This window comes from Fulverythrobacter fulvus (assembly GCF_037154085.1).
GTDB lineage: Bacteria > Pseudomonadota > Alphaproteobacteria > Sphingomonadales > Sphingomonadaceae > Andeanibacterium > Andeanibacterium fulvum.
On the sequence record NZ_JBANRM010000003.1, the window covers coordinates 1 to 55,778 of the forward strand.

Here is a 55,778-nt window from a genome sequence, read left to right on the forward strand (position 1 = left end):
TCCTTCAGCGCCTGGTCGGCCGCCGCCTCCGTATACTGACCGCCCACCCGCAGCTGGATGTAGCTCAGGATCGTCTGGGCCTCCAGACGCTGGGAGCCCGTGACCACCATCGAACGGATCACCTGCCCGGTGGGCTGTGCAGCCACCGCCGGTGCCGGACTGGCCGGTGTTTCCTGGTCTTGCGCAGAAGCCACCACAGGGTGACCCGCCAGGATAGTGCCGCCGAGCAACGCCGCAGCGATCTTCGGTGCAGAAAATTTCTTGCCCTTAAGGCCCATGTCCCGTCCAATCTTCGACACGGTGTTTCTCGTCCCCTGACGGCCAACCACCGTCGTTTGTCGCTGGGTTATCCCCGACGACACATGACCGCCGCCCTTGCCCGATGCCGTGTCGCCAATCAAGCAAATGTCCGGTGAAATGGGCTGGTCTGCCGTCCTTTCCCCGCTCAACTTCCAAACAAGGGCAGCGAAGCGATATCGTTGATGGTCACGAACAGCATCAGTGCGAGCACGAAGGCCACGCCGGTGCGGAACGCCCATTCCTGACTGCGCGGACCGATCGGCTTACGACGGACCGCTTCAGCCGCGTAGAAAGCCAGGTGCCCGCCGTCGAGTGCTGGAATTGGCAACAGGTTGATGAATGCCAAATTAATTGAAATCATCGCCACGAAAGAGACGAAAGCCAGCGGCCCAAGGCTGAGTTGTTCGCCCGAAAACTTGGCGATCTTGATCGGTCCGCCAAGGTCCGAAACGGGGCGATCTCCTGCGATGATCTGGCCCAGCCCGATCACCATCATCCGTACGATATCCACGCTCTGCCCGACGGCCAGCGTAACGGATTCCCCGATTCCCACCGGCTCGAACGCAAAGGCGCTGGAAAAGACCCCGATCCGCCCCACCTTGGAGACATTGCCGAACCGGTCGGCCTCTTCGCTCGCCGCAATCTTGACGGGGATTTTCACGAGATCGCCGTCACGCTCGACGCCCACGACGATCCGCTTGTTCGGATAGAGCGCCACCCGGTCCACGATGTCCTGGAACCGCGCGACCTTTTCTCCGTCGATCTCGACGATCCGGTCGCCGATCTTCATCCCCGCCTCGCGCGCGGGCGATTGCGGCGCGAAGTTCTGCACCATGTTGGACTGCGCCGGATCGGCCGGAACCGGCTTGCCATAAGCGAGATTGAACGCAGCGAAGATCGCCACTGCAACCAGCAGATTGGTCACTGGGCCTGCCGCCACGATCAGCGCGCGCTGCCACAGGGATTTCGCCTGGAAGGTCTTCCGGCGTTCCTCATACGGCAGGGCGAGCCATTCCGCGCTGGGCTGACTGGCGGGATTCATGTCGCCCGCAAACTGGACATAGCCGCCCAGGGGCAGTGCGGAAATCCGCCAGCGCGTGCCGCGCCGGTCAGTCCAGCCAGTCAGTTCCTTGCCGAAGCCGATCGAGAAGACATCTGCCTTAACCCCGAACCAGCGACCCACCAGATAGTGGCCAAGCTCATGGACCGTGACCAACGGCCCCAGCACCAGAAGGAAACCGACGATCCACATCCAGAAAGGCGGGGAAGCCATTATTCAAGCATGCTCCAGCAATTCGCGCGCAATCGCGCGGGTTTCGGCGTCCACTGCCAGTACATCCTCCAGCGTGGCGGGTGCAGCAGGGATAGCGCGTGATAGCATCCTGTCCACCTTTGCCGAAATTTCGGTGAACGCTATCTGACCAGCGAGAAATGCTTCCACGGCCACTTCGTTGGCCGCGTTGAGCACGGCAGGCGCAGCCCCGCCCGCCTGCACCGCCTCACGCGCCAGGCGAGTGGCGGGAAAACGCTCCTCATCCGGAGCGAAGAAAGTCAGCTGGCCGATAGCGGGAAGATCGAGCGGCTTGCAGGGCGTGTCCATCCGTTCCGGCCAGGCAAGGCAGGATGCGATGGGCACGCGCATGTCGGAGGGGCCCAACTGCGCGAGCGTCGACCCGTCGCGATATTCGACCATCGAATGGATCACGCTCTGCGGATGAACCACGATCCGCAACCGGTCGAGCCCCACGGGGAACAGATGATGCGCCTCGATGAATTCGAGGCCCTTGTTCATCATGGTGGCAGAATCGATCGTGATCTTGGCCCCCATGGACCAATTGGGATGCTTGAGCGCCTGCTGCGGCGTGGCCGCGCGCAACTGCTCCATCGACCAGTCGCGGAACGGCCCGCCGCTGGCCGTGAGCGTGATCCACCTCACATCCTCGATGCGATTGCCCTGCAGGCACTGGAAGATCGCATTATGCTCGGAATCGGTTGGCAACAGCGTGGCGCCGTATTTCTCGACCTCTGCCAGCAGGATGTCTCCCGCGGAAACCAGCGCCTCCTTATTGGCCAGCGCAACCACCCTGCCCTGCCGGATCGCGGCCATGGTGGGCGCAAGGCCGGCACAACCCACGATCCCGGCGACTGTTACATCCGCCCCGCGCGCGGCAGCCTCGCACAATGCGTCCGGGCCGGCAGCAGCCTCGATCCCGCTTCCGGCCAGAGCCGCGCGCAATTCGGGCAGGCGCGCCTCATCGGCCACCACTGCCACTTCGGCGCCGAATTCGACGGCCAGTGCCGCCAGTTCCGCTGCCTTGCCATTGGCCGTGAGTGCCACGACGCGCCACTTGCCTTTCTCGCGCCGGATCAGGTCAAGCGTGGAAGCGCCGATGGAGCCGGTCGCACCGAGAATAGAGATGGAGCGGGTCACAGGGCCACCGTCGCATAGATAAGAGAACCAAGGCCCGCGATGATCGCGACCGGCAACAGACCGTCAACCCGGTCGAAAACCCCGCCGTGCCCCGGAATGAGCCTGCTGGAATCCTTGACCCCAGCCTTGCGCTTGAGCCAGCTTTCGAGAAAATCCCCGGCCTGTGCCGCAATGGCCAGCACCGCGCCAATCCCCGCTCCCGCCAGCATGGCAAGCCAGGGAATGCCCGGCTTTTCAGGCGAAAGCGCTGAAGCCGCCAGCACCACGAAGCCGAGCGCGAGCGCGCCGAACAGGCCGGCAGCGATCATCCCTCCATACAGCCCTTCCCAGGTCTTGGACGGGCTGATGGAAGGGGCGATCTTGCGCTTGCCGAATTTGCGGCCGCTGAAATAGGCCCCGGTATCGGTGAAGATCACGATGCCCACGACGATCGCGACAAGGAAGGACGGCAAAACGATCAGCGAAACCGCCGCCCCGCCGACATAGACCACGCCTGCTATCGTCCCCAGAATGCGACGCGCCGGGCTTTCGGTGGCCAGTTCTACCAGCTTCATCAATTCGATCAGCGTGGCGAAGGAGACGGCGGCGATGAACAGATCCAGCACCGGCCCGCCGAGCCAGAAGGCCGCACCGGCCACCAGCAGCATCACCAATGCTGAAATCACTCTGACCCGGAGGTCGGATTTCGGCTTTGCGGGTTGCGGCTCCCGCGCCTCGCCGGTCACGTCACCGTCCGCCAAAGCGCCGCTCCCTGCCGGCAAAGACGGCGAGCGCCTGTTCCAGATGGGCGGGAGTGAAATCCGGCCACAGCACGTCGGTGAAATACATCTCCGCATAGGCGGCCTGCCACAACAGGAAGTTCGACAGGCGAACTTCGCCCGAAGTACGGATCAGAAGATCGAGCGGCGGCAGATCGGCCGTATCGAGGCGGGCCGCGATGCTCTCAACGCTGACTTCGCCTTCGGCTGCGGCCTGTGCCGCCGCACGGGCGATTTCCTGCTGCGATCCGTAATTCAGCGCGACCGCCAGAGTGATGCTGCCGCCGCTGGTCTGCTCGAGCGCATCTTCGAGCATGGCGACAATATCCGGCTCCAACGCCTTATAATCGCCAATGATCTTCAGGCGTACGTCATTGGCGATGAATTCCGGCAGATCGCCCTTGATGAAGCGGCGCAGCAGCCCCATCAGGTCGGAAATCTCATCCTGCGGACGTTTCCAGTTCTCCGAAGAGAAGGCATAGAGAGTCAGGCATTCCAGCCCCATCGAGCGGGCAGCACGCACCAGGCGCCGCACCGATTCCACGCCGCGTTGATGGCCGACCGCGCGCGGCAAATGCCGTTTCTTCGCCCAGCGGCCATTGCCGTCCATGATGATCGCGACGTGGCGCGCCCCATGCGCGGCGCGCGGTCCGTCCAAGCTGGACGGAGCCGCAGCACAACCCTCGCCATCGCGCCTCTCGCCCTCGCTCGCGGCGAATGGAGAGGAGGACTGGTCCATCACTGGCCGAGGATTTCCTTTTCCTTCTGGGCGGCGACGTCGTCAGTCTGCTTGATGTACTGATCGGTAAGCTTCTGGACATCGTCTTCGGACCGCTTGCGCTCGTCCTCGCCGATTTCCTTCTTCTTCTCGTCTTCCTTCAGGGCTTCCATCCCGTCGCGGCGGACGTTGCGGATCGCGACCTTGGCCTTTTCGGAATATTGCCCGGCAAGCTTTGCCAGTTCCTTGCGGCGTTCCTCGGTCAGGTCCGGGATCGGCAGGCGGATCGTCTGCCCGTCGGTCATCGGATTGAGGCCGAGCCCGGCCTTGGCGATGGCCTTTTCCACCGGGGTCATGTTCGACCGGTCCCACACCTGCACGCTCAGCATGCGCGGTTCGGGGGCCGAAACGGTCGCCACCTGGTTGAGCGGCATCATCGCCCCATAGACTTCCACCTGAATCGGATCGAGCAGCGCCGTGTTGGCGCGGCCGGTGCGCAGGCCCGCCAGATCGCCCTTGAGCGATTCCACCGCGCCAGCCATGCGCCGTTCGAGATCTGCCTTGTCGTACTTAGCCATTGTCAGGGCTTCCTCAGATTACCGTCATTGCACCGTGGTCTGCACGCCCTCGCCCGCCAGCACGCGTGCGAGATTTCCCTGTTCGCGGATCGAGAAGACCACGATCGGAATATTATTGTCGCGGCACAGGGCCACGGCGGAGGCGTCCATCACCTTGAGATTGTCGGCCAGCACCTTGTCATAGCTGACCTTGTCGAAACGCACAGCATCGGGATTGCTCTTGGGATCGGAATCATAGACCCCGTCCACGCTCGTCCCTTTCAGCAGCGCATCGCACTTCATTTCCGCCGCGCGCAAGGCTGCGCCGCTATCGGTCGTGAAGAAGGGGCTGCCGACGCCGGCGGCGAAAATCACGATCCGGCCCTTTTCCAGATGCCGTTCGGCCCGGCGGCGGATCACCGGCTCGCACACCTGGTCCATCTCGATTGCCGATTGGACGCGGGTGTGAACACCGACCTGTTCGAGCGCGCTCTGCATCGCCAGTGCATTCATCACCGTGGCGAGCATGCCCATATAGTCGGCCTGTGCGCGGTCCATTCCCTGCGCCGCACCGGCCATGCCGCGGAAGATATTGCCCCCGCCGATCACCAGGCAGATTTCAAGGCCGGTTTCCTTGGCGGCCTTCACTTCCTTCGCCAGTTCCAGCACGAAGGAAGGATCAATCCCGAACTGCTGATTGCCCATCAGCACTTCGCCCGAAAGCTTCAGAAGGACACGTTTGAAGCCGGGTTTGGACATGGGATCGAAAACTCGCAAATTGCCTGGGCGCCGCTCTTATAGAGCGACAGGGAGCGCTGCCAAGGGGTGGGCACGCCTTGACCGGGTATGAAAATCCCCGCGCGGCACGGGCCGCGCGGGGACAATCTCTTAGCAGTAAGGGACTTAGCCCGCGACTGCGGCGGCGACTTCGGCAGCGAAGTCGCTCACTTCCTTCTCGATGCCTTCACCGAGCTGGAAGCGGACATAGTCCTTCAGGACGATCTTCGCGCCGGCGTCCTTGCCCGCCTGATCGACGACCTGCTGGATCGGGGTCTTGTTGTCCATGACGAAGACCTGCGAGAGCAGAGCGTTTTCCTTGGCGAACTTGGCAATCGCGCCATCGACCATCTTGGCCTGCACTTCGGCCGGCTTGCCGCTTTCGGCAGCCTTTTCCTCGGCGATCGCGCGTTCGCGGGCGATCAGTTCCTGGTCCAGGCCATCGGCGTTCAGCGCCAGCGGGAAGGCGGCGGCGATGTGCATCGCCAGCTGCTTGCCGAGAGCTTCGAGCGTTTCAGCCGGAGCCGAGCTTTCGAGCGCCACGAGCACGCCGATCTTGCCGAGGCTCGGCGCGACCGCATTGTGCATGTAGGGCACGATCACGCCTTCGCTGACCGAAACGGTCTTGAGGCGGCGGACCTGCTGGTTTTCGCCGATGGTGGCGACATTGTTGGTCAGCTTTTCGCCAACGGTGCCGCCGTCGGGATAGGCAGCAGCCTTCAGCACTTCGACATCGTCGCCGTCCACGCCCAGCGCGACCTGAGTGGTCTTGCGGACGAAGTCCTGGAACTGGTCGTTCTTGGCAACGAAGTCCGTTTCCGAGTTCACTTCGACGGCAACGCCGCGAGTGCCTTCAACGGCAACGCCGACCAGACCTTCGGCCGCAGTGCGGCTCGACTTCTTGGCAGCAGCAGCCAGGCCCTTGGCGCGCAGAGCGTCGACGGCAGCTTCGATGTCGCCATTGGTCTCGTCGAGAGCCTTCTTGCAGTCCATCATGCCGGCGCCCGAGCGTTCGCGCAGGGCCTTCACGTCAGCGGCGGAATAAGCAGCCATTGTTCTGTCCTCTTGAATGTGCCGTTGGCACCGGGCCAATCGACTGGCCCGGCGCGCTAAACGGCAATTATGCCAGTTCGGTTACGCTCAGGCCGAAGCTTCAGCGCCGGCGTCCGCTTCCACGGCAACTTCGGCAATTTCTTCAGCCGGCGGAGCGTCCATCGCACCGATGTCACGGCCCGAATCGACAACGCCTTCGACATTGCCCTTGGTCGCCGCCTGGGCGATCGCGTCGCAATAGAGGCGGACGGCGCGGCTGGCGTCGTCATTGCCCGGGATCGGGAAAGCGATGCCCGAGGGATCGACGTTGGTGTCGAGCACGGCCACGACCGGGATACCCAGCACGTTGGCTTCCTTGATAGCGAGCTGTTCGACGTTGGCGTCGATCACGAACATCACGTCCGGAATGCCGCCCATGTCACGGATGCCGCCCAACGAAAGCTGCAGCTTCTCGTGCTTGCGGGTAAGGTCGAGGATTTCCTTCTTGGTCAGACCCGAAGTGTCGCCCGAAAGCTGTTCCTCGATCGCCTTCATCTTCTTGATCGACTGGCTGATCGTCTTCCAGTTGGTGAGCATGCCGCCCAGCCAGCGGTGATTGACGTAATACTGGCCGCTGGCGCGGGCCGCATCGGCGATCGGTTCCTGCGCCTGGCGCTTGGTGCCGACGAACAGCACCTTGCCGCCATTGCGGACGGTACCGGAAACGAATTCAAGCGCGCGGGCCATCAGCGGCACGGTCTGCGACAAGTCGATGATGTGAACACCGTTGCGGGCGCCGAAGATATACGGCTTCATCCGCGGGTTCCAGCGGTGGGTCTGGTGGCCGAAGTGAGCGCCGGCCTCGATCAATTGGTGCATGGTGACGGTAGGAGCCGCCATAGGTAATTCCTTTCCGGTTGTTCCGCTGGAAGGCTGGAACCGGGCGGAGATCCCGCCAACGGCACCGGTATGTGCGCCTTCCATGTGAATTTGCCCCGGCGCAGAGCGACGAAAATCCGACGCTTTATGCCTGAGCGGGCCGCCCCTTAGCTCCGTTCTCCGCCAAAATCCAGCATGAATCCCTCAATGCCGCCCCGGCAAAAGCAACGGAGCCCAAAAAGCATGCGCAGATCGCGCTTGACATTTTGGAACAAATAGGGAACATTGTTCCCATCGAGCCCGGAGAGGGGTGCGACTCAATCTTCTTACCACTCTCCACGGGTTATCCACAAGCCTTCCACAGCCCTTTCCCGGCTCTGGAGCCATGAATGGAGCGGTTTCGATGACGCTTATTGCCCTTGCCCTGCTGTTCGCGGCCGCCGGCCTCGTCTCGCTTGCCGTTCTTGCCCAGGCTTACGCACGCGGCATCGCCGCATTCGCCATGCTGCGCCACGCGCTCGCCAATTGCGAAGATGTGGTGGTTGCGCGCTTGCGGGTGATCGAACATCGCCCGGCACCGCTGCGCCTCATCCAACTGGCCGGGGCCGGGATGGCCGGCACCAAGGCTGCCCGCGTCAGCCCTGCTGACCGGCAGCCTCCCGTTCAGCGGCTTGACGAACTGCTCGCTGCCGCCTGATCCGGCCGTAGCTGACGATGCCCCAGGGCATCAGCGCGAGATAGACCACGCAGATTGCCGCCAGCGTCCACCAGGGTTCGGTCAGCAAGGCGGCGAAAGTAATCCCGACCAGCGCAATCACGCCCAGGCGAACGCTTCGACGCGGACGCAACGAAGTCCAGCTCAGCGTGGCGATGTTGGAAATCATCAGGAAGCCCATGGCCGCGACCCACAGGGCGACCAGAACCGGATGACGGAAAGTTTCCTCGCCACTCGCCATCCAGAGATAGAGCGGAACGAAGGCCAGGCCTGCCCCCACCGGCGCGGGTACGCCCGTGAGGAAGCCAGCGGACTTGTGCGGCTGATCGTCCATGTCGATGCGCGCATTGAAGCGAGCGAGGCGCAGCGCACAGCACAGGGCGAAAAACAGCGCCGCAAACCAACCGAAGCGCGGCAGGTCCTGAAGCGACCACAGATAGAGAATCAGGGCCGGCGCCATGCCGAAGGACAGCGAATCGGACAGGCTGTCGAGTTCCGCACCGAAACGGGACTGCGCCTTGAGCAGGCGGGCGATACGCCCGTCGATCCCGTCCAGCAGGCCGGCCAGCACCACGGCGAATACCGCGCGTTCCCAATCGCCATTGATTGCGAAACGCACCCCGGTAAGCCCGGCGCAAAGCGCGGCAGCAGTGATCGCATTGGGCAGGACCGCCCGCAAAGTGAGCCCTCGCGGACCGCCAGGGGCAAGCGCCCGCTCGCCTTCCGACGCCTTGGGGCCGACCGGTTCGAGCGAATCGCTGTCGCCCGGGCCGCTCACTGGCTGACGCCCTCGATCAGCTGGCGCTTGCCGATCTCGGCCAGCACGGTTTCGCCCGCGACGACCTTCTGGCCCATCAGCACCTTGGGATCGGTGCCCGCAGGCAGATAGACGTCCACGCGGCTACCGAATCGGATCAGGCCGACGCGCTGGCCCACCGCGAGCATGTCGCCGGGCTTCACGAAGGACACGATTCGTCGTGCCACGAGGCCGGCGATCTGGGTAAAGCCGATCTGCAGACCATCGGCCCGCTCGATCAGGATGTGCTGGCGTTCGTTTTCCTCGCTCGCCTTGTCGAGATCGGCATTCATGAACTTGCCGGGAATATAGATCACCCGGCGCACCGTGCCGCCCACCGGGGCGCGGTTGATGTGCACATCGAACACCGACATGAAGATCGAGACGCGCGTGACCTTTGCCCCGCCCAGCCCGCGCGAGCCGCTGCCATCGTCCATCTGCAACTCGATCGGCGGCTCGACTTCCTGAATCAGCGTGACGAGCCCGTCCGCCGGGGCAACGATGTAGCTATCGTCCTGCGGCACGACGCGTTCGGGATCGCGGAAGAAGGCGAATACGCCCAAAGTCAGCAAAACCAGAGGCCATCCGACGATCTCCCAATCGAGTCCGATCAGGAAGACCAAGCTGATCACGGCAGCGATCAGCCCGAATTTGCGACCCTCGGGGTGAATTGCGGGCCAACCCCACGCAGCTTCGCCCCGGCCCTTATTGTCCAATATTTCTCCGGCCATGGACGCCTCCTACGGGTTAGCGTGCAGCCCTACAACCCATGTTGGGCGCCGCTGCGCTGTTGCAAGACGATAGCGAAGCCTGCCCTGCCTATGCGGCCTGCGCCCGCGTCTCCGCGCCAAGGCGCCTCGACTCCGACCAGCATCGAAGCTGCGCTTCGAAACGCTGGTTACCCATGGCAATGCCCTGGGCGATAGTGATCGTCTCTTGAAGGCGGCGGTGGTGGACAGGGCTGGATTCGAACCAGCGTACGCTTGCACGGGCAGATTTACAGTCTGCTGCCTTTAACCACTCGGCCACCTGTCCACACCATTGCCGGTGCCGGGTTGCCCCGGAATTTGACCCTTCAAGGAAGGGCCGGTCCGGCCGAGAGGCGCCCCAATGGCGAAGCGACGCTTGCCTGTCAATGGGGCGACTGGCAGGAGCGCGAGGAAGATTTCGGCGAAGGGCGTCGATAAGGGAGTAAAGATGGCGAAGCATGGGGAAAAGCGGGCGTTGCGTGGGCGTGCCGGGCGGATGCAGGGCGGGCGCGGCAGCGGCCGGGCGTCACAGGGTTATGTCCGCCTGTGGGGCCGCCATGCGGTGGAAGCCGCACTGAAGAACCCCGAACGGCGCCATCGCAAGCTGTGGGCGACCCGCGAGGGAATCGAATCACTCGACGGCGAATTGCCCGCAGATTTCCCGCTCGAATATGCCGACGGGCAGGATCTGGCCCGGCTGGTCGCGCGCGATGCACCGCATCAGGGGCTGGTGCTGGAATGCGAGCCGCTGGAAGACCTGCACCTGGATGAAGTGCTTCAGGGCGATCCCGCCCGGCCGCTGGTGGTGCTCGATCAGGTGACCGATCCCCATAATGTCGGCGCGATCCTGCGCTCTGCCGCAGCCTTCAATGCCTGCGCGGTGGTCACGCAGGACCGGCACGCCCCGCCCGAATCCGGCGTCGTGGCGAAGTCGGCCTCCGGCGCGCTGGAAATCGTGCCCTGGGTGCGCGTGGTAAATCTCTCCCGCGCGCTCGAGGAAGCGGCCGAGGCCGGATATTGGCGCATCGGCCTTGCCGGCGAGACGGATGCGACCCTGGCGCAGGTCCTGCCGACGGGCCCGGTCGCGCTGGTTCTGGGCGCCGAGGGCGAAGGGCTGCGCGCGAATGTCGCCGCCCATTGCGATGCCCTCGCCCGCCTGCCGATCAGCAACCAGATGGAAAGCCTCAACGTATCCAATGCCGCCGCGATCGCGCTCTATGCGGTCGCATCGCGCGAAATGGCTTGATCGAAGGAACAGGGCAATGACGGCAATGACGGATATCGGCAGGGCGGCCCGCACGGCGCGCTCCGCAATTCTGGCAGTGGGGCTTGCCCTGATGTTGACGGGCTGTTTCCTCTCGCCCGGCAAGTTCGATTCGGCACTGGACCTGCGCAAGGATGGCAGCTTCACCTTCACCTATAAGGGCGAGATCTACGTTCTCGGCCTGAGCAAGCTGGCGGAAATCGGCAATGAGGTCGGGGGCGACCCGGCTTTCGAGCAGTCGGCCTGCTATGACGAGGACTTCAACGAGGAAGAGTGCACCGCTGAGGAAATCGAGCAGCAGAAGCGGGACTGGCAGCAGAATCTGGAAGACAAGAAGGCCGAGGACTCCCGTAATGCCAAGGCATTCGGCACGCTGTTCGGCGGGATCGACCCCACCGATCCGGCGGCAGCGGAAGAACTGGCCGCCAGCCTGCGCCGCCAGCATGGCTGGAACAGCGTGGAATATAAGGGCGACGGGCTCTACGTGGTCGACTTCGCCGTCACCAGCAAGCTGGCCCATGATTTCACCTTCCCGGTGCTGGAAGGGTCCGCGCTGACCAATAATTTCGTGATCGCCAATCTGCGCGACGGGGGCGTGGTGCGCGTGGATGCACCGGGCTTTGCCGTGCAGTCCAGTTCCCCCAGTTCGTCGAGCGGGCTGCTTCAGGCCGCATCGCTTTATGGATCAGACGCCTCTCAAGTTGAGGGCGCGCCCAAGATTCCCGAGCTGAACGGCACTTTCACGCTGACCACGGATGCCGCGATCCTGGCGAACAACACCGATGAAGGCCCGCAGGCTTCGCCCAGGGGGCAGCAGCTCGTCTGGAAGATCAGCCGCCGGAGCACCAATGCGCCGATGGCGCTGATCCAGCTGGCCAACTGATCCGCATTTCCTGCCGCGCCGCCCCGCTGAGGGGCCCGGCGCGGCGGAACGCAGACAGAAAAAAGCCGCGCCTGCACATGGCAGACGCGGCTTTTTCTTACGGCCGCGAGGCGTTGCGGCCGTATGGAAGTCCGCTTAGTTGACGGAGTCCTTCAGACCCTTGCCTGCCTTGAACTTCGGCTGGCTGGAAGCCTTGATGGTCATCGGTTCGCCAGTGCGCGGGTTGCGACCGGTCGAAGCCTTGCGCTTGGCAACCGAGAAGGTGCCGAAGCCCACCAGACGGACTTCATCGCCCTTGGCGAGCGCTGCAGTGATCGTGTCGAACACGCCTTCCACTGCCTTGGTTGCGTCACTGCGGGAAAGGCCGCTGGCGTCGGCAACTGCGCCGATCAGTTCGTTCTTGTTCATCGTAAAGGAACCCCCTCTGAGATGTGCCGGAATTGATATGGTTTTGAATCGCCTCTCGGGTGGGCGTGAATTGAGCGATTTTTGCCCGTCCTGTCAAAGGCAAAACAGGCGCAAAAGCGCGGTTTTTTCACAATTGCAGCTTGGATTGCGGCGAGTTGAGGACAAGTTCGCGTCACAAGTGTGGCCATCCCCCGTCACATCGATGACGTGACGGGGGCAAATCGCCTCGAATCGCCCGTGCCGGGCGAATCTCAATGAGCGGTGGCGGAGGTCCCGGAACCGACCGGAGCGGGAGCCGGCTGGCTGGCCAGATCGTCTTCCTCGCTCCATTCGATCGGCTGCGGCTTGGCGGTCAGCGCCCGTTCCAGCACCTGGTCGACATGGCTGACCGGGATGATCTCCAGGCCCTGCTTCACATTTTCCGGAATCTCGGCCAGATCCTTGCTGTTCTCTTCCGGGATCAGCACGGTCTTGATGCCGCCGCGCAGGGCCGCGAGGAGCTTTTCCTTCAACCCGCCGATCGCCAGCACCCGCCCGCGAAGAGTCACTTCGCCGGTCATCGCCACATCCGGGCGCACCGGAATGCCGGTGAGCGAGGAGACGATCGAGGTCACCATGCCGATACCGGCCGAAGGACCATCCTTGGGCACCGCCCCTTCGGGCAAGTGGATGTGGATGTTCTTGCGCTGGAAGATCGAAGGCTTGATGCCATAGGCAGGCGCCCGCGCCTTCACGAAGCTGAAGGCGGCCTGCACGGACTCGTTCATCACTTCGCCCAGCTTGCCGGTGGTCCGCACCTCGCCCTTGCCGGGCGTGGTCACGCTTTCGATGGTCAGCAATTCGCCGCCCACCTCGGTCCAGGCAAGGCCGGTGACTGCCCCCACCTGCGCCTCTTCATCCGAAACGCCGTGGCGATATTTGCGCACGCCCGCATAATCGGCGAGGTTTTCCGGCGTGATGGTGACGCTGGTGGCCTTGCCTTCAAGGATCGCACGCAGGCTCTTGCGCGCCAGCCGGGCGATTTCCCGCTCCAGCGTACGCACGCCCGCCTCGCGGGTGTAGTAACGGATAAGGTCGCGCAGGCCTTCATGGGTGAGCGTGAACTCGCCCTTCTTCAGCCCATGCGCCTTCACCTGCTTTTCGATCAGGTGACGCTCGGCAATCTCGACCTTCTCGTCTTCCGTATAACCTTCCAGCCGGATGATCTCCATGCGGTCGAGCAGCGGCTGCGGCAGGTTCAGGCTGTTCGCCGTGCAGACGAACATGATGTCCGAAAGGTCGATATCGACTTCCAGATAATGGTCCTGGAACTTGGCGTTCTGTTCCGGATCGAGCACTTCGAGCAGCGCCGCCGAGGGATCGCCCCGGAAATCCTGGCCCAGCTTGTCGATCTCATCGAGCAGGAACAGCGGGTTGGACGTGCCGGCCTTCTTCAGGTTCGACACGATCTTGCCCGGCAGCGAGCCGATATAAGTGCGGCGGTGACCGCGAATTTCGGCCTCGTCGCGCACGCCGCCCAGCGACTGGCGGATGAATTCGCGCCCGGTCGCCTTGGCGATCGACTTGCCGAGGCTGGTCTTGCCCACGCCCGGAGGGCCGACGAGGCACAGGATCGGCCCCTTCAGCTTGTTGGAACGGGCCTGAACCGCCAGATATTCGACGATCCGGTCCTTCACCTTGTCCAGCGCATAGTGATCCTGATCGAGCACGGCCTGCGCCCGGCCAAGATCCTTCTTGAGCTTCGACTTCTTGCCCCAGGGCAGGCCCAGCAGCACGTCGAGATAATTGCGCACCACGGTGGCTTCGGCGCTCATCGGCTGCATGGTCTTGAGCTTTTTCAGCTCGGTCAGCGCCTTGGCGCGCGCTTCCTTGGAGAGCTTGAGCTTCTCGATCTTGTCCTGCAGCTCGGCGACTTCATTGGCTTCCTCGCCATCGCCGCCCAGCTCGCTCTGGATCGCCTTGAGCTGTTCGTTGAGGTAATATTCGCGCTGCGTCTTCTCCATCTGGCGCTTCACGCGCCCGCGGATCTTGCGCTCCACCTGCAGGACGGACAGCTCGCCTTCCATGAAGCCATAGGCCATTTCCAGCCGCTTCATCGGATCGCGCTCGGTCAGCAGGGCCTGCTTGTCGGAAACCTTGGCGTTGAGATTATGCGCCACCATGTCGGCCAGGCGCGAGGCATCGTCGATCTCGGCCAGTTCCTGCTCGAGCTCTTCGGGCACCTTCTTGTTGAGCTTGGCGTATTCGGCAAACTGCTCAACCACGCTGCGCATCATCGCGGCCACTTCGGTGCCGCCGGCAAATTCAGGTTCAAGATGTTCGACCTGGGCGACCACGAAGCCACCTTCCTCGCGCAGGCCTTCCAGCTTCGCACGTTCCTGTCCTTCGACCAGCACACGCACCGTGCCATCGGGCAGCTTGAGCAGCTGCAGCACCTGGGCGACCACGCCCACGTCGTAGAGATCGTCACGCTCCGGATCGTCGCAGCCGGGGTCAAGCTGGGCGACAAGGAAGATGTCCTTGCTGCCGGCCATCGCTTCTTCAAGCGCCGCGACCGACTTCTCGCGCCCGACGAACAGGGGCACGACACTGCCGGGGAAAACGACGATGTCGCGCAAGGGAAGCAGGGGGTAGAGGTTCATTGCGCCGGTATATCCAAATTTCTGAGGCGCCGCATAGGGCGCAGGGAAGGATTTCCCATCATTTAACCGGGAATATGGGTAGGCACCTTGCCCACTGCAATGGGGCGGCGCCATTCATGTTCCCGATTGGTTTCCTGTCGAAGTTGACATAGTTGACACTGTTCAAGGGAAACATTGCGCTTCCCCGGCATGGCCGGGGGATAGGGATGGAAAAGGCCTGAAAGCTGGGCTTTTGCGAGCATGGCGGCACCCTGGCACAGACAGGGCCCTGTAGGAAAATCCTATTACGCTTCGTGGGCCGCATGCCCGGTGCTATCTTGGCGGAATGACCAGGGGGAGAGCGGCACTCGCCATTTCGCAGGGCGTCAGCGTCTGGCTGCTCGAAGCGCCGGACGGCTTTGGCGAGGCGGGATTCCATGCGCATCATGCGATCCAGATCACCGCTTCCCTCTCCGGCTCGCTGACTCTGGCGACGCGGGAGCACTCGCTTTCCGGCACAGTCCTGGCCGTCCGCGCCGGGGCCGCGCACCGGCTGGAGGCCCATGGCCTGCTGGCTTTCGTCTTCGTGGAGCCGGAAAGCCGGATCGGCCGCGCGCTGACCCAATCGCTGTTCGGCACGGCGGATATCGTCCCCCTCCCCGATGAGGTCCGCGCTGTCTTTGCCCCCGATGCCGAACATTTGCTCGAACGGGCGGACCGCCCCGCGATGCTGGCACGCGGAGAGGCCGCGATCCGCCTGATGGAGCCCGGCCTGCCCGCCGTGGAGCCCGATCCGCGCATAAGGCGCATCATCGATACGGCCACGGCCCGGCTCGACCGGCCGCTTTCGCTGAAACAGGCGGCTGAGGGGATCTATCTTTCCGAAAGCAGGCTGCGGCACCTGTTCGTCGAGCAGACGGGCCTGCCCTTCAAGACCTATCTCCTGTGGCTGCGGCTGGTGCGCGCGCTGGATATCTATTCGGAAGGCCAGTCCCTCACCGAAGCGGCCCATCTGGCGGGCTTTTCGGATTCCGCGCACCTCAGCCGCATCTTCCGCCGAACCTTCGGCCTGCCGGCCACGACGCTCACGCGAATTCAGCCCTTGCGTTCAAGCGCGGGCTGAAGCGCGTGCCTATCCGGTCCTCCTCACTTGAGAAACGAGGAGAAGCACCATGACCGACCAGACCACGAAGACCGAAGACCAGCGCTGCAAGCCCAGCTGCACCTGCAAGGATTGCAAGTGCGGCCCGAACTGCCGCTGCGGCAAATGACCTACCGGGACGGGAAGGCCGCGTCCTTCCCGTCCACCCGGCGCGGGTGAGCCTGCGCCACCCGAAAACTTGACGTGCGTGACAGGATCGCTAGGGCGCGCCGGTCGTTTTTCTTGCGCATGAGGCTTCCCGAAGATCGCCGTACGCACTGCGATTTCCCGATTCCCCACCCAGCCCATGCTAGCCCGCATCCTCCGCAGCACGGCCGCGCTCGAGCGCCAGCCCGCCTTCGGCCATCTCGGCTGGCTGCGCGGCGCGCTGGGTGCGGCGCTGGGCATCTTCCTGGCGGGCGCCGTAACTTACGCCATCGTCGGCATGACGGGCGGCATCATCGGCATGGGCGCCCTGCCCTGGCTGGTCGCGCCGCTTGGCGCATCGGCCGTGCTGGTGTTCTGCGTTCCCGCGAGCCCGCTGGCCCAGCCCTGGCCGGTAATCGGCGGAGACCTGCTTTCCGCGCTGGTCGGCCTTGCGGCGGGCCACATCTTCGGCACGCCGTGGATCGCAGCAGGCGCGGCAGTCGGCACGGCCATTGCGGTGATGACGCTCACTCGCTGCCTCCACCCGCCGGGCGGCGCCTGCGCCCTGCTCTGCGCGCTGGGCGCCACCGGGCCGGAACATTGGACCTATGCCCACATGATCCCCTTTGCGGCCAATGTCGGCACGCTGGTGCTGGCGGGCTGGCTCTACAACAATTTCACCGGCCACGCCTGGCCCCACGCCATGCCCAAGCCGCCTGCGCCGGCGAACGAAACGCTCTATCGGCGCGAAGACCTCGACGCGGTGCTGGAAGACTGGGACGAATTGCTGGACGTGGATGCCGACGATCTCGACGCCCTGTTCCAGGCCGTTGAACGCCGCGCGCGCAGCCGGGCAATCTCGGGCGGCAGCAAGCGATAAGGGCGCCTCTCGGCGGCCCTGCCGGGATGGTGAAGATTTCATTTCGCGCCAGGCCCCAGGCAGAGTTACCTTCCCCTCTTCAACAGGAGAGGAGAAATGGACATGACCAGGAAATTGGCTGCCGAGCTTATCGGCACATTCTGGCTGGTGTTCGGCGGATGCGGATCGGCAGTTCTGGCCGCGGCCTTCCCGGAACTGGGGATCGGCTTTGCGGGCGTGGCGCTGGCATTCGGCCTTACCGTGCTGACCATGGCCTATGCGCTGGGCGGCATTTCGGGCGGCCACTTCAACCCCGCCGTTTCACTCGGGCTGGCAGTGGCCAACCGCTTCGGCTGGAAAGAGCTTATCCCCTACTGGATCGCGCAGGTGGTGGGCGCGGTGATCGCGGGCGCGGTGCTCTACGCCATTGCCAGCGGCAAGCCGGGCTTCGAAGCAGGCGGCTTTGCCTCCAATGGCTTCGATAATCTGTCGCCCGGCGGCTATTCCATGCAGGCGGCCCTGATTATCGAGATCGTGCTGACCGCAGGGTTCCTGATCGTGATCCTGGGCGCGACGTCCAAGGCGGCACCGGCGGGTTTCGGCGGACTCGCCATCGGCCTGGCGCTGACGCTGATCCACCTGATCTCGATCCCGGTGACCAACACCTCGGTCAATCCCGCCCGCTCCACCGGCGTGGCGCTGTTCGCCGAAACGGCAGCCATGGGCCAGCTCTGGCTGTTCTGGGTTGCGCCGCTCGCCGGTGGCGCATTGGGCGCGCTCATCTGGCGCTACCTGCTCGCTTCAGAAGCGACCGAAGGCTGAAACGGAACCGCCCGGCGATCCATGCCGGGCGGGCCCTTTTTCCCAAGAATTACGAAGCGCCTCAGCCCATACCGGGCAGGTTGAAGCCCGGCGGCAGGCCCATGCTGCCCTGAATCTTCTGCATTTCCGCATTGGCCGCCTGATCGGCCTTGGCGCGGGCATCGTTGAAAGCGGCGGTGACGAGGTCTTCCAGCATCTGCTTGTCGTCCGGCACCATCAGGCTGTCATCGATCGAGACGCCCAGGATGCGGCCCTTGGCGGTGCAGCGGATCTTCACCAGCCCGCCGCCGGAAACGCCTTCCACCTCGATATTGTCGAGCGTGACCTGCGCGTCATTCATCTGCTTCTGGATCGTCTCCGCAGCCTGCTGCGCGGCCTTGAGCATTTCTTCCATCGATTTCATGGCATTACCCTTGGATATTCAGTCTGTTTGCTAAATCAGCGACGGCCCCACTGGCGCTGTCCGCCAGATTGCGGGGCCTCTTCCTCCACCAGTTCGGCGGTGGGAAACACTTCGAAGGCAGCCTTTACCAGCGGCGCCTCGCGAATGCGGCGGATTGCGTTGGACTTCGCGTTCTCGACCGTTTCGACAAGAGTGGATTCCCCACCCTGCTCCACGCGTTCGATGTCCCAGCGCTCACCGGTGATCTTGTGGAACGCATCGCGCAATTCGGCGGACAAATCCTCCTTGAAAGGAGGCGCCAGCGAATAGACCAGCCGGCCCGGCGCGATCTCCGCCACGCGCACCTGCAGCTTCATCTTGTTGGCCAGCGTCATATGGCCAGGCAGGCCCGAATGCTCGACCCGCTCGACCAGTTCCGCCCAGTTGACGGCCGGAACGACCACCCGCGCCTGCGGAGCGCCCTCGCCCCCGGAAGCGCCGGAGGGGGCCACCGCACCGGCGAACGCGCCGCTGGCCGCCATATCCTCCAGCTTCTTCGCCAGAGTGCCCGGATCGGGCATGTCGGCCGCATGCATCACGCGCAGCAGCGCCATCTGCACCGCCACCAGCGGATCGGGCGCCTGCCGCACTTCGTCATGGCCCTTGAGCAGCAATTGCCACAGGCGGTGAATCTGGCCGGGGCTGAGCTTTTCCGCCCATTCCTCGATCAGCGCGCGTTCTTCCGCGGTCGCCGCCTCGCCGCCGCTGCGGCCGACCTGCGCGACCGTGATGCGGTGGCAGATATCCATGAGCGAACGCATCAGCGCGAGCGGTTCGACGCCAAGCGAATATTGATTGTCGACCAAAGCCAGCAGGCCCTGCGGATCGCCGTTCAGCAAAGCGGCAAACAGCGTACGCAAGGCGCTGCGGTCTGCCAGGCCAAGCATGTCGCGCACACGCTCGCCCGTGACCTTGCCGCCCGTATCGAGATCGGCATGGGCAATCGCCTGATCGAGGATCGACAGCCCGTCTCGCACCGATCCTTCGGCTGCGGCGGCAACCATGGCCAGCGCATCGTCTTCCGCCTCAACGCCTTCCTTGGCGCAGATTCCGGCGAAATGGTCCTTGAGCAGCGGCGTGGGAATGCGGCGCAGGTCGAAACGCTGGCAGCGGGAAAGGACCGTGACCGGCAGCTTGTCCACTTCGGTGGTGGCGAAGAGGAACTTCACATGCGCAGGCGGTTCCTCAAGAGTTTTCAGCAACGCATTGAACGCATTGCGGGAAAGCATGTGAACTTCGTCAATGATGTAGATCTTGTAGCGCGCCGAGACGGCGGCATAGCGCACTGCCTCGATGATCTCGCGCACATCGTCCACACCGGTATGGCTGGCAGCGTCCATCTCGATCACGTCGATATGGCGGCCCTCGGCAATCGCGGTGCAGGGTTCGCACTGGCCGCAAGGCGAAATGGTCGGCCCGCCCTGCCCGTCCGGCCCGACGCAGTTGAGTGCCTTGGCGATCAGACGCGCGGTGGAAGTCTTGCCCACCCCGCGCACGCCGGTCATCAGGAAGGCATGGGCCAGCCGGTCGCGCGCGATGGCATTGGCCAGGGTCTTCACCATCGCATCCTGCCCGATCAGCTCGGCAAAGGTCTGCGGGCGATATTTGCGCGCCAGCACGCGATAGGGCTGCGCGGCGACGGATTTGGGTGCGGCGGGAGCGGAAGCCGCTGCGGCGGCGACCGGCGCAGGCTTCTCCGGCCCGGAATCGACCGGCCCGCCAAACAGCGCGGATTGGCCCGCGGCCTCAAGCTCCGCAGCTGAGGGCTGCGTCTCTTCCTCGCCGTCGATGTGGGGTGAATCGACCATGGGCCCTAGGTAGGGGGTCGGCGCCGAATTGTCAGTGATAAAAGGAGCCGGCCGACCCGCCGCTGACCGTTGTGGCTGCTTCCTTCCGGACCTGACCAGGTTGGCGGACGCAAACGTCCGACCGACTCCCGGGCGGGCATATGGCGGGGATCGATCAGGATTTCAACACTTCTCGTCATCCCGCCATTTCAGGATGACGACCAGTGCCAAATTACCTGAAATTATCCGCGTAAGCCTGAAGCTTCAGTGCGCGCGGCGGGGTCGCATGGACGCGGGCGGGAATGCCGTGCTTGGCGGCATAGGCCTGCGCCTCTTCCTTGTTGGGGAACTTCAGCTGCACCTGCTGCTGCGTGTCGCCGCTGCCAGCCCAGCCCATCAGCGGATCGGGCTTCTTCGCCTCCGCCGGATCGAATTCGAGAATCCACTGGCCAAGCAGGGCCTTGCCAGACTGCATGGCATTCTTCGGGCGTTGGTAGATGCGTGCGCTCATGGAAAAGAGCCTTTCGTCAAAAGCGCGAGTCGAATCAAGTGCGTGTTGAAGCGTTGAAGGCGTTCTTCGTTTTCAGGCTGGGCGCCTCGGTCCACGGTTCCTCGGGCCAGCGGTGCTTGGGATAGCGGCCCTTCATGTCCTTCACCACGTCGCGCCAGCTGCCGCGCCAGAAGGCAGGCAGGTCGCGCGTGGCCTGAACCGGGCGTCCGCCGGGGCTGGTAAGCTGAAGCAATAGCGGCTGCGGCGGCTGGCCGATGGTCGGGTGCCGGTCCAGCCCGAACAGGGCCTGCACCCGCACTTCCACGCTGGGTCCGCCATCGGCATCGTAATCGATCGCATGATGCGTGCCGGCCGGGCTGGTCCATTCGCGCGGGGCCAGCCGATCGAGCTTCTGGCGCGAATCCCAGTCCAGCCGATTGAGCAGTGCCTCGGTCAGCGCGCCCCTGGGCAGATCGAGATCGCGGCGCTTTTCCAGCAGCGGGGCGAGCCAGTCATCCGCCTCGGCCGCCAGAACTTCCAGCGAAAGCGCCTCAAGCCCGGCGTGGCGCGCGCGGGCCATCAGGGTTTTCGGCAGGATATCCGCCAGCTTTTCCCGAGCCTTATCCACAAGCAGCGCGGCAACGGCCACAGGGTCCGGCTTGGGATCGGGGCCACTGGCGAGCGTGATCGCACCCAGCCGCCGTTCCAGCCGCGCCTCAACCCGGCCTTCCGCGGCATTCCAGTTGAGGACGGAGCGCCGCTCGATCATGCGGGCAAGGTCGCGTTCCACTTCCTCGGCAGTGAGCGGCCATGCGGCCGTGATCCGCGCTGCCTGTGCCCTGCCCTGCGCATCGCCGATGGCCAGCCACTCGGCGCGCGCCAATGGGGACGCCGGATCGAGCGTGTAGCCCCGCCCGCCCGCGCTGATCCAGCTCTCGCCCGAAGCATCGCGGCGGCGGGCGAGATTGTCCGGCAGGGCGCGGGCGAGGAGGACGCCGAGGTCAATTCCCGTCCGGGCTGAGCTTGTCGAAGTCCCGTTCTTCTTTTCAGAAGAAAAATGCTGTCCTTCGACAGGCTCAGGACGAACGGAATTCAGTGCAACAGCCCGCTTCGCCCAGCCATCGGCCAGCTTGCGCGAAGCCTCTGCGCGGGGGGAACGGTCGCCGTTCCAGCGCGACAGGCGCTGCGCCAGATCCTCGCTGCGCCCGCCCAGCCCGCGTTCCTGCAACAACAGCGCCAGCCGCGCCGCGCCGCGCGCGTCGCCTGCCTCGGCCCCGAACAACACCATGGCGGCCAGCGGCGGCTCCATCGGCAATTGGGCCAGCTTGCGCCCGAAATCCGTGATCCGCCCTTCCCCATCGAGAGCGCCCAGCGCCGCAAGGCGCCCGCGCGCGGCGGAAAGGGCGGCGGCGGGCGGCGGATCGATCCACGCCATCGCCACCGGATCGCCTGCACCCCATTGCGCCAGCGCCAACACCAGCGGAGCGAGGTCCGCCGTCAGCATTTCCGGCGGATCGAAGGCCGGACGCCCGGCATGAGCGCCTTCTTCCCACAGACGATAGGCCACGCCCGGCCCCTGACGCGCCGCGCGGCCTGCGCGCTGGGCAGCCGATGCCTGGCTGGCGCGCGTGGTGACGAGATGCGTCACGCCCGCCGCAAGATCGAACTCTGCCCGGCGCGCCAGCCCGCTATCGACGACGACCGACACGCCATCCAGCGTGAGCGAGGTTTCCGCGATGGACGTGGCCAGCACGATCCGGCGGCGGCCTTCACTGTCCCGCTTGATCGCAATGCGCTGCCCCTGCGGCTCCACCTGTCCATGCAGCGGCAGGATCGGGACATTGGACAGCTTTTCGGCCAGCCTTTCGCGCGTGCGTTCGATCTCCCCCACGCCGGGCAGGAAAGCAAGGATATCGCCCTGCTCCTGCCGCCAGGCAGTAAGAATGGCGGAAGTCATCGCATCCTCGACACGCAATTCCGGGCGACTGCCCAGCCATTCGATCCGCAGCGGATGGGCCTTGCCTTCGCTCTCCACCACTGGCGCATCGCCCAGCAGGCCCGCAAAGCGCGTGCCGTCAATCGTGGCGGACATGACGATCAGGCGCAAATCCTCGCGCAGCACTTGCTGGCTTTCCACCGCGAGGGCGAGGCCCAGATCGCTGTCCAGATGCCGCTCATGCGCTTCGTCGAACAGCACGGCGGAAATGCCCGCAAGCTCCGGATCGTCGAGAATCCGGGCAACGAAGATCGCCTCCGTCATCACCACGATCCGCGTCTTGCCGGACATCCTGCTGTCCAGACGCGTCAGATAACCCACGGTTTCGCCGGGCTTCTCGCCCAGAATTTCCGCCATCCGTTCAGCAGCGGCACGCGCGGCCACGCGGCGGGGGGACAACAGGATGATCTGGCCGCTGCACCAATCCTCCCCCAACAGCGCGGGAGCGACGGAAGTAGTCTTGCCCGCCCCGGGCGGGGCAATCAGCACTGCGGAACTGCGCGCGCGCAGGGCGCCGAGAAGCTCGGGCAGGACAGCGTGGATGGGAAGCTCGGTCACGCCCTGCCCATATCGTCATGCCGGGCTGGAGTGCATCTAATTTATCACCTGTCACCCCGGACCTGTTCCGGGGTCCAGCTTGCATATCATGCAAAGGCGCGAGGAAGGCCAAAGCGCGCAGCCTCTTGGGGCCGGTGCGGTTTGGCACGCATTTTCAGAAGCCGGACCCCGGAACAGGTCCGGGGTGACGGTTTGGATCAATACCCCCGCGAAACCGCGAATTGGGCTGCTTCCACCATGGCTTCGCGCGCCTTGGTGGCGGGGAAGATCGACAGCGCATCGATCGCGCGCTGGGCGAAGTGGCGTGCCCGCTCACGCGTGGCATTCACGGCGTCATGGTTCTGGATAAGCTGCACCGCATGGGCGAGGTCCGCATCGGAAGTGCGGTGCCCGGCGATGGCGGCGCGCCAGAAGCCCCGCTCTTCCTCATTGCCGCGGGCATAGGCCAGGATCACCGGCAGGGTCATCTTGCCTTCGCGGAAATCGTCTCCCCGGTCCTTGCCCATCTGCGAGGCATCCGCGGAGTAATCCAGCGCATCGTCGACAAGCTGGAAGGCAATGCCCAGATTGCGGCCGTAATCGTCCAGCGCCTGTTCCTCCGCCTCGCTGCGCTCAGCGACTACGGCGGCGATGCGGCTGGCGGCGGCGAAGAGCGCGGCCGTCTTGGAGCTGATGATCGAGAGATAGCGTTCCTCGCTCGTCTCGATCTGCCGCTGGGCGGTCAGCTGATCCACTTCGCCCTCGGAAATGACCGAAGAAGCGTTGGACAGGATTTTCAGAACCTTGAGGCTGCCATCCTCCACCATCAGTTCGAAGGAACGGGTGAAGAGGAAATCGCCCACCAGCACCGTGGCCGGATTGCCGAAGATGATATTGGCGGCGGCCTTGCCCCGGCGCATGTCGGACCCGTCGACCACGTCGTCATGCAGCAAGGTGGCGGTGTGGATGAATTCCACAGCGGCAGCCAGCTTGTGATGGCGCGTGCCCTGATAGCCGATCAGCTCCGCCCCGGCGAGCGTTAGCATCGGACGCATCCGCTTGCCGCCGCCGGAAATGAGATGGCCGGCAAGCGCCGGAATCAGCGGGATTTCGCTCTGCATCCGATCCAGGATCACTGCATTGACGGCGTTCATCGCCGTGGCAGTGAGGGACAGGATCGGGGCCAGCGACGGCTCCTTGCGGGGAAGCTGAATAACCTCTGCGCTCATGCGAGGTGCCCATGGAAGCAGACAGGCCGCTTGGCAAGCGTGGAATGTATGCTAGGGCCTGCCTGTTCCGCCCGCCAACCGTCCCAATCAGCGACAGCGATGACCAACCAGACCACACCCGATCCCGTCCTCGCCGGCTTCCGCAAGAGCATCGACAATATCGATGCCGCGTTGATCCACATGCTGGCCGAACGCTTCCGCATCACCAAGGCTGTGGGCGAATACAAGGCGACGACCAATCTGCCCGCGAGCGATCCGGGCCGCGAGGAACGCCAGATCGCCCGCCTGCGCACGCTGGCGACGGAAGCCGATCTCGATCCCGAATTCAGCGAGAAGTTCATCCGCTTCGTGATCGACGAGGTGATCCGCCATCACATGCAGGCGAAGAACGGGAAGTAAGTTTCCCGCTTCTTACCACATCCGCTCAGCCTGAGCCTGTCGAAGGACGCGCACCATGGGTTACCCCAGGATCAGCAACTTTCCCGTGTCCTTCGACAAGCTCAGGACGAACGGGCGTTGGTATTGGGGCCTATAGGGGCCAGATGAGCCCTAACCCACCCGCGGCAGGCGCAGTTCCACCAGCAGCCCGCCCAGATCCTCGCTCTCGCCCAGAGTGACGCTGCCGCCGTAGATTTCCGCCACGTCGCGCACGATGGCGAGGCCGAGGCCCGTGCCGGGCTTGCCGGTGTCCAGCCGCGCGCCGCGATCGAAGATGCGGATGCGCTCGCTTTCGGGAATGCCCATGCCGTCATCCTCCACCTGGATCAGGCATTCGTCCGATCCCGGTTCGGCGTCGATCGTCACGAACACGCTGCCGCCGCCATATTTGGCCGCATTCTCGATCAGATTGCCGAGGATTTCGTCGAGATCCTGCCGCTCGATGGCCACGCGCGCATTGCGGTTACCGGCAAGATCGAAGCGGGTCGTATCGTAAAGCCGGGTGACAGCGCGCAGCACTGCCTCCACGCTTTCACCGACATTGGCGCGCGAAAGGCCCACGGCGCGGCGGCCAACGGCGCGCGCACGGGCGAGGTGGTGGTCCACCTGACGGCGCATCACGGCGGCCTCGCGGATCACCGTATCGGCGAGATCGGGCGCCTTGGCGGTGGCAGCGTTCATCACCACTGTCAGCGGCGTCTTGAGCGCATGAGCAAGGTTGCCCGCATGAGTGCGCGCCTCTTCCGCCTGCTTTTCCGAATGGGCGAGCAGGGCGTTCAGTTCCTCCACCAGCGGCTGCACTTCCAGCGGCAGCGGATCGGTCACGCGGTTGGCGCCTGTCGTGCGCATGCGCTTGATCGCCAGCCGCACGCGGCGCAGCGGGCCAAGGCCATACCAGGTCTGGAGGCCCGCCATCAGGAACAGGCCCATGCCCAGCACCACGAAGCTCCAGAACAGGATCGAGCGAATGCGGGTGATCTGTGCATCGAGATCGTTGCGGCTGGCAGCGACCACGAACCACCATTCCGTATCGCTGCCGGGCAGCAGCACAGTGCGTTCCCTCACGCGCAATTTCTCGCCTGCGAACTGGTCGCTGTCATAGATGCGCGGCGCGGCAAGGAAGTGCGTGTAATCGACCTTGAGCGTGCGATCCCACAGCGAGCGCGAGGCGTAATCGTCATGCCCTTCGCCGCTGATCTGCCAGTAAAGGCCGCTGTTAGGCTCAAGAAAGCGCTGGTCGCCCAGCGGGCGGTTGAACAGCACCTCGCCATCCGGGCCGATCTCGACCGAGCCGACCATGGCAGTGAGCATGTAATCGAGTTGCTCGTCGAAATTGCGCGTGACCAGCCCGGTGAGCGTGCGATCCAGCGCAATGCCGCCCAGCAGCAGCAGGATGGTGATCCACCCCGCCGCAATGAACATCATGCGCCGGGCAAGGCTGCCCGTATGCGGCACGTCGCCCGAAGCAGCCTCCGCAACGACGGCGCCTTCCTCCGAGGCGGCACCTTCGGCAGGCGCCGTCATCGCAGGAGCGTCATTCGCGCGGTGCGTCTGCGGGGTCGTCGAGGCTGTATCCGAGGCCACGGATGGTCGTAATCACATCTGCACCCAGCTTCTTGCGAATACGGGTGACGAAGACCTCGATCGTGTTCGAATCGCGGTCGAAATCCTGATCGTAAATATGCTCGATCAGTTCGGTACGGCTGACCACCTTGCCCTTGTGGTGCATCAGGTAGCTCAGCAGCTTGTATTCCTGCGCGGTGAGCTTCACCGGCTCGCCGGCCAGTGTCACGCGGCCGGAACGCGTATCCAGCCGCACGTCGCCTGCGGTGAGTTCCGATGAGGCATTGCCCGAGGCGCGGCGGATCAGCGCACGCAGGCGGGCGATCAGTTCCTCGGTCTGGAAGGGCTTGGCGAGATAATCGTCCGCCCCGGCATCGAGGCCTGCGACCTTGTCGGACCAGCTGTCACGCGCGGTCAGCACCAGCACGGGAAAGCCCCGGCCTTCCTTGCGCCACATGCCCAGCACGGTCAGCCCGTCGATCTCGGGCAGGCCGAGGTCGAGGATCACGGCGTCGTAATCCTCCGTGCTGCCCATGAAATGGCCGTCTTCCCCATCGGTGGAAAGGTCCACGGCATAGCCGTTCTGTTCCAGCGTATTCTTGAGCTGCTGGCCGAGAGTGGGTTCGTCCTCGACGATCAGGATCCGCATCGCGTCATTCCCTGTCTGGTCCGCCCGGAGGCCGGACGGTGCAAGTGCTGAGCCTTGCTTTGGTTCCTTGTGCGGAATGCGTCAACCAAGAGACGGAACTACCTGCCTATTCGCTGCGGGAAAGCACGCGACCGGAGCGCGCGTCGACATCGACGAATACGACCTTGCCGTTCTTGATGAATTTCAGCCGGTAGGCCTTGGCCACCGAATCATAGGCCGGGCCGAGATATTGCATATCGCCCATCTGCGGCACGATCCGGCGTTCGATCTCCCGCAGGGGCAGCACGTTGCCGGCGCGCATTTCCTTGCGGGCGGCGCCCTGGTCATCACGGTTCTGCGACTGCGCGAAAGCCGCAGGTGCAACCGCGCTCGACGCGGTCAGCGCGCCAAGAGCAAACGGGGCCAGAACGGAAGCAATCAACCTGAACATCGTGGTCCTGTGCCTAGAGACGGGGCTTTGAACGAGGTGTGAATGAGGCGAAACTGTGGCGTTCAGATAAGGTTCCGGCGAATAGCGTTCCGGGGCAATGCCGCCCGGGGCGCCATCCCGCAAGCCCCCCGCAGACGATCCCCCGCAGCCTGTGCCAACCCTGCCACGCTGGACGCGAAGCCTGTGCCCGGCTACTGGCCCGGCCCATGGCAGAACCACCGATCTTGAGCTGGGAAGGACTGGGCCTTATCCAGGGCAGCGGCTGGCTGTTCGGCAACCCCGAAACCGGCGGCATCGACCTGCATATCGGCCCGCGCGACCGCGTGGCCCTGATCGGGCGCAACGGCGCGGGCAAGACAACCCTGCTCAAGCTGATCGACAATCTGATCGAGGCCGACCGGGGCAAGCGCACCATCAGGCCCGGCACGCGCGTGGTTATGCTGGAGCAGGAGCCGGATTTCACGGCTTACGAAACATTGATGGATTATGCCCTGTCCGGCCCCGACGCCCCGCCCCGGCACGAGGTGGAAGCGATTGCCGGGCAGATCGGCATCGACCTGATGCGCACGGCCCAAAGCGCCAGCGGCGGCGAGAAGCGCCGCGCCGCGCTCTGCCGTGCCCTTGCCAGCGATCCAGACCTGCTGCTGCTGGACGAGCCGACCAACCATCTGGACCTTGCCGCGATCGACTGGCTGGAAGACTGGCTGAACCGCTTTCGCGGTGCCTTCGTGGTCATCAGCCATGACCGTACCTTCCTCACCCGCCTGACCCGCGCCACCCTGTGGCTCGACCGGGGCAGCCTGCGCCGCAAGGAAGTGGGCTTTGGCGGTTATGAGGCGTGGGAAGAACAGGTCTATGCCGAAGAGGCGCGCGCCGCCGAAAAGCTCGATGCGAAGCTGAAGCTGGAAGCGCATTGGCTGGAACGCGGCGTCACTGCCCGGCGCAAGCGCAATCAGGGCCGCCTGGAAAAGCTGTGGGAAATGCGCGCTCAGCGCGCCGCCATGCTCACCCCCGGCGGTACTGCCAAGCTGGCGTTGAAGGCCGACGATACCAAAACCAAGTCCGTGATCGTGGCCGAGCATGTCACGAAGAGATACGGCGATCGCACGATCATCCGCGACTTCAACCTGCGCATCCAGCGCGGCGACCGCATCGGCCTTGTCGGCTCCAACGGCGCGGGCAAGACCACGCTGCTCAAGTTGCTGACCGGCGAGATCCAGCCCGACGAAGGCCAGGTGATCCTCGCCAAGACGCTCAGCGGCGTGATGATCGACCAGCAGCGCAGCCTGCTCAGCCCCGACAAAACCGTGCGCCAGATCATCGCGGAAGGCGGCGACTGGGTGGATGTGCGCGGCGTGCGCAAGCATGTGCAGGGCTATCTCAAGGAATTCCTGTTCGATCCCGCCATCGTCGACATGAAAGTGGGCGTGCTGTCCGGCGGCGAACGGTCACGTCTGTTGCTGGCCCGCGAATTCGCCCGCGAATCCAACCTGCTGGTGCTGGACGAGCCGACCAACGATCTCGACCTCGAAACGCTGGACCTGCTGCAGGAAGTGATCGCGGATTATGACGGCACTGTGCTGATCGTCAGCCACGACCGCGACTTTCTGGACCGCACGGTCACTGTCACGCTGGGCCTCGACGGCAGCGGCGCGGTGGACATCGTGGCGGGCGGCTATGCCGATTGGGAAGCCAAGCGCAGGCAGCGCAACGCCCCGGCCAAGGCGAAGCCCAAGGCGGATAGCGCCGCTGCCACACCGCCGCCCCCTCCTCCGCCGCCCAAGCGCACCAAGCTGTCCTACAAGGACCAGCGCGATTACGAGCTGCTGCCCAAGCGGATCGAGGAACTGGAAGCCGTCATCGCCCGCGATGAGGAAGCGCTGCACGATCCCAGCCTCTACACTCGCGATCCGGCGCGGTTTGCCAAGCTGTCCGATGCAATCGCCAAGGCCCGTGACGAGAAGGACGCTGCCGAAATGCGCTGGCTGGAACTGGCGGAACAGGTCGAGGGATGAGCGATCTCCACCGGGAGATTGCCGCCTGCACCCTTTGCGCTTCTTACCTGCCGCTCGGCCCGCGTCCGGTCGTGCAGTTTTCCGCGACCTCGCGCCTGTTGATCGTCGGGCAGGCACCCGGCACCAAGGTGCACGAAAGCGGCATTCCGTGGGACGATGCCAGCGGCGCGCGGCTATGCGACTGGACCGGCCTCACCAACGCGGAACTGCATGATCCTGCCCGCGTGGCAATCGTACCGATGGGCTTCTGCTATCCCGGCAAGGGCAAGGGCGGCGATCTGCCGCCGCGCCCCGAATGCGCGCCCCTGTGGCACGAGCGGGTGCTGGCCCGGATGGCGGATATCCGGCTGACCCTGCTGGTCGGCGCCCATGCGCAGCTTCGCTATCTGCCGGAAACCCGGCGACTGACGATGGCGGAACGGGTGCTGCGCCACGCCGAATTCGGCCCGCGCTTCTTCCCCCTGCCCCACCCGTCATGGCGCAGCACGATCTTCATGCGGCAGAATCCGTGGTTCGAAGCGGAGGTCCTGCCGGAACTGCGCAGGGCCGTTGCGGAAGCGCTCGGCGGTTAATTCTCGATCCAGGGCACTTCGCCCGGCGTCCAGCGCTGAGTGCCGTTGACCGCCATTTCCAGCCGGTTGCGGCCCTTGGCCTTGGCCAGCACCACAGCGGCATCGGCGCGTTTCATCGTCTCGTCCAGCGTATCCTTGATCCGCGCCACCCCGGCACTCACCGTGGCACGCGGGCCGCCTAGCCCTTCCGGCCCGCTGATGTCGGACAGGGTCAGGACCACGCGCTGGCACAGGGCCTCGGCCTGTTCCGGACTGGCGCCCGACAGCAGCACCGCGAAACGCTCGCCCCCGATGCGGGAGATGATGTCGTTCTTGCGCATCAGGCTGCGCAGCAGGCGCGCCACGGTGGTCAGCACCTTGTCGCCCACGTCATGGCCAAAATCGCGATTGATCGAGCGGAAATCGTCGATGTCGAAGATGGCCAGACACCCGTCGATCGGCGCTTCGAGATGATATTGCAGCATCGAATTGAAGGCACGGCGATTGGTCAGCTTGGTCAGCGGATCGGTGAGGATCGCGGCGAAGAGCTGCTGTTCCAGCGCCTTGCGTTCCTCGATGCTGCGCAAGGTGATGATCGCGCCCGCCACCTGCCGGCCATCGTCGCGCCAGCCGCGGATCTTGGTGTCGAACCAGCGCTCGCCCGCCGCGTCGGAGAAACCGAGGAATTCGTTCCACGCCGAAGCCGGCGCCCCTTCCGTGATCACGCTCTGCAATTCGGACTGGAACGAGGCGGTGTAGGAAGGATGGATCAGGTCCAGCACGCTCCGGCCCAGCAATTCTATCGGGTGCAGTTCCGTCATCTTCTCGACGCTGGGCGAGGCGTAGAGGATGAAGCCTTCCCGGTCGGTCTTGATGATGATGTCGCTCATGTTCTCGGCCAGCAGGCGATACATGCCCTGGCTTTCATTGATGGCGAAATCCTTGGCCTCCAGCGACAGTTCGACCGAGGCGGAAGCCTTGTCCTGATCCTGCAGCGCCTTGGCCAGGCGGCGGTTCTGGGTGATGTGGCCCGCCAGCGGCTGAAGGCAGATCACCGCCACCGCGAAATAGAACTGCAGGAACTGAGTACCGCCAGAAAGGTCCATCGGCAGGATCGGCTGAACCAGCGTTCCGGCCTCGTCCGCGCCCCAGGCGGAGATCGCCAGCACGAAGATCGCCATCGACGCCGCCGTCATGCCGAACCGGCAAGTGGCGATCATCGCCACCAGCACCGGCACCAGATAGGCCCCACTCCACGGTTGCCACATCGCCCAGCACATGGTGATGGCGACCAGCGCGAGAAACGCCACCATCTCCAGCAGGCGCGCGGGCGATTGGCGCTTGAGCCAGCGTTCCAGGCTGCCGCCGACAACCAGGCTGAACATGGGGAAGAACACCATGATCCCCAGCGCATGGGCGATCACGTATTTTCCAAAGTGATCGAACCATTGCCAGCCCGCCACGGCATACATCGACGTTGCCACCACCAGCCCGCCGGCCACGGGTGCGATCACTCCGATCGCGGCGGCATCGGCCAGCCATTCGCGCAGCAATTCGCTGCCCTGCCGCTTGCGCCTTGTGAGCAGGCGGGCGGCGAGCCATGCCTCAAGCGTATGGGCGACAAGGCAGGCCCCGGCGAAATACGGCCCCTCTCCGGCGAGGAGGGCGGCAGCCGCGCTGCCGATCCCCGCCAGAACGAGGAACACCGGCCATTGCTGGCGCGGCGCGTGAAGAAGGATGGCGATCAGCAGGCCCGCCGCTGGCCACAGCAGCATCGGCCCGGTCGCGCTGCCTTCCGGCGGAAGGGCAATCAGCGCCAGGCCGCAATAAGCAACCAGGAAGAAGAGCGCCGTGGAGCTTTTGCGGATCACGGGCGAGATCGTGAAGTAACGCAGTAACCGGATTCTGAAAATCCATCCTCAATGCCGCGTTTACCAAAAGGCTTCTGTGGATATCTCCGCCCCTTCCTCCCCCTGCGCCCGTCCTCAGGGGATGCGATAGAAATCCGCCACTCGTTCCAGCGCCAGCCGCAGCACCAGCTTGCCGCTGCGAGAAGGCCATTCCAGCGCCTTTTCCGCCATTGGCAGGCTTTCTCCGGCACAGACCACCCGCCAGAGAATATCGGCAAGGCCGCTGCCTGCCGTGGCCACCGCACCATCGAAACGCCCGCGCGCCGCAATCTGTCGCTCGGTGGGATGCAGGCCACCGCCGGAAGCGCCCTTCCCGCTTGCCGGTTCCCACCGCATGGTTACGCGCGGGCCGATTGCCGCGCGTTCATAATCGGCGCGCAGGCACTCGCCCGCAGCGAAGAGCCGGTCGCTCAGATGGCCGCGTGCATGCAGCCAGCCCAGCGGGCTCTCGGCAAGGTTCACTGTCACCCGGCGCCCCCTGCGCGCAGGGGAAGCGCTGCGGCGGGGGCCTTCGCAGGTCAGTTCGCGTTCGACGAGTTGGGGCTTCATGGCGTCATCCTCTTTCGCGGCTCTGGGGTGCGAATGGGCCTTGCCAAGATTCGGTACTTGTAGGAAAGAGGAAAAAACCGATTTGGTTATTCGAGGGGAGTAATCGGCCATGATCAATCGCATAAGGGATATTCGCAAGGAAAAGGGGATGACCCTGGCCGATGTCGCCGCCGCCTGCGTCCCACCCACCACGGCACAGACGATCGGCCGGCTCGAGACGGGCATGCGCAACCTCTCGCTCACCTGGATGAACCGCATTGCCGCGGCCCTGGATGTGGAGCCCGAGATGCTGGTGCGCAGCGAAGCGGCGGCCCAGCCCCAGATCGTCGCCCGCCTGACCGAGGCCGGCGCCGAGGGCCTGACCTCCCCGCGCGATGCGATCCTGCCGACCGAGCTGGAAAGCACCGCGCCGCTCCTCTGCCTGGCGGTGGAAACCGGCGCGGGCGAATATCGTCCCGGCGACCAGATCTGGCTGCGCCAGCTTCCGCCGGAAGAAGCCCCGCGCATGATCAATCGCGACGTGCTCGTCCCGCGCAAGGGCGGCCGGTTTGCCTTCGGGCGGCTGATCGACCGGCAGGGCAATATGGTTGGCATCCTTCCGCCCGGCTCCGGCCAGCGGCAGATCGTGGTCGATAGCCCCGAATGGCTGGCAATGGCGGAAATGCTGGTCCGCAAGCTGTGACCAAGGCGGCGCGGCGCGTTCTGTCGATCGCGACGCTCTATCCCAATTCCGCCACGCCCCGCTTCGGCACCTTCGTCGCCCGCCAGATGGAAGCGCTGGCGGCACGTGGCGACTGGGACGTGACACTCATCAATCCCGTCGGCATTCCGCCCATCGCCTTCGGCCGTTATCGCGCCCTCGCCCGCGTCCTGAAAAGCGGCCGCGAAGCCGGGGTGGATGTACACCGGCTGCGTTTCACTCTGCTGCCCAAATTCGGCGCAAAGCTGAACCCGGCGGCCATCGCGCGGGCGGTGCTGCCGCTGGCGCGCCGCCTGCATGCGGAACGGCCTTTCGACATCGTCGATGCCCAGTTCTTCTATCCCGACGGCCCGGCCGCCGCACGGATCGCGCGGGAACTGGGCCTGCCGCTGTCGATCAAGGCGCGCGGGGCGGATATCCATTTCTGGGGCGACCGACCATGGGCGCATCTGGCCATGCTGGAAGCCAGCGAACAGGCGGCAGGCATGCTGGCCGTGTCCGAAGCGCTGGCGACCGACATGGAAGCGCTGGGGATGGAGCGCGGCAAGATCATTGTGCACCGCACCGGGCTGGATCACACCCGCTTCCATCCGCTGGGACGCGCCAATGCGCGGCTGGCGATGGCCGCCGATCACGGCGTGCGGATCGCTCGGGAGGAAAAGCTGCTCGCCTGCGTCGGTGCGCTCATCCCGCGCAAGGGACAGGCCTATGCGATCGAGGCGCTCTCGGCGCTGGACGGCGTACACCTTGCCCTTGTCGGCAAAGGGCCGGACGAAGCGAGCCTGCGGCAGCTGGCCGAGAGGATCGGCGTTGCCGGACGCGTCCATTTCCTTGGCAGCGTGGACCATGACCAATTGCCGGTCATCCTCTCCGCCGCCGATGCCATGGTGCTGCCCTCTGCCAGCGAAGGCCTTGCCAATGCCTGGGTGGAGGCGCTCGCCTGCGGGACGCCGCTGGTGATCTGCGATGCCGGGGGCGCGCGCGAACTGGTCCGCGATGCCTCCGCCGGGCTGATCGTGGAGCGTAATGCCGAAGCCGTCGCCAGGGGCATTCGCGCCCTGCTGGCCGATCCGCCCGACCCGCAGGCAGTCGCAGCCAATGCCGCCCCGTTCAGCTGGGAAGCGAACGCAGCGGCGCTGGCGGAATATTACGAAAAATTGCTGACCCGCTGACCCGCCCGCGCCCGGATTGTTCCGAAACGCGAGCGGTCAGGTTAGGGATCAGGCTTCGCCGCGTGCCAGGGCGTCTGCCTTGTCGCCCGGTGTTTCTTCCGGAACGAAGCTGTGCGAATCGACGCCCAGCCAGATCAGGATCGGCGCGGCCATGTAGACCGAGCTGTAGGTACCCACGAAAATGCCCAGCGTGATCGCCGCCGTGAAGCCGAACAGGCTCGCCGGGCCGATCAGCAGCAGTGCCACCAGCACGATCAGGATGGTGAGCGAAGTCATCACCGTGCGCGCCAGAGTTTCATTGACCGAGAGATCGAGAATCTCGGGCAGCTGCATCTTGCGGTATTTCTTCATGTTCTCGCGGATACGGTCATAGACCACGATCGTGTCGTTCAGCGAATAACCGATGATGGTCAGAATCGCGGCGACGATCTTGAGGTCGAACTCGATCTGGAACAGCGCGAACATGCCCATGGTGAGCGAGACGTCGTGCACCAGCGCGAAAAGCGCCCCCACGCCGAACTGCCATTCGAACCGCACCCAGATATAGATCGAGATCGCCAGCATGGCGAAGCCGAGCGCATACATAGCGGTCGTGAACAACTCGCCGGAGACCTTGCCCGAAACCGAGGAAAGGTCATCGATCCGGGCGTCCTTGAACTCGGCCTTGATCGAATTGACGACATTGGTGGTCATCGCATCGGAGGCAGCCGGGTCTTCCGCGACATTTTCCGGCAGCGGGAAGCGGATCGAAACCTCGTTCTGCGCGCCCGCGATCTGGATCACCGGTTCGCCATAGCCGAGCCCGGCCACCTGCTCGCGCAGTTCGGCGACAGGCGCCTCCTTGCTCTGCGTGAAGGTGACGAGGATCTGCTGGCCGCCGACGAAGTCGACACCGAGATTGAGGCCCCGGATCAGCACGAGCGCGATACTGCCCAGAATCAGCAGGGTGCTGATCGAGTAGAACGGCACGCGCCACTTGAGGAAGTGGATGTTCGTATCGTCGGGGACGAGTTTGAGCAGTCGCATCTTTGTCCGCCCCTAGCTTAGATGTTGAGGTCCTGCGGGCGCGCCTTGCGCAGCCAGCCGGCGACCCACAGGCGGGTCATGGTCACAGCCGTGAACACGGAGGTCACGATGCCGATCATCAGCACCACGGCGAAACCGCGCACCGGGCCCGAACCGAAAGCGAAGAGCAGCACGGCGGCGATCACGTTGGTGATGTTCGCGTCGAAGATCGCGCGGCTCGCTTCCTTGTACCCGGTCTCGATCGCGGCGACGACACGTCGCCCTCGCTTTCGTTCTTCGCGGATACGTTCGTTGATCAGCACGTTGGCGTCCACTGCCGCGCCGATGGTCAGCACGAAACCGGCAATACCCGGCAGAGTCAGCGTGGTCTTGAACGCAGCCATCACGCCCAGCAGCATCAGCACGTTCACGATCAGCGCCGCATTGGCGTAGAGGCCGAGGCGACCGTAAGTGAAGCCCATCAGCAGCAGCACCGCCAGCGAGCCGACGCCCATGGCGAGCAGGCCCTTGCGGATCGAGTCAGCGCCCAGTTCCGGGCCGACCGTGCCCTGCTGGATCACGGTAAGATCGACAGGCAGCGCGCCGGAACGCAGCGAGATCGCGAGCTGGTTGGCGCTCTCGGTCGTGAAGCTGCCGGAAATCTGCGCCTTGCCGCCCAGGATCGGTTCGTTGATGTTCGGCGCGGAAAGCACCTGGCCATCGAGGATGATCGCGAAGGGCTTGCCGACATTCTGCGCGGTCAGGTCGGCGAACTTCTTGCCGCCGGCCTGATCGAAGGTGATGTCGACCACCGCCTGATTGGTGCGCTGTTCGAAACTCTGCTGCGCATTGGTGAGCGAATCCCCGCGAATGCCGCCAAGGCGCTTCACTGCGATCGCAGTGCCGGCGAAGGGCGTGCCCGGCGCATAGGGAACGATTTCGCTACCCGGAGGCGCGATGCCCTGCACGATGTCGGATTGCAGCGCAGTTGTGTCCACCAGCTTGAATTCGAGCTTGGCCGTCTGGCCGAGCAGCGACTTCAGTGCTTCAGGATCGCTGAGGCCCGGGACCTGCACCGAAATGCGGGTATCGCCTTCGCGGATGATGGTCGGCTCGCGCGTGCCCAAGGCGTCGATACGCTTGCGGACCACTTCGGTCGCCGTATCCATCGCGTTGGTGATTGCCTGATCGAGGCCGTTCTTGGTGGGCGTCAGCACGAAACGGCTGCCATCCACCACTTCGAGGTTCCATTCGCGAACCGGGCCGCTGCCATTGACGAGCGGCAGCAGTTCCTCGCGCGCACGGTCCACCTGAGTGGCATCGTCGAGCAGGAAGCTGATCCGGCCGTTGCTGCTGGACAGATCGCCGATGCGGATGCTGGGCGAGGCCTGACGCAGCACGCGGCGCACGTCTTCTTCCATGCTTTCCAGACGCTGGCGCGCGACCTGCTTGGTATTCGCCTCAAGCAGGATCTGGCTGCCGCCAGCAAGGTCCAGCCCCAGATTGACCTGCGGCCCGGGAATAGCTGCCGGCCATTTCACGCCGCTCAGGGTGGCAATGGTGGGGAGCGCCAAGGCAATCGCCGCCAGCGTCAGGAACCAGAGCCAGATTCTTTTCCAACCGGGAAAATCGAGCATCGTGCCTGTCCGATCAGTCGTTGGCGGGAGTGCCGCCGGGCGTCAGCACGTCGGTGATGGTCTGCTTGACCGCCTTCACCTTCACGCCCTGGGCAAGTTCGACTTCGACATAGACGTCGTCGACCTTGACGATCTTGCCGACGAGACCGCCGCCAGTGACCACCTGATCCCCGCGCTTCATCGCCTGCACCTTCTGCTGGTGTTCCTTCTGCCGCTTCATCTGCGGGCGCAGGATCAGGAACCAGAAGATCACGATCATGCCGATAATGGGCAGGAAGCCCATCAACTGCTGCGTGCCGCTGGCTCCGGCGCTGGCGGAAAGGTAATCAAGCATCAGGCACGCCCCTCAATCATTCGGCGGAAATTTTCGCGTTCAATTGGTGCCGGAATGTTGGATTTCAAGGCTCCGGCAAACAGGTTGCGCGCCTAGCAGCAAAGCCATGGGGGTGCAACGCGCCTGCCCGGTTCGCCGTTCAAAGCAGCTTCTTCTCAAAAGGCTGGAACAGTCGCTTGCATGATCGCGGACACCTGCCTATAGGGCGCGCCTCCACTGTCGGGACGTAGCGCAGCCTGGTAGCGCATCACACTGGGGGTGTGGGGGTCGGAGGTTCGAATCCTCTCGTCCCGACCAGTGGACTTAACTCACCCCGAAATCGTCAAACGCGGCCCCGGCTTTCAGCCGGGCGTCAGGTCGCCCGGGCAATGCGGTTTTCGATCGCGCCGATCCCGTCGATCTCGCAGCGCACCACATCGCCTTCCTGCAGGAATTGCGGGGGTTGCATCCCCATCCCCACCCCTTCCGGCGTGCCGGTGGCGATGAGGTCGCCCGGCTCCAGCGTGAAGGCGGTGGAGAGATACTCGATCTGCTTCGCAACCGGATGGATCATGTTGGCAGTGGTGCTTTCCTGCCGTTTTTCCCCATTCACGAAGCAGCGCAGCGCCAGCGCCTGCGGGTCGGGAATCTCGTCCGCCGTCACGATCCACGGGCCTATCGGGCCATGGGTGTCGAAGCTCTTGCCCATGGTGAAAGTGGGCGTGTGCTTCTGCCAGTCGCGCGCGGAAACGTCGTTCGCCACCAGATAGCCGAAAATATGGGACAGCGCCCGATCCGCGCTGACGCCCTTGGCCGGTGCGCCGATCACCACGCCCAGTTCCACCTCGTAATCGACCATGGTGGAGACGCCGGGGTCGATCGTATCGAACGGGCCGGAAATGCAACTCGTCTGCTTGTTGAACCAATATTGGTGGGCCGGCGTGGAATCGCGGCCCATTTCCGCGACATGCTTGGCGTAATTCATCCCGATGGCGAGATATTTGCCCGGCCGCAGCGGGGCGAGCAGGCGCACGTCCTGTAGCCGGTGATGCGGGGCGATCACGTCGGTCAACTCGCGGATTTCCTGCAGTGCGGCCTCTCCCCCGGCGATGATCGAGAGCATGTCGGGGAACTGGCATCCGGCGGCGGCCAGGCTGATCACGCCTTCATCCTCCACCACGCCGATATCGATCTGTCCGGCAATCTCGAACCGCGCGAGTTTCATGCAGAAATCCTCTCTTACTGGGGCCTTTGCGCCTCCTAACCCGAGAGCAGCCACAAGGCGACAGGGAAGCGCGGGCCAACGCGAGCCGGATCGGATTTTCCATTTTCCTACACGAACCGTTTTGGTTATTTCATCGAGCGAATCGCAACCCAAGGAGCAAGCCCATGGCGATCCTCGACATCCTGATCGGCCCGATTTCCTCGATCATCGACAAGGTGATTCCCGACAAGGCCGCGCGGGAAAAGGCCAAGCTCGAGCTGATGAAGCTGGAAGGCACGCAGGAAATGCAGCTGATCCAGGCCCAGCTTTCCGCCATCGTCGCGGAAGCCAATTCGAAAGACCCATGGACCAGCCGGGCTCGGCCCAGCTTCCTCTATGTGATCTACGTGTTGCTGCTGTGGGCCATCCCCATGGGCCTGATCGCGGCCTTCCGCCCGGAAGTGGCGCGCGACATCGCGGGCGGCATGAACGCCTATCTCAACGGGCTGCCAGAGCCGCTCTATGCCCTCTTCGGCACCGGCTATCTCGGCTACACCGCCGCGCGCCAGTGGGGGAAGGTCAAGGGGGTGGAGAGGTAGGTTCCAAATCCGAAGCCCAATAGTATCTGTGGATCATTCCGTTCTTTGATTTCTAAAATATCAAATAATTCCTCCGCGCACCTTGACGAATCTCCCCCTGCTTGCTCTGCATAAATTATGCGGGACAACTTCAATTATCTCGATGGGTTTCCGCATTTTCGCGTTTTATTCCGTGCAGCCGCAACATTTATTGCACTTCTTGCAGGGGCTCAGGTTTTGGCCGGATTTTGGAAACCAGCGGAAGACGCAAGGGCTTGGCTATTTAGCGAACTCTGGGCGACGCCGGGCCTTTTTTGTGCCTTCTACGCGCTCTTTTTAACCTCGGAGTGCATCCAACGCAGTCAGCGCGAGGCAATGGAAAAACTCAGAAGCAATCCGATACGCAACCGCCGCCCTGGAGAACCTCCAAAAAGTCGGCGTGATCGTCCACGAGGCAAGCGCTGATGTGACGACTAGCTTCAATTGTAAATTTATATCACTATATGAGGCAAGCTATGGCTATCGAATGGACTCCCGCTGGATATGTCGGCGTTGCCTTTGCGCTCTATGCCGCAGTCCATATTGGCCTCGCCCTTGGGATGGGCCGAATTCGTCGCGACCTAGTTCGACACGGCGAAGAGCTCCTTGCAGACCCTTCAGTTTCTAGAGAAGAAAAGGCGCGCGTGAATCGCCTGCTAGATAATTGTTTTTCATTCAAGGTCTGCATACTCATCCCTATTGCCGTAATTTCAATATTACTGGATGAAATCCTCGGCAATAATCAGAAACAATCTGAGAATTTCGAAAAAACCGATCCTCGTATGCACAGTCTCTATTGGCGCTATTTTTCGTCCGTACTTGCAGCCAACCCGGTTTTTGGTCTTTTTGCGGTTCTTTTTGTTGTATTTGGCGCCCTGATCATTTTCACTCTTTCCAAGGCAAATGGATCAAAGAAAGATCGCGTAGCGAACGCGTTCGAACAGCCGATGTGGAAGGCTACTGCTGCGGTGCAATAAATGATCAACTGGTTGCCTTCGAACCCCACGCTCACATTTGATTCGGAACACTCATGTCCGCCACCACCGTCTATGTCCTCAACGGCCCGAATCTGAACCTGCTCGGCATGCGCGAGCCGGAGATTTACGGGACCGAGACGCTGGACGACGTCGCGGGGATGCTGGAAGACCGGGCGCGGGAACTGGGGCTGGAGATCGACATGCGCCAGTCCAACCATGAAGGCCATCTGATCGACTGGATGCACGAGGCGCAGGCCGAAGGGGCCAAGGCGATCCTCATCAATCCCGGTGCCTATACCCACACCTCCATCGCGCTGCTCGATGCGGCCAAGTCCATCAAGACGCCGGTGATCGAAGTGCATCTTTCCGATCCCGAAAAGCGTGAGGAATTCCGCCATATTTCCTATGTGGGCATGGCAGCGGTGAAGACGGTCAAGGGCCTCGGCACGAAGAGCTATCTCGTGGCGCTGGAACACGCCGCCACTCTGTAAAAGTGCCTGCGGAACGGTACGGCCAAGGAGGAAATCGGGCCGTCACCCCTTGCCAGCCCGGCATTGTCTGCGCATAGCGGCCGCAAAACAGGATACCCACGAGGAACGAATGGGCGAAAGCAAGGGCGCGTCCAGCCGCAATGGCCGGATGAATGTCGATACCGATATGGTGCGTGTGCTGGCTGAAATGCTGGCCGATACCGGTCTTACCGAAATCGAGGTGGAAGACGGCGATCGCAAGATCCGCGTCTCGCGCGGGGCTGTTGCCGCTGTCGCCGCCGCTCCGGTGGCGGTTGCCGCCGCTGCCCCGGCTGCCGCTCCGGCCGCCGCGGTTGCAGCACCGGCCGAAAGCGCGCCGGCCGATCACGCCAATGCGGTGAAATCCCCCATGGTGGGCACGGCCTATCTCTCTTCCGAACCCGGCTCCCCGTCCTTCATCAAGGTGGGCGACACGGTGAAGGTGGGCGATACGCTGCTGATCGTCGAGGCAATGAAGGTGATGAACCCCATCACCGCCACGGCCGCAGGCACTGTAAAGGCCATTCTGGTCGAGAACGCGCAGCCGGTCGAATATGACCAGCCGCTGGTCGTGATCGCGTAAGGCCCGCGCCGCCATGCCGATTACCCGCCTGCTGATCGCCAATCGCGGCGAAATCGCTCTGCGCATTCACCGCGCGGCTCATGAAATGGGCATCGAAACCGTGGCGGTGCATTCCACCGCCGATGCGGATGCGATGCATGTGCGGCTGGCCGATCAGGCAATCTGCATCGGCCCGCCTTCCGCGACTGATTCCTATCTCAATATCGCGGCGATCATTTCGGCGGCAGAAATCTCGGGCGCGGATGCGATCCATCCCGGTTACGGCTTCCTGTCCGAAAACGCCAAGTTCGCGGAAATCGTGGAAGCCCACGGCATTACCTGGATCGGGCCGAAGCCCGAACATATCCGCACCATGGGCGACAAGGTGGAGGCCAAGCGCACTGCGGGCGCCCTCGGCCTGCCGCTGGTTCCCGGTTCTGACGGCGCGATCAGCGATCCCAAGATCGCCGCCAAGATTGCCGAGGAAATCGGCTATCCGGTCATCATCAAGGCCGCATCGGGCGGCGGCGGGCGCGGCATGAAAGTATGCCCCAGCCCCGACCAGCTCGAAACGCTGATGAAGCAGGCGGGCAGCGAGGCAAAAGCCGCGTTCGGCGACGACACCGTCTATCTCGAGAAGTATCTCGGCAATCCGCGCCACATCGAATTCCAGGTGTTCGGCGACGGCAATGGCAATGCCATCCATCTGGGCGAGCGTGACTGTTCGCTGCAGCGCCGCCACCAGAAGGTTATCGAGGAAGCCCCTTCCCCCGTCCTCTCCTCCGAGGATCGCGAGCGGATGGGCGGCATCGTGGCCAAGGCCATGGCCGAAATGGGCTATCGCGGTGCGGGCACGATCGAGTTCCTGTGGGAAGATGGCGAGTTCTACTTCATCGAGATGAACACCCGCCTGCAGGTGGAACATCCCGTTACCGAGGCGATCACCGGCGTCGATCTGGTGCGCGAACAGATCCGCATTGCCGATGGCAAGCCGCTGTCGGTCACGCAGGAAGAACTGGAATTCAAGGGCCACGCCATCGAATGCCGCATCAATGCGGAAGATCCGTGGACCTTCGCACCCTCGCCCGGCAAGGTGAAGGCCTATCACGCGGCGGGCGGCATGCATGTGCGCGTCGATAGCGGGCTTTATGCCGGCTATTCGATCCCGCCTTACTACGATTCCATGATCGCCAAGCTGATCGTCTATGGCCGCACGCGCGAAGGCTGCATCATGCGCCTGAAGCGCGCGCTGAAGGAAATGGTGATCGAAGGCGTGAAGACCACGATCCCGCTCCACGAGGCGCTGCTCGATCAGCCCGATATCCTTAACGGCGACTATTCGATCAAGTGGCTGGAGGAATGGCTGGAGAAGCGTGAGAGCTAAGGCCGCTATCTCTCGGAAAAATACGCCGAATTGAGAAATTAGGTCTATTTTCGAGCGATTGTTGTTAACCAATGCCGCTTAGCATGCTCCTGAAATTAGGGGGCTTCGCTAACAATGACCATGCGTGGCAATGCAACGGAAGGCCTTGCAGCTTGGCTGTTGGGCGCCCGCACGCCGGTGCCGGGCCCCATCCACGCGGAATTGACCCGGGGCTTGTTCGGATCGCTTCCGATCTTCCTCGGCGGCGTGCTCAACACTGCCGCAGTCGCCGGGGTCGCCGCGTGGCGCCTGCCCTATTCCACCTTCATCGCCTGGTTCCTGTTCGAAGTCGCGCTGGGTGCCCTGCGGGTCGGAGTGCTGATCCACGGCCGCAAGGAACTGGCCGCCGGGCGCGAACCGCCGCGCCTGCTGGCCGCGCTGCTATCCTGCCTTTGGGCCGGTTCGGTCGGCTTCGGCACCGTGGCCGTGCTGCTCAGCGGGGACTGGGTGATGGCCGTCATCGCCTGCCTTTCGGCCTCGGCGATGGTCTGCGGGATCGTGCTGCGCAATTACGGCACCCCGCGCCTTGCGGCGCTGATGGTGTTCATCATCCTCGCGCCCTGCGCGGTGGCGGGCTTCTTCTCTACCGAGCCGATCTTCTCGATCATCGGCCTGCAATTGCCGGTCTATATCGCAGCGATCTATTCGGCCACTTTTGCGCTGCATGGGCTGGTCGTGTCGCGCACATCGGCCCTGCGCGAATTGCAGCGCAGCGAAAGCCTGAATGAAACGATCCTCAAGTCCAGCCCGGATTACACGCTGATCCTGGATGCCGATTACCGCATTCTGTTCTGCAACCGGCCCGAGAGCGCGCCGGAAATCGGGGAATGCGTGGGCTTCTCCTGGCTGGAACTCCTGCCGGATTACGACCGGGAAGGCGCCCTTGCCGCGCTCGCCCTGGCCGAAGCAGGCCAGCAGGGCAATGTCCTGACCCATCATATCGACGCTGCCGGCCAGTATCACTGGTTCGACGTGATCGTGAACCTGATCAGCGACGAATCGGGCCGCCTGATCGTGGTGGCGCGCGACATCACCCATCAGAAGAAATCGGAAGAGCGCGCCTTGTGGATGGCGCATCACGATGCGCTCACCTCCCTGCCCAATCGTGCCCTGTTGCAGGACCGGCTCGATGCCGTCCTCGCCGATCTGGGCGAGGCGCAGGCGGGCGCGCTGTTGATCCTCGATGTCGATAATTTCAAGACCATCAACGATACGCTGGGCCACGATGCGGGCGATGCCCTGCTCTGCACTTTCGCCAGCCGCCTGCGCGCCGCGATCACCGAGCGCGAGCTGGTGGCACGCACCGGGGGCGACGAATTCGCGATCATCGTCCACGCGGCGACCGAGCTTGAAGTCCACGCCGCGGCCGAACGTATCTTCGATCAGCTGCGCGAACCCTTCTGCCATGAAGGGCGCCTGCTGGAATGCGGCGCCAGCATCGGCGCCAGCCTGATCCCGCGTGACGGCAACAGCCGCTCGGAGATCATGAAGGCGGCCGATATCGCGCTCTACGCCGCCAAGGCCGGCGGGCGGGCTCGGCTCAAGCTGTTCGAGCCGGCGATGATGGTGGAAGTGGAGCGCCACCAGACCATGATCGCCTCGGCCCGGCGCGCCTTGCAGCGCAACGCCATCGTGCCGCATTACCAGCCCAAGGTTTCGCTGCGCAGCTCACGCATCGTGGGCTTCGAGGCGCTGCTGCGCTGGCGCGACCAGCACGGCAACATGCGCGGGCCCGACGTGCTGAAGGCCGCCTTCGACGATCCCGCCCTCAGCGCCCCGCTGAGCGACCGCATGCTCGACGGCGTGCTGGACGATATTCGCGAATGGACCGAGGAAGGCCTCGATTTCGGCCATGTGGCGATCAACGTCACTGCGGCGGACTTCCGCCGGGGCAATTTCGCCGAACGGCTGCTCGGGCGGCTGGAAGGGCACGGACTACCCGCCTCCTGCATCCAGATCGAAGTGACCGAGACGGTCTTCCTCGGCCGCGGCGCAGGTTATGTGGAAGAGGCCCTCAAGCGCCTGAGCGAACACGGCGTGCGCATCGCGCTGGACGATTTCGGCACCGGTTATGCCTCGCTATCCCACCTCAATCAGTTCCCGGTCGACCTGCTGAAGATCGACCGTTCCTTCGTCGGCGAGATCGGCTGCAACCCGGATGCGGAGGCGATCTCCACCACCGTGATCAATCTCGGCCACTGCCTGGGGCTGGAAGTGATCGCCGAAGGGGTGGAAACGCGGGCGCAGGAAGCCTTCCTCGCCACTGTGGGCTGCGACACCGGCCAGGGCTTTCTCTATGCGGAGGCTCTGCCCGCGCAGGCCATTCCGGCCATGCTGCGCAATCAGGACAAGCGGGCGCGGCTGGCATGACGTCCATCCGGCAGGCCACTGGCCAGCCGTCAATCCAGAGGAACGCCCGGTTCCTGCTTGGCGGTACGAATGGTCAGGGAGGTCTTTACGCTCGCCACGTTGGGGGCAGGCGTGAGCTTGCTGGTGAGGAATTCCTGGAAGCTCTGCAGATCCTTGCTCACGATCTTCAGGATGAAGTCGATCTCGCCATTGAGCATGTGGCACTCGCGCACTTCGGGCAGGTCGCGCATGTGCTGTTCGAAGGCGCGCAAATCTTCCTCGGCCTGGCTCTTCAGGCTGACCATCGCGAATACGGTGATGGCAAAGCCCAGTTTCGAAGGATCGAGATCGGCATGATAGCCGCGAATGACCCCGTCTTCCTCCAGCGCGCGCACGCGCCGCAGGCATGGCGGCGCGGTCAGCCCGACACGCTGCGCCAGTTCGACATTGGTTATCCGGCCTTCGGCCTGCAATTCGGCAAGCAGCCGCCGGTCGATCGCGTCGAGATTCGCCATAATCGAAAACCCCTACGCCCTGCGCGCGAAGTAAGTGCCCCTAAACAAGGTAAGGATTAGCACGATAACGCATTGCGGCCAGTAATATTGTTATTTTTGCCGCCAGATGTCCCGCTTTGCAACGCCTTAGCTGCGTTGATTCCCGGAACGCCGGAAACTGGTAGGACTTTTCGCGCTATTCCGGCCAATCTCGGCCCCCTGCTTCTCGGAGATTCGATGCAGTTCGACGACCGCCTTGCCACCGTTCTGCGCATGCAGACCGGTAGCGTGCGGGCGGCGCACACGCAGTTCCGCCAGTTGTTGGACCTTGCCGGCAGCGCACCGAAAGGCGCCGACGATTCCCAGCTCGAGACTGCCTATGAACGGCTGAGCGTCCTTTCGGCCGAAATCCCTGCCGAGATTCGCGCCATAATGGTGCGCGAGCCGGGGCTGCGCCTGCGCAATCCGGCCTTCGTGGCCTATCTTGCCTCTCAGGAACCGCAAGTGGCGATTGCCGCCATGAGCAACGCCCAACTGACCGAGGATCAGTGGGAGGCGCTGATTCCCGCCCTGCCCACGGCGGTGCGGGCCCATCTGCGCCAGCGCGCGGACCTGCCGCCAGCGGCGCGCGATCTGCTGGCGCTGCTGGGCGTGCGCGATCTCGTCCTCCCCCAGCCGGCGGACGGAACGACAGTGATCGATCAGCCTGCCACCCAACGCGCGAAGGCACCTGCCCCCGCCCCAACTGCGGCCCCCGCTTCGTCCCCCACTGTCAGCCCGGCCCGACCGCAGCCCCCTCGGGACCCGATCGAAATCTTCCTGGCCGAGGCGGCTGGCTCCGTACTCGATCTCGATCCTGCGCTTGCCCTGGCAGGCGAGGAAGGTGACGGCGGGATCGGCGCCATCGTTCGCCGGATCGAGGCGTTCCAGCGCGCCCGTGCCGCTGCTCCGCCCACTCCTTCGCCCGAAGCGCCACGCCTGCCCTTGGGCGAACAACAGGATGATGAACTGCCCGAGGCTCCGCAGAGCTTCGACTTCATCACCGATGCCGACGGTCGCATTGGCTGGGCGGACGCAGCAGTCGCCCCCATGAGCGTGGGGATGGCTCTCGCCGGGCGGAAGCCCGACGCCCCCGCCCGCGCCGATGCTGCCACTCTGGCCGCCATGCGTCGCCGCCAGCCCGTGCGAGACGGCAAGATCGTGCTGGAAGGCGCCCCGGCCATCGCAGGCCACTGGCGCATGGACGCCATGCCGGTGTTCTCCTCCAGCGGCGGCCGCTTCTCCGGCTATCGCGGCAGGATGCGGCGCCCGGCAATGGCGCCCGCGATCGAGGCCGCCGGCGAAACGCCTGACAGCCACGCCGACCGCATGCGGCAGGTAATCCACGAATTGCGCACCCCGGTGAACGCGATCCAGGGCTTTGCCGAAATCATCCAGCAGCAGCTCTTCGGCCCCACTCCCAACGAATATCGCGCCCTTGCCGCCGCCATCGCGGGCGATGCGGCGCGGATGCTGGCGGGCTTCGAGGAACTGGACCGGCTGGTGAAGCTGGAAAGCGGTGCGCTGGAACTGGATGAAGGCGTGTCCGATCTCAACGCCATCGTCGCGGGGATGACTGCGCAGCTCGATCAGGTCCTGCGCGCGCGCAGCGCCGGGCTGAGCCTGCTGGCCACCGGCAATGCCTGCCCCGTGCCACTGGCACGCAACGATGCCGAAATGCTCGCCTGGCGCATTCTCGCCACGCTGGCGGGCGCGGTCAGCCCCGGGGAAGAACTGCAGGCCGTGCTGGCCCAGAATGGCCGGCAGACCGGGCTGGAGATCGATCTGCCCGCCTCTCTCGCCGGGCGGGACGATCTGTTCGAAAGCACCGCCCCCGCCCAGTCCCAGGCTGTCAGCGCCGGCATGTTCGGCGCGGGCTTCACCCTCCGGCTGGCGCGGGCGGAGGCGCGCGCTGCAGGCGGCGATCTGCGGCGCGAGGAGGATTTGCTGGTCCTGACCCTGCCGCTTTCTACTGCGGTTCGGACCGATCTGCGCAACAACGATATGGACTTGGTGCCACAGATGGCCGACACGGCCCGGGGGACATAACCGTTAGCTAAGGTTATCAGGGGGGAGCAGCAAGCGCCATGCGTTCGATCACCGAACCGCCGGCAAGGATCGACGAAGCAAAGTTCCGGCCGGGCTTTGGCCAGCGCTTCATCGTCACTGTCGACACGGAAGAGGAGTTCGACTGGACGCTGCCCATCCAGCGCGAGGGCTTCGGGCTGGACCATTTGCCCAGCATCGCGAAATTCCAGCAATTTTGCGAAAATGAAGGCGTCTGCCCGGTCTATCTGATCGACTGGCCCATCGCGACATCGGCCCTTGCGGCGGATATTCTGGGCGATGCGGTGGCGAAGGGGCGCGCCGAAGTGGGCGTGCAGCTTCACCCCTGGGTCAACCCGCCTTTCGACGAGGATGTGACCCCCCGCAATTCCTTTGCCGGCAATCTGCCCGCCGAACTGGAACAGGCGAAGTTCTCGCGCCTGCGCTCCACTATCGAGGCGAATTTCGGCGCGGCCCCCAATATCTACCGTGCGGGCCGGTATGGCGCCGGGCCGAACACGGCGGAAATCCTGCGCCAGGCCGGTATCGCCATCGATAGTTCGGTGCGCACCAAATTCGATTATTCGGCCGAAGGCGGCGTCGATTACCGCAAGCATCCGCTCGTGCCCTATTGGCTGGATGCGGACCATACGGTGCTGGAACTGCCGCTCACCACCACCTTCTGGGGCATGCTGCGCCGGCAGGGCGACCTGCTCTATCCCCTGATGTGGCGCGTGCCCGCCTTGCGCGGGGTTCTATCCCGGCTGGGCTTGCTGGAGCGTATTCCGCTGACCCCGGAAGGCGTTTCGGTGGAAGAGGCGATCCGCGGGATCGACATGGCGCTGGATGACGGCTTGCCGCTGCTGGTCTTTTCTTTCCACAGCCCTTCGCTGCGGCCCGGCCACACGCCCTATGTCCGCAACGATCATGATCTGGACGCATTGTATGACTGGTGGCGGCGGATTTTCGCCTATCTGGAGCAGCGCGGCGTGCAGCCATGCAATGTCCGGCAGGTCATGGATGCAATAGAGGTCTAGCCCCGCTTGTGTTGGCGCGGCGAACCGGCTAGGTCGCGCTCCACGTTCGGCATCGGGGGCCTGTAGCTCAGCGGTTAGAGCTGGCCGCTCATAACGGCTAGGTCGCGGGTTCGAATCCTGCCGGGCCCACCATCGCCGCGGCGAAATATGTGTCGGGGAGTAGCGCAGCCCGGTAGCGCGCCTGCTTTGGGAGCAGGATGTCGCAGGTTCGAATCCTGTCTCCCCGACCATTTTTCCCAAGCCTATCAACGGCTCATCGCGAAATCCCGATCAGCATTTGCGCGTATGGTTAATGGCCCATAGAACGGTAACGGTTGCCAGAGAAAACTGTTCGGGAACCAGGCCAATGATCATTCGCATTTGGGAAGGCCGTGTTCCCAATTATAAATCGCCGGAATATCTTCGCCTCCTGCGCGAGGAAACCTTGCAGGACTATCGCGAGGCCCCGGGCAATCGCGGGGCCTGGTGCCTCCACCGCCATGAGGGCGAGATTACGCGCATCCGGTTGGTCAGCCATTGGGAAAGCTGGGAAGCCGTGAGGCTGTTCGCCGGCGAGGAGATCGAACGCGCGCGCAGTTACGATTTCGACCGGGATTTCCTGATCGAAGTTTCCGACACTGTCGAACACTGGGAAATGCAGGACGGGCGGAGCATCTCCGCCACGACCAATCTCACCAGAGGCGCGTGAGCAGGTAGAATGCGGCGCCCACCGCGGCGCTGGCCGGGATGGTGATGAACCAGGCCACGATCACGCGGCTCGCCACCGACCAGCGCACCGCGCTGGCCCGGCGCGCCGCACCGGTGCCGACGACGCTGCCGGTGATGGCATGCGTGGTCGAAACGGGAATGCCCATCGCGCTCGCGCCGAACACTACCAGAGAGCCGGCCGTAGAGGCGCAGAAGCCCGAATGGTGATTGAGCTTGGTCAGCCCGGTTCCCATCGTCTTGATGATCTTCCAGCCGCCCGACATCGTGCCCAGTGCAATTGCCGCATAGCAGGACAGCACAACCCATTCCGGCACGTGAAATTCCCCGCCCAGATGGCCGGTGGAATAGAGCAGCACCGTGATGATCCCCATGGTCTTCTGCGCATCGTTGCCGCCATGGCTGATCGAATAGGCCGCCGAAGAGATCAGGTGCAGCCCCTTGAACATGCCATCGGCCCGGCGCGGAGCACTGCCTTTGAATATCCAGCTGGTCAGCACCATCAACACCATGGCGAGCGCGAAGCCGATCATGGGCGACAGGAAGATCGCCGCCACGGTTTTCACGGTGCCTTCGGATTCCACCACGCCCGGCCCGGCATGGGCGATCCCCGCCCCCAGCAACCCGCCGATCAGCGCATGGCTGGAAGAGGACGGGATGCCCTTGATCCAGGTCACGACGTTCCAGAACATCGCCCCGACCAGAGCGCCGAACACCACGGCCGGCGTCACTACGTCCTTATCGACAATGCCCTTGCCGACCGTCTCGGCCACATGCAGCCCGACCAGCCAATAGGCGGCAAAGTTGCCCCCTGCCGCAAACAGCACTGCAGTGAACGGCGATAGCAGCCTGGTCGAAACGACCGTGGCGATGGCATTGGCCGCGTCGTGCAGGCCATTGAGGAAGTCGAAGGCCAGCGCCAGGGCGATCAGCCCGATAAGCAGCGGCAGGGCGAGCGTGGTTTCCATCTGGCCGGCCCGACGTCAGGAATGGTCGATCACGAGGCCGTCGATCTCGTTCGCGACATCCTCGAACCGGTCGACCACGCGTTCCAGCCGCTTGAACATTTCCTGGCGGACCACGAACTGGATCGGGTCCTTCTTGCCCAGTTGCTTGTAGATACGCTTCAGGCCGGCGGCGTGGATTTCGTCGGCATGGCCTTCCATGCGCACCAGCCGCTCGGTCAGTTCGTGCAGGCGGTGGCCATTATCTGCGATCTTGCGCAGCAGCGGAATCGCCTCGGCCGTGAGGCGCGCGGCATCCACGATGATTGCGCACATGTCGCGCATTTCCGGCTCGAATTCGTCGATCTCGTAGAGGTCCACCGCACCGGCGGTCTGCTGCATCTCGTCGATCGCATCGTCCATCGCGCCGATCAGATCGGTGATCGCACCGCGGTCGAACGGGGTCAGGAACGTGCGGCGCACGGTGTGGAGCACTTCGCGGGTGATCTCGTCCGCATCATGCTCGCGCTCTTCGATCTCAAGGATGTGTTCGGCCTTGTTCGGCCCACCCTGCGCCAGACGAGCGAGCGCATCGGCCCCGGCCACCAGCGTGGCGGCATGCTGCTCGAAGAGGTCGAAGAAGTTCCCCTGCTGCGGCAGCAGCTTCTGAATCCAGCCAAACATGGCAGATATTCCTGTCCTTTTACCGACCGTGCTGATCGTATTGATGAAGAGGCGCCCCTGAGTGGCGGCGCGGAATTCGCGGGCACCGAAGCTGCGGATCAGTGCCCTGAGATCGGGCTCGTCCACGGCCTCGGCCGCTTCGGCCAGAGTAAACCAGCGCCGTTCGCGCTCGTGCTGTTCCTTCCAGCTTTCCAGTTCCTCGGTCACTGCGAAGGGGAACACGTCCACATCCGTCCAAACCGTGGCGCCGGAAGCGCGCTTCTTGCGATAACGGAACGAGCCGATCGAAGTCGGGCAGGAAGAGCCGAGCACGCCGGCCTCTTCCTCAGCTTCCTTGGCCGCGCTGGCATGGGGCGGCAGCTTGTTCTCAAGCCCGCCCTTGGGGATCACCCAACGGCCCGTGCCCCTGGTAGTGACCAGCAGAATGCTGATCGGCGCGTCTACTGCGGGGGAATCCGTGCGATAGGGCAATACGGCAATCTGCCTTTCCGCCATGTCGCATGTTTCCTTTCCGCAGCCTCGCGCGCCGCCCCGCTAGGCGAATGACATGAATATGACAAACGGGAATCGTCCGCTTTTCCCGATTTGGGCCCCCATTACACGCACCCGCGCTTGTCCGCACGCGCGCGAAGGGCCCATGGATGGTTTCCACGCTTGCCCCGCTGGCCCGCAATCCCTATCTGCCGAGCAACTCCAGAGACAGTTCCGTTTCCCCGAAGGACCATCATGGCCGCCCAATACGCATACGTCATGAAGAACATGACGAAGACCTTCCCCGGCGCGCAGAAGCCGGTGCTGAACAACATCAACCTGCAGTTCTATCAGGGTGCCAAGATCGGCATCGTCGGCCCCAACGGCGTGGGTAAGTCGACCCTGATGAAGATCATGGCCGGCATCGACACGGATTACACCGGCGAAGCCTGGCCGGGCGAGCACATCACCGTCGGCTATCTGGCTCAGGAGCCGGAACTGGACGCCAGCAAGACCGTGCTGGAAAACGTCAAGGACGGCGCGCGCGAAGTGGCAGACATGGTTGATCGCTTCAACGCGATCAGCGCCGAAATGGGCGATCCCACGGACGAGACCGATTTCGATGCCCTGATGGAAGAGATGGGCACGCTGCAGGAAAAGATCGACGCGGTTGACGGCTGGACGCTCGACAACCAGCTCGAAGTGGCGATGGAGGCCCTGCGCTGCCCGCCCGGCGACTGGCCGGTGGACAGCCTTTCCGGCGGTGAAAAGCGCCGTATCGCCCTCACCCGCCTGCTGATCCAGAAGCCTTCCATCCTGCTGCTGGACGAACCGACCAACCACCTCGATGCCGAAAGTGTCGAATGGCTGGAAAACCACCTCAAGGAATATGCCGGTGCGGTGCTGATGATCACCCACGACCGCTACTTCCTCGACAATGTGGTGGGCTGGATCCTCGAACTCGACCGCGGAAAGTACTTCCCCTACGAAGGCAATTACTCGACCTATCTGGAGAAGAAGGCCAAGCGCCTTGCCCAGGAAGAGCGTGAGGAAAGCGGCCGCCAGAAGGCCCTCAAGGAAGAACTTGAGTGGATCAGGCAGACCCCGGCCGCGCGCCAGACCAAGAGCAAGGCCCGTATCCGCAAGTTCGAGCAGCTCCAGGAAGCGCAGGACGGCCGCCGTCCGGGCAAGGCCCAGATCGTCATCCAGGTGCCCGAGCGTCTGGGCGGCAAGGTGATCGAGGCCAAGGGCATCACCAAGGCCTATGGCGACAAGCTGCTGTTCGAAGACCTGTCCTTCATGCTGCCCCCGGGCGGCATCGTGGGCGTGATCGGGCCGAACGGTGCGGGTAAGTCCACCCTGTTCAAGCTCATCACCGGCCAGGAAAAGCCCGATAGCGGCTCGATCGAGATCGGCGAGACCGTGCGCCTGGGCTATGTCGACCAGAGCCGCGACCATCTCGACGGGTCGAAGAACGTGTGGGAGGAAATCTCCGACGGGCTCGACTACATGAAGGTCAACGGCCACGACATGAGCACCCGTGCCTATGTCGGTGCGTTCAACTTCAAGGGGCCGGACCAGCAGAAGAATGTCGGCAAGCTCTCGGGCGGTGAACGCAACCGCGTGCACATGGCCAAGATGCTGAAGCAGGGCGGCAACGTGCTGCTGCTGGACGAACCGACCAACGACCTCGACGTGGAAACGCTGGCCGCGCTGGAAGACGCGATCGAGAACTTCGCGGGCTGCGCCGTGGTCATCAGCCACGACCGCTTCTTCCTCGACCGTCTGGCAACCCACATCCTCGCCTTCGAAGGCAACAGCCATGTCGAATGGTTCGAAGGCAACTTCGAAGCCTATGAGGAAGACCGCCGCCGCCGCCTGGGCGACGCCGCGGACCGCCCGACGCGCCTGGCTTACAAGAAGCTCACGCGCTGAGGCTTCGATATCCTGATATTCGGCCGGCTGGAGCAGTTTGCTCTGCCGGCCGGTTCAGGCAGTTTCCGGCTTTGGCTGATCCGTTTCTCGCTGCGGCGTGAAGCCGCGCAAAGCGGCATGGGATAGAGCGGCTGCCCGCATACCCCTGCCCCTCCCCACCGACATGACTGCCGTCATCCAATCCGGCGCGTTTGCGCCCCAGGACGAAGATGACAGGATTTTTCATAAGTTTGCGACTGTGCTTCGCAGACCGTCCGGTTATGCTCGCCCGAATTCCTGCTGATTGGGGCGCAGCACATGAGTTCTTCGAAGACGAGTGCCTTTGCAAAACGGGCACGAGCATTGCTGGCAGTGGCGAGCGGCCTTGTCCCCGCCGCGGCGGTTGGCGCGGATGGCACCGATGGCGCGAAGCCTGGCTGCATGATCTCTCACACGGTCACCCAGAATGCGGTGGTGGATGGCGAAATCTACCGGCTGAACAGCGAAACCGACTATCGCGCCGTTTACCGCATCCAGCTGATCCCCAAGGCCGCCACGGGCGGGCAGGATGCCAGCAAGGCCACTCTTGCCATCTGGTATCACTGGACGCCCACCGCCACCCGGCAATACCAGATGGCCTTGCGCAATCCCTTCTACAAGGAAGGAGAAAGCATTGCCCCCGGGCGGGAAATCTTCTTCGATATCGGCGGCGCGAAACACATAGCGGTCTACAGTTCGCCCACCGTGGAATGGCTGACAGTCAGCGGCTGGGAAGGCGGCAATGGCCTGGCGTCGGCCGAAGCCGATCCCACCGTGATGTTCAGGAACACCGCCGTCGACACCCCGAACATCACCTTCACCTATCCGATTGCCGACGCCAAACAGGCCTTCGACGTCGCGCCGCAAGTCTTCAACGCGCTGGTCGATTACGCCAACAAGGGCGAATGCACCGTCAACCACCAGTTCGGCGGCGATCCGAACAGCAGCTATGACGATCTGGATTGGGATTGCTTCCTCACCACTGCCACGTGCGAAGTGGTGGGGCTGGAAGACGATTGCTGGGAACTGACGACCCTGCGCCGCTTCCGCGACGGCTGGCTGGCACGGCAGGAAGGCGGCGCGGAGGATATCGCCCGCTATTACCTCGATGCTCCGCCGATTGCCCGTGCCCTGGCATCGGATCGGCAGGCGGCGCTTCGCCTCTACTGGACTCGCATCGTTCCATCCGCGCTTGCCGCGCAGCTTGGCGCAAACAAGCTTGCCCGGCGCATCTACACAAGGATGATGGGCGAATTAGGCGTCGCTTGAAATAGCGCCAAATTTTAATCTTAAGGCAGAGAAACCTGAACGGGAGGCATCCAGGCCGGTTCAGTTTCCTGTCAGCGCGACTCGTTTAGATCGCCTTTCAGACAGGGCCGCAAACCACTCGGCGGCATGACGGAAGGAGATGCCGCAATGACTATCAGAGGCCTGCTCAGGACGAGCGGACTCGCAGCGCTCGCCACCGCCATGGCGGTGACCGCGCTTCCCGCCGGGGCTTCGGCAAGACCCGGCGATAACGGCCAGAACCAGAACTGGTCGCGTGGTTCCGACAATCGTGCCTCGAACGACCGTGGATCGCGCGGCTCGGACAGGCGCGCTTCGGATAGCCGGGGCTCGGACAGCCGGGCTTCGGACAACCGCAACTGGGCGCCCCCGCGCGGCAATGGCGGGAATGACAATCGGGATTCCCGGCGCGATAGCGGGCGCGATGCCCCGCAGCGGCCCGCACCGGCTCCGCAGGCCAATGTGCGCCCGGCCCCTGCCCCGCAGGCAGCGCCCCGCCCCGCCCCCCAGGGCAGCAATTATCGCCAGGGCGACAATAACCGCGGCCCCGGCGCTCCGGGATCGGTACGCCGCAATGACAATGATCGCCCCACCGGCGCCGAGCTTCGCGACCACAATCGCGACCGGGACCGGGATCGCGACAACAATCGCGGCGGATCGTATCGCGACAATGATCGCAACGGTTCCTACCGCGATAATGACCGTAACCGGTCCTATCGCGACGGCAATCGCAACGGCTCCTACAGCCGGGATCGCGATCACCGGAACTGGGACCGCAAATGGCGGAACGACAACCGCTATGACTGGCGCAAATACCGCAGCAGCAACCGCAACCGGTTCCACATCGGGATCTATTACGCCCCCTATCGGAACTATTACTACCGGCCGCTGAGCATCGGGTTCTTCCTCGATACGCTGTTCTACAACGATCGCTACTGGATCAGCGACCCGTGGTATTACCGCCTGCCGCCGGCCTACGGCCCCTATCGCTGGGTGCGCTATTACGACGACGCCCTGCTGGTGGACACTTACAATGGCGAAGTGGTGGACGTGATCTACGACTTCTTCTGGTGACCCTCCTGCTGCCGGAAGAGTGGTTCGGCAGTCAGGGCAAGTCCCCCTCCTTCGGGTGGGGGACTTGCTTCGTTCAGGCCATCAGGATCAGGCCCTCAAGGTCCGGCGCCGAAATCAGGCCTTCGGCGTGCCG

General features: G+C 64.0%; 55 protein-coding genes, 4 tRNA genes and 1 other RNA gene (1 of these 60 running past the window's edge). 27 read left to right on the forward strand and 33 right to left on the reverse strand.

All coding sequences use genetic code 11. The annotated features are described in order from the left end of the window. The 9 genes from WFP36_RS09645 to rpsB form a co-directional block, all read right to left on the reverse strand. A partial coding sequence (locus WFP36_RS09645) for a hypothetical protein (RefSeq protein WP_336980058.1) occupies positions 1–194 on the reverse strand: 194 nt, incomplete at its 3' end. 251 nt (positions 195–445) lie between these two features. Continuing rightward, positions 446–1,573, reverse strand: a complete 1,128-nt coding sequence (gene rseP, locus WFP36_RS09650; protein WP_336980060.1) for an RIP metalloprotease RseP — start codon at positions 1,571–1,573, stop codon at positions 446–448. Positions 1,574–1,576: 3 nt separating this feature from the next. Further along, a complete protein-coding gene (locus tag WFP36_RS09655) occupies positions 1,577–2,731 on the reverse strand; it encodes a 1-deoxy-D-xylulose-5-phosphate reductoisomerase (RefSeq protein WP_336980062.1) in 1,155 nt (384 codons plus the stop codon). Next, entirely contained in the window at positions 2,728–3,471 is a 744-nt protein-coding gene (locus WFP36_RS09660) for a phosphatidate cytidylyltransferase (protein WP_336980064.1), read from the reverse strand. The genes WFP36_RS09655 and WFP36_RS09660 overlap by 4 nt, the downstream gene beginning before the upstream one ends. Next, positions 3,458–4,099 (reverse strand): polyprenyl diphosphate synthase, encoded by a 642-nt coding sequence (gene uppS / locus WFP36_RS09665; RefSeq protein WP_336980784.1) that lies wholly within the window; start codon positions 4,097–4,099, stop codon positions 3,458–3,460. Before uppS ends, WFP36_RS09660 begins: the two co-directional genes overlap by 14 nt. 128 nt (positions 4,100–4,227) lie before the next feature. Further along, positions 4,228–4,785 (reverse strand): ribosome recycling factor, encoded by a 558-nt coding sequence (gene frr / locus WFP36_RS09670; RefSeq protein WP_336980066.1) that lies wholly within the window; start codon positions 4,783–4,785, stop codon positions 4,228–4,230. Between the two features lie 24 nt (positions 4,786–4,809). After that, on the reverse strand, positions 4,810–5,523 hold the full coding sequence (gene pyrH / locus WFP36_RS09675) for a UMP kinase (RefSeq protein WP_336980068.1): 714 nt from the start codon (positions 5,521–5,523) through the stop codon (positions 4,810–4,812). A 144-nt stretch (positions 5,524–5,667) separates the two neighbouring features. After that, a complete protein-coding gene (gene tsf / locus WFP36_RS09680; RefSeq protein WP_336980069.1) occupies positions 5,668–6,594 on the reverse strand; it encodes a translation elongation factor Ts in 927 nt (308 codons plus the stop codon). Positions 6,595–6,681: 87 nt separating this feature from the next. Further along, on the reverse strand, positions 6,682–7,473 hold the full coding sequence (gene rpsB / locus WFP36_RS09685; protein ID WP_336980071.1) for a 30S ribosomal protein S2: 792 nt from the start codon (positions 7,471–7,473) through the stop codon (positions 6,682–6,684). Positions 7,474–7,855: 382 nt separating this feature from the next. Here rpsB and WFP36_RS09690 point away from each other — a divergent pair, with 382 nt between their 5' ends. Next, a complete protein-coding gene (locus WFP36_RS09690) occupies positions 7,856–8,149 on the forward strand; it encodes a hypothetical protein (RefSeq protein ID WP_336980073.1) in 294 nt (97 codons plus the stop codon). Here the strand turns inward: WFP36_RS09690 and WFP36_RS09695 are convergent. The 3 genes from WFP36_RS09695 to WFP36_RS09705 form a co-directional block, all read right to left on the reverse strand. After that, entirely contained in the window at positions 8,088–8,945 is an 858-nt protein-coding gene (locus tag WFP36_RS09695; RefSeq protein WP_419716627.1) for a CDP-alcohol phosphatidyltransferase family protein, read from the reverse strand. The two genes, WFP36_RS09690 and WFP36_RS09695, sit on opposite strands and share 62 nt — an antisense overlap. Continuing rightward, a complete protein-coding gene (locus WFP36_RS09700; protein ID WP_336980075.1) occupies positions 8,942–9,694 on the reverse strand; it encodes a phosphatidylserine decarboxylase in 753 nt (250 codons plus the stop codon). The genes WFP36_RS09695 and WFP36_RS09700 overlap by 4 nt, the downstream gene beginning before the upstream one ends. 218 nt (positions 9,695–9,912) lie before the next feature. After that, positions 9,913–9,998: transfer RNA gene (locus tag WFP36_RS09705), tRNA-Tyr, on the reverse strand. Between the two features lie 162 nt (positions 9,999–10,160). On the opposite strand from WFP36_RS09705, the gene rlmB reads away from it, so the two are divergent. Both rlmB and WFP36_RS09715 read left to right on the forward strand, forming a co-directional pair. After that, complete coding sequence (gene rlmB / locus WFP36_RS09710) at positions 10,161–10,958, forward strand: 23S rRNA (guanosine(2251)-2'-O)-methyltransferase RlmB (protein WP_336980077.1); 798 nt, start codon at positions 10,161–10,163, stop codon at positions 10,956–10,958. Positions 10,959–10,974: 16 nt separating this feature from the next. Further along, entirely contained in the window at positions 10,975–11,859 is an 885-nt protein-coding gene (locus WFP36_RS09715; RefSeq protein WP_336980079.1) for a hypothetical protein, read from the forward strand. A gap of 135 nt (positions 11,860–11,994) precedes the next feature. Here the strand turns inward: WFP36_RS09715 and WFP36_RS09720 are convergent, their stop codons facing one another. Both WFP36_RS09720 and lon read right to left on the reverse strand, forming a co-directional pair. Then, complete coding sequence (locus tag WFP36_RS09720) at positions 11,995–12,267, reverse strand: HU family DNA-binding protein (RefSeq protein ID WP_054529503.1); 273 nt, start codon at positions 12,265–12,267, stop codon at positions 11,995–11,997. A 251-nt stretch (positions 12,268–12,518) separates the two neighbouring features. Continuing rightward, positions 12,519–14,909 (reverse strand): endopeptidase La, encoded by a 2,391-nt coding sequence (gene lon, locus WFP36_RS09725; RefSeq protein ID WP_336980082.1) that lies wholly within the window; start codon positions 14,907–14,909, stop codon positions 12,519–12,521. Positions 14,910–15,234: 325 nt separating this feature from the next. On the opposite strand from lon, the gene WFP36_RS09730 reads away from it, so the two are divergent. From WFP36_RS09730 to aqpZ, 3 genes are all read left to right on the forward strand, one after another. Beyond that, a complete protein-coding gene (locus WFP36_RS09730) occupies positions 15,235–16,011 on the forward strand; it encodes a helix-turn-helix transcriptional regulator (RefSeq protein WP_336980084.1) in 777 nt (258 codons plus the stop codon). Positions 16,012–16,336: 325 nt separating this feature from the next. Beyond that, the gene (locus WFP36_RS09735; protein WP_336980086.1) at positions 16,337–17,056 is read left to right on the forward strand and encodes an HPP family protein; all 720 of its coding nucleotides are present in this window, start codon (positions 16,337–16,339) and stop codon (positions 17,054–17,056) included. A gap of 102 nt (positions 17,057–17,158) precedes the next feature. Beyond that, entirely contained in the window at positions 17,159–17,857 is a 699-nt protein-coding gene (gene aqpZ, locus WFP36_RS09740; RefSeq protein WP_336980088.1) for an aquaporin Z, read from the forward strand. Between the two features lie 61 nt (positions 17,858–17,918). Here aqpZ and WFP36_RS09745 read toward each other — a convergent pair whose 3' ends face one another. The 6 genes from WFP36_RS09745 to WFP36_RS09770 all read right to left on the reverse strand — a co-directional run bounded on the left by WFP36_RS09745 (position 17,919) and on the right by WFP36_RS09770 (position 24,338). Beyond that, positions 17,919–18,260 carry a YbaB/EbfC family nucleoid-associated protein gene (locus WFP36_RS09745; RefSeq protein ID WP_336980089.1) on the reverse strand — a complete coding sequence of 114 codons (342 nt, stop codon included), beginning with the start codon at positions 18,258–18,260 and terminating at the stop codon, positions 17,919–17,921. 35 nt (positions 18,261–18,295) lie between these two features. Beyond that, positions 18,296–20,107 (reverse strand): DNA polymerase III subunit gamma/tau, encoded by a 1,812-nt coding sequence (locus tag WFP36_RS09750; protein WP_336980091.1) that lies wholly within the window; start codon positions 20,105–20,107, stop codon positions 18,296–18,298. A gap of 37 nt (positions 20,108–20,144) precedes the next feature. Further along, positions 20,145–20,239: signal recognition particle sRNA small type (gene ffs, locus WFP36_RS09755), an RNA gene on the reverse strand. A gap of 79 nt (positions 20,240–20,318) precedes the next feature. Next, complete coding sequence (locus tag WFP36_RS09760) at positions 20,319–20,597, reverse strand: ETC complex I subunit (RefSeq protein WP_336980093.1); 279 nt, start codon at positions 20,595–20,597, stop codon at positions 20,319–20,321. A gap of 34 nt (positions 20,598–20,631) precedes the next feature. Continuing rightward, positions 20,632–23,130: an ATP-dependent helicase HrpB gene (gene hrpB, locus WFP36_RS09765; RefSeq protein ID WP_336980095.1), complete on the reverse strand. Its 2,499-nt coding sequence runs from the start codon at positions 23,128–23,130 to the stop codon at positions 20,632–20,634. 197 nt (positions 23,131–23,327) lie between these two features. Continuing rightward, positions 23,328–24,338: a polyprenyl synthetase family protein gene (locus WFP36_RS09770; protein ID WP_336980097.1), complete on the reverse strand. Its 1,011-nt coding sequence runs from the start codon at positions 24,336–24,338 to the stop codon at positions 23,328–23,330. A 99-nt stretch (positions 24,339–24,437) separates the two neighbouring features. Between WFP36_RS09770 and WFP36_RS09775 the strand changes: the two genes are divergently transcribed. Then, positions 24,438–24,737 carry a chorismate mutase gene (locus WFP36_RS09775; protein ID WP_336980099.1) on the forward strand — a complete coding sequence of 100 codons (300 nt, stop codon included), beginning with the start codon at positions 24,438–24,440 and terminating at the stop codon, positions 24,735–24,737. A gap of 150 nt (positions 24,738–24,887) precedes the next feature. Here WFP36_RS09775 and WFP36_RS09780 read toward each other — a convergent pair whose 3' ends face one another. From WFP36_RS09780 to WFP36_RS09790, 3 genes are all read right to left on the reverse strand, one after another. After that, complete coding sequence (locus WFP36_RS09780) at positions 24,888–26,201, reverse strand: sensor histidine kinase (RefSeq protein WP_336980786.1); 1,314 nt, start codon at positions 26,199–26,201, stop codon at positions 24,888–24,890. Between the two features lie 109 nt (positions 26,202–26,310). Next, positions 26,311–26,988, reverse strand: coding sequence for a response regulator transcription factor (locus WFP36_RS09785; protein ID WP_054529494.1), 678 nt, complete (start codon positions 26,986–26,988; stop codon positions 26,311–26,313). Positions 26,989–27,094: 106 nt separating this feature from the next. Beyond that, positions 27,095–27,541, reverse strand: coding sequence for a PepSY domain-containing protein (locus WFP36_RS09790; protein ID WP_336980102.1), 447 nt, complete (start codon positions 27,539–27,541; stop codon positions 27,095–27,097). A gap of 83 nt (positions 27,542–27,624) precedes the next feature. On the opposite strand from WFP36_RS09790, the gene WFP36_RS09795 reads away from it, so the two are divergent. Then, the gene (locus WFP36_RS09795) at positions 27,625–29,433 is read left to right on the forward strand and encodes an ABC-F family ATP-binding cassette domain-containing protein (protein ID WP_336980104.1); all 1,809 of its coding nucleotides are present in this window, start codon (positions 27,625–27,627) and stop codon (positions 29,431–29,433) included. Further along, entirely contained in the window at positions 29,430–30,005 is a 576-nt protein-coding gene (locus WFP36_RS09800; protein WP_336980106.1) for a uracil-DNA glycosylase family protein, read from the forward strand. Before WFP36_RS09795 ends, WFP36_RS09800 begins: the two co-directional genes overlap by 4 nt. On the opposite strand, the gene WFP36_RS09805 is transcribed toward WFP36_RS09800, so the two are convergent. Then, positions 30,002–31,855: a sensor domain-containing diguanylate cyclase gene (locus WFP36_RS09805; protein ID WP_336980108.1), complete on the reverse strand. Its 1,854-nt coding sequence runs from the start codon at positions 31,853–31,855 to the stop codon at positions 30,002–30,004. The two genes, WFP36_RS09800 and WFP36_RS09805, sit on opposite strands and share 4 nt — an antisense overlap. Before the next feature lie 114 nt (positions 31,856–31,969). Then, positions 31,970–32,443, reverse strand: a complete 474-nt coding sequence (locus WFP36_RS09810) for a DUF6456 domain-containing protein (RefSeq protein ID WP_336980109.1) — start codon at positions 32,441–32,443, stop codon at positions 31,970–31,972. 109 nt (positions 32,444–32,552) lie between these two features. Between WFP36_RS09810 and WFP36_RS09815 the strand changes: the two genes are divergently transcribed. Then, the gene (locus WFP36_RS09815; RefSeq protein ID WP_336980110.1) at positions 32,553–33,125 is read left to right on the forward strand and encodes a helix-turn-helix domain-containing protein; all 573 of its coding nucleotides are present in this window, start codon (positions 32,553–32,555) and stop codon (positions 33,123–33,125) included. Then, entirely contained in the window at positions 33,122–34,315 is a 1,194-nt protein-coding gene (locus tag WFP36_RS09820; RefSeq protein WP_336980112.1) for a glycosyltransferase, read from the forward strand. Before WFP36_RS09815 ends, WFP36_RS09820 begins: the two co-directional genes overlap by 4 nt. Positions 34,316–34,363: 48 nt before the next feature. Here WFP36_RS09820 and secF read toward each other — a convergent pair whose 3' ends face one another. Genes secF through yajC form a run of 3 tightly spaced genes read right to left on the reverse strand, consistent with a single transcriptional unit; the run spans position 34,364 to position 37,291 of the window. Continuing rightward, the gene (gene secF, locus WFP36_RS09825; protein ID WP_336980113.1) at positions 34,364–35,341 is read right to left on the reverse strand and encodes a protein translocase subunit SecF; all 978 of its coding nucleotides are present in this window, start codon (positions 35,339–35,341) and stop codon (positions 34,364–34,366) included. Positions 35,342–35,358: 17 nt separating this feature from the next. After that, a complete protein-coding gene (gene secD, locus WFP36_RS09830; RefSeq protein WP_336980115.1) occupies positions 35,359–36,957 on the reverse strand; it encodes a protein translocase subunit SecD in 1,599 nt (532 codons plus the stop codon). Between the two features lie 13 nt (positions 36,958–36,970). Then, positions 36,971–37,291 (reverse strand): preprotein translocase subunit YajC, encoded by a 321-nt coding sequence (gene yajC / locus WFP36_RS09835; RefSeq protein ID WP_336980117.1) that lies wholly within the window; start codon positions 37,289–37,291, stop codon positions 36,971–36,973. A gap of 220 nt (positions 37,292–37,511) precedes the next feature. Between yajC and WFP36_RS09840 the strand changes: the two genes are divergently transcribed. After that, positions 37,512–37,588: transfer RNA gene (locus WFP36_RS09840), tRNA-Pro, on the forward strand. A gap of 55 nt (positions 37,589–37,643) precedes the next feature. Here WFP36_RS09840 and WFP36_RS09845 read toward each other — a convergent pair. Next, positions 37,644–38,495, reverse strand: coding sequence for a fumarylacetoacetate hydrolase family protein (locus tag WFP36_RS09845; RefSeq protein WP_336980119.1), 852 nt, complete (start codon positions 38,493–38,495; stop codon positions 37,644–37,646). Between the two features lie 164 nt (positions 38,496–38,659). Here WFP36_RS09845 and WFP36_RS09850 point away from each other — a divergent pair, with 164 nt between their 5' ends. The 7 genes from WFP36_RS09850 to WFP36_RS09880 all read left to right on the forward strand — a co-directional run bounded on the left by WFP36_RS09850 (position 38,660) and on the right by WFP36_RS09880 (position 44,932). After that, positions 38,660–39,073 (forward strand): holin family protein, encoded by a 414-nt coding sequence (locus WFP36_RS09850; protein WP_336980121.1) that lies wholly within the window; start codon positions 38,660–38,662, stop codon positions 39,071–39,073. Between the two features lie 117 nt (positions 39,074–39,190). Continuing rightward, on the forward strand, positions 39,191–39,517 hold the full coding sequence (locus tag WFP36_RS09855) for a hypothetical protein (RefSeq protein ID WP_336980123.1): 327 nt from the start codon (positions 39,191–39,193) through the stop codon (positions 39,515–39,517). Positions 39,518–39,567: 50 nt separating this feature from the next. Next, entirely contained in the window at positions 39,568–40,068 is a 501-nt protein-coding gene (locus WFP36_RS09860) for a hypothetical protein (RefSeq protein WP_336980125.1), read from the forward strand. A 53-nt stretch (positions 40,069–40,121) separates the two neighbouring features. Further along, on the forward strand, positions 40,122–40,559 hold the full coding sequence (gene aroQ / locus WFP36_RS09865; protein ID WP_336980127.1) for a type II 3-dehydroquinate dehydratase: 438 nt from the start codon (positions 40,122–40,124) through the stop codon (positions 40,557–40,559). Between the two features lie 109 nt (positions 40,560–40,668). Continuing rightward, entirely contained in the window at positions 40,669–41,160 is a 492-nt protein-coding gene (accB, locus tag WFP36_RS09870; RefSeq protein ID WP_336980128.1) for an acetyl-CoA carboxylase biotin carboxyl carrier protein, read from the forward strand. Between the two features lie 13 nt (positions 41,161–41,173). Next, positions 41,174–42,523 carry an acetyl-CoA carboxylase biotin carboxylase subunit gene (gene accC / locus WFP36_RS09875; RefSeq protein WP_336980130.1) on the forward strand — a complete coding sequence of 450 codons (1,350 nt, stop codon included), beginning with the start codon at positions 41,174–41,176 and terminating at the stop codon, positions 42,521–42,523. A 213-nt stretch (positions 42,524–42,736) separates the two neighbouring features. After that, a complete protein-coding gene (locus WFP36_RS09880; protein ID WP_336980132.1) occupies positions 42,737–44,932 on the forward strand; it encodes a putative bifunctional diguanylate cyclase/phosphodiesterase in 2,196 nt (731 codons plus the stop codon). A 29-nt stretch (positions 44,933–44,961) separates the two neighbouring features. Here WFP36_RS09880 and WFP36_RS09885 read toward each other — a convergent pair whose 3' ends face one another. Further along, on the reverse strand, positions 44,962–45,426 hold the full coding sequence (locus WFP36_RS09885; RefSeq protein ID WP_336980134.1) for an Lrp/AsnC family transcriptional regulator: 465 nt from the start codon (positions 45,424–45,426) through the stop codon (positions 44,962–44,964). A gap of 216 nt (positions 45,427–45,642) precedes the next feature. Here WFP36_RS09885 and WFP36_RS09890 point away from each other — a divergent pair, with 216 nt between their 5' ends. From WFP36_RS09890 to WFP36_RS09910, 5 genes are all read left to right on the forward strand, one after another. Further along, on the forward strand, positions 45,643–47,493 hold the full coding sequence (locus WFP36_RS09890) for a histidine kinase dimerization/phospho-acceptor domain-containing protein (protein ID WP_336980135.1): 1,851 nt from the start codon (positions 45,643–45,645) through the stop codon (positions 47,491–47,493). 38 nt (positions 47,494–47,531) lie between these two features. Continuing rightward, a complete protein-coding gene (locus WFP36_RS09895; RefSeq protein WP_336980136.1) occupies positions 47,532–48,527 on the forward strand; it encodes a polysaccharide deacetylase family protein in 996 nt (331 codons plus the stop codon). Positions 48,528–48,583: 56 nt separating this feature from the next. Continuing rightward, positions 48,584–48,659, forward strand: a tRNA-Ile gene (locus tag WFP36_RS09900). A gap of 21 nt (positions 48,660–48,680) precedes the next feature. Further along, a tRNA-Pro gene (locus tag WFP36_RS09905) sits at positions 48,681–48,757 on the forward strand. Positions 48,758–48,873: 116 nt separating this feature from the next. Continuing rightward, positions 48,874–49,215 (forward strand): hypothetical protein, encoded by a 342-nt coding sequence (locus tag WFP36_RS09910; protein ID WP_336980137.1) that lies wholly within the window; start codon positions 48,874–48,876, stop codon positions 49,213–49,215. On the opposite strand, the gene WFP36_RS09915 is transcribed toward WFP36_RS09910, so the two are convergent. Both WFP36_RS09915 and WFP36_RS09920 read right to left on the reverse strand, forming a co-directional pair. Further along, complete coding sequence (locus WFP36_RS09915; RefSeq protein ID WP_336980138.1) at positions 49,199–50,200, reverse strand: inorganic phosphate transporter; 1,002 nt, start codon at positions 50,198–50,200, stop codon at positions 49,199–49,201. The genes WFP36_RS09910 and WFP36_RS09915 overlap by 17 nt on opposite strands. A 15-nt stretch (positions 50,201–50,215) precedes the next feature. Then, complete coding sequence (locus WFP36_RS09920; RefSeq protein WP_336980139.1) at positions 50,216–51,355, reverse strand: DUF47 family protein; 1,140 nt, start codon at positions 51,353–51,355, stop codon at positions 50,216–50,218. A 231-nt stretch (positions 51,356–51,586) separates the two neighbouring features. On the opposite strand from WFP36_RS09920, the gene ettA reads away from it, so the two are divergent. From ettA to WFP36_RS09935, 3 genes are all read left to right on the forward strand, one after another. Next, the gene (gene ettA / locus WFP36_RS09925) at positions 51,587–53,266 is read left to right on the forward strand and encodes an energy-dependent translational throttle protein EttA (protein WP_336980140.1); all 1,680 of its coding nucleotides are present in this window, start codon (positions 51,587–51,589) and stop codon (positions 53,264–53,266) included. Between the two features lie 297 nt (positions 53,267–53,563). After that, a complete protein-coding gene (locus tag WFP36_RS09930; RefSeq protein ID WP_336980141.1) occupies positions 53,564–54,553 on the forward strand; it encodes a CFI-box-CTERM domain-containing protein in 990 nt (329 codons plus the stop codon). 147 nt (positions 54,554–54,700) lie between these two features. After that, positions 54,701–55,645: an RcnB family protein gene (locus WFP36_RS09935; RefSeq protein WP_336980142.1), complete on the forward strand. Its 945-nt coding sequence runs from the start codon at positions 54,701–54,703 to the stop codon at positions 55,643–55,645. Positions 55,646–55,759: 114 nt separating this feature from the next. Here WFP36_RS09935 and WFP36_RS09940 read toward each other — a convergent pair whose 3' ends face one another. Next, positions 55,760–55,778: the final stretch of a cytochrome b gene (locus WFP36_RS09940; RefSeq protein ID WP_336980143.1), read on the reverse strand. Its footprint extends 524 nt past the window's final position; the window shows 19 of its 543 coding nt (coding positions 525–543); its start codon lies off the right edge, out of view; its stop codon occupies positions 55,760–55,762.

Excerpts from the sequence above, each read along its gene's own strand:
- rseP (WP_336980060.1), bottom strand. The coding sequence starts at position 1,573 with ATGGCTTCCCCGCCTTTCTGGATGTGGATCGTCGGTTTCCTTCTGGTG.
- uppS (WP_336980784.1), bottom strand. The coding sequence starts at position 4,099 with ATGGACGGCAATGGCCGCTGGGCGAAGAAACGGCATTTGCCGCGCGCG.
- frr (WP_336980066.1), bottom strand. The coding sequence starts at position 4,785 with ATGGCTAAGTACGACAAGGCAGATCTCGAACGGCGCATGGCTGGCGCG.
- pyrH (WP_336980068.1), bottom strand. The coding sequence starts at position 5,523 with ATGTCCAAACCCGGCTTCAAACGTGTCCTTCTGAAGCTTTCGGGCGAA.
- tsf (WP_336980069.1), bottom strand. The coding sequence starts at position 6,594 with ATGGCTGCTTATTCCGCCGCTGACGTGAAGGCCCTGCGCGAACGCTCG.
- rpsB (WP_336980071.1), bottom strand. The coding sequence starts at position 7,473 with ATGGCGGCTCCTACCGTCACCATGCACCAATTGATCGAGGCCGGCGCT.
- WFP36_RS09690 (WP_336980073.1), top strand. The coding sequence starts at position 7,856 with ATGACGCTTATTGCCCTTGCCCTGCTGTTCGCGGCCGCCGGCCTCGTC.
- WFP36_RS09700 (WP_336980075.1), bottom strand. The coding sequence starts at position 9,694 with ATGGCCGGAGAAATATTGGACAATAAGGGCCGGGGCGAAGCTGCGTGG.
- rlmB (WP_336980077.1), top strand. The coding sequence starts at position 10,161 with ATGGCGAAGCATGGGGAAAAGCGGGCGTTGCGTGGGCGTGCCGGGCGG.
- WFP36_RS09715 (WP_336980079.1), top strand. The coding sequence starts at position 10,975 with ATGACGGCAATGACGGATATCGGCAGGGCGGCCCGCACGGCGCGCTCC.
- WFP36_RS09720 (WP_054529503.1), bottom strand. The coding sequence starts at position 12,267 with ATGAACAAGAACGAACTGATCGGCGCAGTTGCCGACGCCAGCGGCCTT.
- lon (WP_336980082.1), bottom strand. The coding sequence starts at position 14,909 with ATGAACCTCTACCCCCTGCTTCCCTTGCGCGACATCGTCGTTTTCCCC.
- WFP36_RS09730 (WP_336980084.1), top strand. The coding sequence starts at position 15,235 with ATGACCAGGGGGAGAGCGGCACTCGCCATTTCGCAGGGCGTCAGCGTC.
- WFP36_RS09735 (WP_336980086.1), top strand. The coding sequence starts at position 16,337 with ATGCTAGCCCGCATCCTCCGCAGCACGGCCGCGCTCGAGCGCCAGCCC.
- aqpZ (WP_336980088.1), top strand. The coding sequence starts at position 17,159 with ATGACCAGGAAATTGGCTGCCGAGCTTATCGGCACATTCTGGCTGGTG.
- WFP36_RS09745 (WP_336980089.1), bottom strand. The coding sequence starts at position 18,260 with ATGAAATCGATGGAAGAAATGCTCAAGGCCGCGCAGCAGGCTGCGGAG.
- WFP36_RS09750 (WP_336980091.1), bottom strand. The coding sequence starts at position 20,107 with ATGGTCGATTCACCCCACATCGACGGCGAGGAAGAGACGCAGCCCTCA.
- WFP36_RS09760 (WP_336980093.1), bottom strand. The coding sequence starts at position 20,597 with ATGAGCGCACGCATCTACCAACGCCCGAAGAATGCCATGCAGTCTGGC.
- WFP36_RS09770 (WP_336980097.1), bottom strand. The coding sequence starts at position 24,338 with ATGAGCGCAGAGGTTATTCAGCTTCCCCGCAAGGAGCCGTCGCTGGCC.
- WFP36_RS09775 (WP_336980099.1), top strand. The coding sequence starts at position 24,438 with ATGACCAACCAGACCACACCCGATCCCGTCCTCGCCGGCTTCCGCAAG.
- WFP36_RS09780 (WP_336980786.1), bottom strand. The coding sequence starts at position 26,201 with ATGATGTTCATTGCGGCGGGGTGGATCACCATCCTGCTGCTGCTGGGC.
- WFP36_RS09785 (WP_054529494.1), bottom strand. The coding sequence starts at position 26,988 with ATGCGGATCCTGATCGTCGAGGACGAACCCACTCTCGGCCAGCAGCTC.
- WFP36_RS09795 (WP_336980104.1), top strand. The coding sequence starts at position 27,625 with ATGGCAGAACCACCGATCTTGAGCTGGGAAGGACTGGGCCTTATCCAG.
- WFP36_RS09800 (WP_336980106.1), top strand. The coding sequence starts at position 29,430 with ATGAGCGATCTCCACCGGGAGATTGCCGCCTGCACCCTTTGCGCTTCT.
- WFP36_RS09810 (WP_336980109.1), bottom strand. The coding sequence starts at position 32,443 with ATGAAGCCCCAACTCGTCGAACGCGAACTGACCTGCGAAGGCCCCCGC.
- WFP36_RS09815 (WP_336980110.1), top strand. The coding sequence starts at position 32,553 with ATGATCAATCGCATAAGGGATATTCGCAAGGAAAAGGGGATGACCCTG.
- secF (WP_336980113.1), bottom strand. The coding sequence starts at position 35,341 with ATGCGACTGCTCAAACTCGTCCCCGACGATACGAACATCCACTTCCTC.
- secD (WP_336980115.1), bottom strand. The coding sequence starts at position 36,957 with ATGCTCGATTTTCCCGGTTGGAAAAGAATCTGGCTCTGGTTCCTGACG.
- yajC (WP_336980117.1), bottom strand. The coding sequence starts at position 37,291 with ATGCTTGATTACCTTTCCGCCAGCGCCGGAGCCAGCGGCACGCAGCAG.
- WFP36_RS09845 (WP_336980119.1), bottom strand. The coding sequence starts at position 38,495 with ATGAAACTCGCGCGGTTCGAGATTGCCGGACAGATCGATATCGGCGTG.
- WFP36_RS09850 (WP_336980121.1), top strand. The coding sequence starts at position 38,660 with ATGGCGATCCTCGACATCCTGATCGGCCCGATTTCCTCGATCATCGAC.
- WFP36_RS09855 (WP_336980123.1), top strand. The coding sequence starts at position 39,191 with ATGCGGGACAACTTCAATTATCTCGATGGGTTTCCGCATTTTCGCGTT.
- WFP36_RS09860 (WP_336980125.1), top strand. The coding sequence starts at position 39,568 with ATGGCTATCGAATGGACTCCCGCTGGATATGTCGGCGTTGCCTTTGCG.
- aroQ (WP_336980127.1), top strand. The coding sequence starts at position 40,122 with ATGTCCGCCACCACCGTCTATGTCCTCAACGGCCCGAATCTGAACCTG.
- accB (WP_336980128.1), top strand. The coding sequence starts at position 40,669 with ATGGGCGAAAGCAAGGGCGCGTCCAGCCGCAATGGCCGGATGAATGTC.
- accC (WP_336980130.1), top strand. The coding sequence starts at position 41,174 with ATGCCGATTACCCGCCTGCTGATCGCCAATCGCGGCGAAATCGCTCTG.
- WFP36_RS09885 (WP_336980134.1), bottom strand. The coding sequence starts at position 45,426 with ATGGCGAATCTCGACGCGATCGACCGGCGGCTGCTTGCCGAATTGCAG.
- WFP36_RS09890 (WP_336980135.1), top strand. The coding sequence starts at position 45,643 with ATGCAGTTCGACGACCGCCTTGCCACCGTTCTGCGCATGCAGACCGGT.
- WFP36_RS09895 (WP_336980136.1), top strand. The coding sequence starts at position 47,532 with ATGCGTTCGATCACCGAACCGCCGGCAAGGATCGACGAAGCAAAGTTC.
- WFP36_RS09910 (WP_336980137.1), top strand. The coding sequence starts at position 48,874 with ATGATCATTCGCATTTGGGAAGGCCGTGTTCCCAATTATAAATCGCCG.
- WFP36_RS09915 (WP_336980138.1), bottom strand. The coding sequence starts at position 50,200 with ATGGAAACCACGCTCGCCCTGCCGCTGCTTATCGGGCTGATCGCCCTG.
- WFP36_RS09920 (WP_336980139.1), bottom strand. The coding sequence starts at position 51,355 with ATGGCGGAAAGGCAGATTGCCGTATTGCCCTATCGCACGGATTCCCCC.
- ettA (WP_336980140.1), top strand. The coding sequence starts at position 51,587 with ATGGCCGCCCAATACGCATACGTCATGAAGAACATGACGAAGACCTTC.
- WFP36_RS09930 (WP_336980141.1), top strand. The coding sequence starts at position 53,564 with ATGAGTTCTTCGAAGACGAGTGCCTTTGCAAAACGGGCACGAGCATTG.
- WFP36_RS09935 (WP_336980142.1), top strand. The coding sequence starts at position 54,701 with ATGACTATCAGAGGCCTGCTCAGGACGAGCGGACTCGCAGCGCTCGCC.